Below are 57,671 nucleotides of genomic sequence, written 5' to 3'. Positions count from 1 at the left end.
TATGATCAGGCGGTTGAATTTGCAGCATCACTCCATGAAAAGTTACCTTTCGACGATGTTTTGTTGTATCGCCATGCTCTTGCACTAATCAACAGTAAAGTGAAACAAGCCTCCCGGGAAGCTTGTATTCAATTATTATTATACGCAAACAAAACAAACAAATTAGAAACGGCTTGTGCAATTAATATCTTGCAACTCAATACAAAATATCTAACAGCTAAAGAACTGCTAAATACAATTCGCATTTTCAAAAATAAAGTTGCAAAAGTTAAGCAGGAAGTATTTGTAATTCAAGCTTATGATCTGATATTTGGTGCAAACTATGCACTACAATACTTACTTAAATTACCCACACATCAAATTATTTCACTACTACCCTCTTGTTTTGACATATTCACTTCAGCAGGACAATTGCCACTGTATAGGCATTTGTTAACTTCAGCACTAGGAGTGGGAGAAACCGCTCACCATTTAAATATGTTATTAACTGCTCATTTTCGACAAGGCATGTTTATACAGGCCCGAAAGTTGGCAACGCACTACCCGGAATTGTTTGCTCAACTAGACCCTATGCGCCAAGCAAATTTCGACATAGATTATGCTGAATGCAATTATCGAGAAGTTTTACAAAAAGCTGAAGGCTTATTGGAACAGCAGTTAATACACAAACTGCCAGATGTGGTTTACCAAAGCTATACAGAATGTACCAATTTAGATGGTTTGAAGTTAGAACAAATTCAAAAGGTCATGTCATCAGAGCTTGTATCAGGTAATCGTACGTCATTGAATGTGAAAATATGTAAAGCTGCGCTTGCTCCAGATAACTTTCAGGAAAAATCGAAATTTGGTAAATGTATAGATACTGTAAGTATTTACTATCAATCATTAGATACCCAACAAAATATAAATACAGAAAGTCCTAATTCTATACCGTTAAAAGTAGTGCAATTTTGGAATACGAAAATCAAACCCAGACAAATCAACCTGAATATGCAAACCTGGAGTACAGCCCCCGGTTTTGCTTATGATTGTTTCAGCACAAGTTCAGCAAATGCCTTTTTTAAAGGATACATAGACAACTTTGCAGCGACAATGAATAAATGTGCTTTACCTGCAGAGCAATCAGATTATTTCAGGTTGTGTTACCTTTGGGAACATGGCGGTATTTATGCAGATGCAGATGATATTCTTGTGGGCGATTTATTCTCGCTATTAGATACAGATAAAAACCTAATCTTAATGAAAGAGCCTTATGGAGTAGGCAACAACTTTATCGCAGTAGCCCCCAAACACCCTGTAATAGGCGCAGCGTTAGAACGCGCTAAGTATGCATTGAATAACAGATTACAAGTAATGACCTGGTTTAAAACCGGGCCAGGATTATTAATTTCGAGCCTGGCCGAATATATTGAATGGTGCACTGAGCACCAACAAGTTCCCGATGTGCACATCTGGAAGCCGGAGGAGTTCAGAAAAGAGGTAACAACGCACTGTAATTATCCAGGGAAACAGCATTTGGGTTGGGTTAATTTTATGCAGTTGTAACTTTTGTTACGTCAATTTAGTTATAAAAACTAGCTATCGAAGTATCTTATCGGTTGCTATTAGTGAAGAATTCGTCAAGTTGAGCTTTTAATTCCAAAGAAATATCCCGAAATTTTCCCGGTTTGTTTTTTAACTCTTCTGTTTCAAAAAGTTTCACTGCATCGACAATATCATAAACATACCGCAACAGAACAACCGCTTCATCATACTTTTTACTATCATCCTGAAGCTTGCTTGTCCAAAACATAAATCTATCACTGGCGTACTTAAGAAGATCCATATTAGTTTGATAAGAATGCGATCTTTCTATCTGTTCTGTATAGCGATTTGTCTTCTCTACCCATGTTTTGGTATCAGCATGCGACAAGTGATAAACAAAAACGTCAGAATCAAAGGCTGCTTTTAAAATGTTCTTAGAATGGTACTCTAACCCGCCATGAACTTTGTCACCAAATATCAATTTATCTTTTTTAAACACCCTAGAATGCTTAGTTGGCCAGTAATATGCAGTCTCTGAAAACGTACCTAATATAAAATTTTTAAACGGCAGCTCAATAATATCAAAGCTATCTAGCAACACATTTTCTTGAATAAACTTTATAGCCCCCACAGAAAGGACTTCGTCACAATCAAGAAAAACGATGGTGTCAAATTGGCAGTACTCCAATGCTACATTTCTAGTAGGCTCAACTGTCGGTGACCAAGGCACTTCAACATATTTTGTTGCATACTCTTTACACACCAGCTCGCTACCATCAGATGAGCCTTTATCAATCACTATCAATTCATCGGCAAATGCCAGTGAAGTTAAACATGCCTCAATGGTATCTATCCCATTGTAATTAATAACAAATGCTGAAATTTTCATAACTACCAATTCGGAAGTTCAATAACTTACGCCTTAACATCAACTACCGAGCCCCATCAGTACACTTCGGCAACGCGATTCCACCCATTCTGGTGGATTACTTTCTAATAAAATTTTATCAGCCAACGATCTGATTAAGTTTCGATCAGCACCACTTTTTTGATAAATATTAAGCTTAGAATTCAAAAGCAAAGGGTTATTCTGTTGAACATCTAATGCTCTTTCTATGAATTCAAGAGATCTGCTAAATTCACCTAACTTCACTTGCAAATTTACCACCTTGATAACGAGACCCGTTTGCTCTACAACATGAGGAATTTCCATTAACACTTTGAGAGCATTTTTGTAATCGTAGATACCAGCCAGAAAATCTGCGTACGCGTTACTAAAAAACGCGTTACCATTTGCATATAAATAAGCCTTTCTATACAAATATGCAGCATCTAAATTCTCTTCATTATCTAATATCTTTGCCAACACAAAATTTACTTTGGCATTATTAGGCCAGTAAATATACGATTGTCTTACTGATCTACTGAAAATTTCATTTTGAACAATTCCGCAAGTTTTCAGTTGATTATAAGTGTAAAAAATAAAATCCGGGCAAAATAAGTTATTTTTAATGCTTGTGAATTGAGAAAAAACAGTCATCTTATCTCGACTTATTTCACGGTAAGCATTAATAGAACTATTGAGATCGGGCGTGGATTTATTCAATTGCTTTACCAGTGAATCTGATCTGACACCAATAAAGTAAAGATCTTGCGAATATTCATTAGTAAAAAAAAGGGAACCGCTAAGCTCTTTACCAAAGCCTTTAAAGTCGGCTTCTGTTAGATTTCGATAATAGTCCCAATTTAACGAGGAAGTACCCGGTGACATCGAGGGATCTGTTCGACTTGTACCATGCTCCGGCCTCCCGGTAGTAGCGCATGTAAAAATGAGTAAACCATCTTCGGCAAGATGATTTATCATATTTTCAAATGTTTCCACAAAATATGGATTGTGCTCAAAACATTCACAAGAAATTACAACGTCAAATCGCTTATCAGAACTGTAAAGATGACCGGAAATAACTTCGTCAACGCCCTCACCCTCAGATAAATCCAAACCAGTGTAGTCCTCCGTATCGAACAAATCTCTAATACTACCATTTACCGAATGGGAGCCTATTTCTAAAACAGATTTGTTTCGAAAATGGGAAGGAAAGCACGTTCGAATAGCTGAAACAAATTGATAAGCTTGCCAATGCATTTTTATGCCCTTTTGTCATATTGTATACTCCGTTAATCTTCACACTTACTTCGCAGTCTGTATGAATAACGCCTACAACAATGATTTATTTTAAATCTATTCATAGCACCGAACAAAAATTCTAGATTTAATCACCTACTTTGCACTCTAACAGCAGATATAAAACATCATCATTCCAACGCTACAGATTAGTCGAAAACAACCTCTGCATTGGAATTAATTTCAATGATAAATAGTTCTATTCATTACAAGCTAAAAAGTCGTCAATTGAAATCGCTGGAGGGCAATACCTTTTCAATTCAGGATTTTCTATACGGTCTTTTAAATAAACCAAAAATTCTTCAATATGCATATCAGCCTTGAGATTACCAAAGTCGAAGAAGGCGTATTCCCACCACTTCATATCAAACAATTGTTTAATAATATCCCGCGAATTCAATTCCGAAGTGGAACAATCGTATAACGTTCCACATCCTTAGTGAAAAGAGAATTCGAACGAATTACACCACCAGTGCCTATTTATACTCCTGGACATAATATAACGTTTTCTCCTATCCATACATCATGCTCTATCAGAATGAGCTGTACCCCACGCCCATGGAATTTAGGTTCCTATTGGAAACTTGAATCATTGTCCTTGATCGCTTCTGAAAAAATAGCCGCTTTGGCATGACAAATGATGGTCGAAGTAGTAATTCTATCCAACGGATGTTCTGGCCCTTGAACTTCCCCCCAGCAATACTACAATATCTCCCGATCGAGATGGGTTTTGTAGTTAATGGTGAATTGACATAACTGAAAGAACCTATTGTTTTCAAAGCATTCCCCCTAAGAAAACCGACATGGGGTTCGATTAATATATTCTCATCCACAAATAATTGGGAACCTAAAAAATCTCATCGACTGTCTCCAGATTCGGTTAAGAAACATCTACCGGTCCGGAGCATATCTAACACTTTGTAATTATATCAATTTTTATCATATTGTTTATGTAGATAACTTTTTAAAAGTGCACTAACGGTTAAGCTTATTTTGAAAAATACATCCACTCAAGTGTATTCATCAATGTATAGTTGGGCTTTTTATGAATGGTTTTTAGCAGGATGGTATTGTCGCCTAACAATACTTTTACATCATTTTTTCTAACAAAATCCTGGTTAATCTTAATTTCTGGTCTATGCCCTGAAATTGATTCTAAATAGCCAATAACATCCGCAAGTTTGTGACTAACACCACTACATAGATTAAATATTTTTCCTATCGCTTCCTCATTTTCGAGTAAGCCGACATAGTATTGTGAGATGTCACGCACATCAGAAAAATCCCTAGAAACGTCAATATTTCCGAGTTCCAATACTGATTTCTTTTCAACGAAATGACTTACTATTTTCGGGATCAAAAAATTTCGACTTTGTGATACACCAGTGTAATTAAAAGGACGTACAACTGTTATTGGTAGCTGCATAGCATATGGTTTGATCGCCATTTCCATAGCAGCTTTAGACGCAGCATATTCATTAACAGGTTCTGCAGGGTGACTTTCACTAATCATCCCTTCTGTTTTATTCCCATAAATATTCGCCGAACTGGCTAGGATGATTTTAGTTATACCTACTTTCGCTTTTTTTATCGCTTCAAGAAGGTTTAGCGTTCCAATGACATTCGTCCGATAAATATCAAGTTTATCAGAATGCTGTACCGATGATACAGCTGCCAAATGAATTACAAAATTGGGTTGAACTTGCTTAACTGCTGCTTCAAGTCTATCCGGACTAAGTAAATCGCCTTGTATAATTTGAGCATCATTATTTGGATTCTGCCGGCAATAACCGAATACATCATATCCAGCAGAAACCAAAAGCTCATTGACATAGTAGCCAGTGAAGCTATCTAAACCTGTTACCAGAACCTTTTTCATTATCGACCTTAAAATGAAAAACCGATTGTGTTGCGCTTAACATCCGCTTCTACCATCAACCGACATAATTCTTCCAACGTTGTCTTTGGCTTCCATCCCAGTACTTTTTCGGCCTTTTCATAGTTACCGATGAGCAAGTCAACTTCAGCCGGTCGATAGAACTTCTCATTGATTGAAACAATCGTTTTTCCCGTGCTTACGTCGATTGCCTTTTCGTTAATACCACTACCTGTAAATTCCAGGTCTATATTTACCGCCTTAGCACTCATAGCGAGAAAATCTCTCACCGTTTCAGTTCGATTAGTTGCTAAAACAAATGTGTCAGGTTCGTCTGCTTGCAGCATACGCCACATTCCTTCAACGTATTCTTTAGCAAACCCCCAATCTCGCTTTGCATCTAAGTTACCTAGTTCAAACTTATCGATTTGACCTAATGACACTTTAGCTATGCTATCTGTTATTTTACGGGTAACAAATTCGCGGCCTCGCAGTGGCGACTCGTGATTAAATAATATGCCACTTGCTGCAAATATATCGTAAGACTCCCGATAGTTAACGGTCATCCAATGCGCGTAAAGTTTCGCTACGCCATATGGACTTCTGGGATAAAACGGCGTGTCTTCAGACTGCGGGATATGCTGAACCAACCCAAACATTTCAGAAGTGGATGCTTGGTAATACTTACATTTTGGATTTACTATACGGATTGCTTCAAGCAAATTTACAGCACCAATTCCAGTAATTTCCGCAGTAGTAACCGGCTGCTCAAAAGACACTCCAACGAAACTTTGAGCCGCTAAATTATACACTTCTTCAGCCTGAGTCTTTTCAATTAAACGTATGCTCGAACTTAAATCAGTCAAATCATATTCCAGTAACTCTAAATTTGGATGATTTAACATGTTAACTTCATCTAAACGCCAAAAATTAACTGAACTGGTTCTCCTGAATGTGCCAAAAACCTTATACCCTTTCCCTAATAGTAGCTCAACCAAATAAGCCCCGTCTTGCCCTGTGACCCCAGTAACAATTACATTTTTCATCTTTCTTATTCTCTATCTGTCAAAGCACGATTTTTTCGAAGTAGTTAATGGTTTTCTTCAAACCTTCTTCTAACTCAATTTTTGGTTCCCAGTTTAAAAGCTCTTTTGCGAGACTAATATCAGGTCTTCTTTGTTTGGGATCGTCCTGAGGCAGAGGGAGCTGAACTAACTTACTTGAAGAATTTGTTAATTCAATAATTTTGGCCGCAAGTTCAAGCATTGTGAATTCCCCAGGATTGCCGATATTCACTGGCCCGGTAACACCTTTAGGGGTATTCATTAAGCGAATAAAACCCTCAATTAAATCGTCTACATAACAAAAACTTCTGGTTTGACTTCCATCTCCGTAAATCGTGATATCTTCACCTTTTAACGCCTGAACAATAAAGTTGCTAACAACCCTACCATCAGATGGGTTCATGTTCGGCCCATAAGTATTAAAGATTCTGACAACTTTAATATCGAGATTATGCTGGCGGTGATAGTCAAAAAACAACGTTTCTGCACAGCGCTTACCCTCGTCATAGCAACTTCGAATGCCAATAGGATTTACCTTACCCCAATAAGATTCTGGTTGAGGGTGAATTTCAGGGTCGCCATAAACTTCGCTTGTTGATGCCTGAAAAATTTTAGCACCAGTTCGCTTGGCCAAACCAAGCATATTGATCGCACCATGTACGCTTGTTTTTGTCGTTTGGACTGGGTCATATTGATAATGAACTGGACTAGCGGGACAAGCTAAATTATATATCTGATCAACTTCGACATATAACGGCATGGTCACATCATGTCTTAATAATTCAAAATACGGATTTTCTAATAACTCGACGATATTAGATTTACTACCGGTGAAGTAATTATCCAAACAGACAACTTCGTTACCTTCATCCAATAATCGTTTACAAAGATGCGACCCTAAGAACCCGGCTCCACCGGTAACTAATATACGATCTTTCAAAATAATTCCTGCAATATTGTTTATATAATTGAATTTAATAAAGCATCTAGCTTTTCAATAGGAACGATGACATTTCTTCGATTAAATCTAGCTACATCATGTTTCCAATCAGAATAATCCGGAACGGGGTATTCACTGTCTTCACACAGAATCGAATAATAATCCAAACCGAGCCCACAGGCCATCATCCAAAACGAAGGCGAAGCACACAATGGTGGCATAAGTTCAACGAGCTTTACATCACCAGGGGCAAACATAACATTTGTGAGACCAGCGCCATGTACACTTAAAACTAACTTCGCATTTTTAAAAGTGGCGAGTTGTTCTGCAACATTAAGTTCTTCTAATCTTACAATCTGAAACTGCTTCTCTTCTAACAGCTCTTTTAGCTCTTCGTAATTTATAACAGTACGTGAATTACCACCATTTCTGTCAATAAAAATCCTTTCGTGATTACTACCACTGTTTATGGTCGATTTAAGGCGAGTAATTTGCTGGTTAACCCTCTTTGGAAAATTTTGAGCTGGATGAACGAAATCGGTAGTGCTATTGGAGGATACGAATAGTTCGTCGAACTTCAACGTGACGTATTTAAACTTTTTTAAAAGGTTGATGTTAAATTGCTCAACACCTAATCCTTTACTAATATAATCGGTGTAAGGATTTTGGTGGAAAAACAAAAATGAGTTTATATCCTCACCGTCAAACTCAGCGATTCGTCCAATTTTATCTAATAAATAATGGCAGATATTAAATACCGTAAAGCGGTCTTCACAAAATGCCACCTTTTCGCGAATAAGCATTGCTTTACTATCTAAAAATGGCTGGTCTCCATACGATAACTCAGGAAGAAAGTTGCTATTACCATCAAAAAAATAGAAACAAAATTGATAACGCTTTGAAAAATCGAGGGTTAAATAACCGCCCTTAAGGTTTATTACTTTTGTCGCCTTTTTCACACCAAATTTAGATGCGTAAATATAGTGCTCTTCTGCAGCGTTTTCAGTTCTGCAGACCACTGCTTCTTCAGCAGGATGCTCTGTGACTATTATATCTGAACCAATTGTTCTCGTCGTAAAACTGGCAGATTTAATGCTTTCAAGTTCAGTAAAATAATCGCTAAGGTCGATATCAAGAGATTGTAGTGTAGCGATAGTATTGCTATCGATAGCACTGACTACACTAAAGCCATTATTGGCAAATAAGCTGTCAATTAATTTAGAGAGAGACTTTGTAGATTTACCGTCGTCTATTTTTACTAAATGAGCGCATTTTTTTAGAAACCGTAATTGTATTTCTGTATTCCGACATACAACCAATTTGTCACATAAGTTATCTAGAAACTCACTATCAAAGATGTCTAATTTCTCAGCCATTACATCAACGATAAGCTTAGACTGCGCCAAACACCCTTCCCTCAGGTAGAACACCAAGGATTTCATGAAAATGTATGGCGCCTGAACTTGATCACCCACATCTAAATGCAAAGCGAGCTTCAAATCAGCTTCTGATAACTCAACATTTTCAATCAGAGTGAAAATATCTGAAAGTGTCAAGGCAGAAAGTTTCACTTCGTTAAGAATGTTTTTGTGGTAAATTGCAGAATAATGGTCATAGGCTTCAAAATAGCGACTGATTAAGTCATCTAACTCATAGTGAAATTTACTTCCCAGAGATATTTTTTCAGCGCCTAATAGCAATTCAAACCCTTCTATCTTATTTGTAATAGATAAATCACTACTGTTTGTAACAACGGGAAGTTTTACTTGCCCCAAGGGCTCCCAAGCTAGAGAAAATGTATCATCAAAAGTTAGAGATAAATATTCAAGTATGCGATTAGCATATTTTACAAGCAGCGCTGCATTCGGGTGATTAAATGTATGAAACAGGACATTGTTTGTATTTAATTGTTCCTCTAAATAATCACAAATTTTCACATCAGCAGCATTTTCCCTAGCTTTAAGTTCGTTCAAAGAGCTTTTGATATGATTCGGATACGCCCTTACCCTAACATTTTTCTGTTCAAATCCGAGCTTAGTAAACTCCGCAGATAAACCAGCTTGATAACACTTAACAATAAACTCTGAGTGATAATCAGTCAAAGGCCCAGCAAGATTCCCTTTTGAAGTTCTCAGATACCTAAAATCGGGGAAATAACCGTTGTAAAACAGGTTATTTATCTTCACTACTTTGTTTGAATAGCTTCTTAAAATATTCTTAGTTGTAACGAATTGGCAGGGGTAATTATCTGCGATTACCTGAGTGATAATGTAATCTGAATTTTCTAAAAACTCAGTATACTTTCCAGCTTCTTTGTCGGTTGCCAAATGAACGATAATTACGCAAGAAATTTCTATGTTCTCATTTGTTTTTTCTAAAATATCAGCGATGGGTCTGGCTTGGCAATTTCCTATAACGGCTATTTTAATTCTACTCATAGATTTCACTTACAATTCGGTGTAACGCCAAATCTTCCTGATTTGCTTCAACTAACTTTGAGAATAGCTCACTCCCGATTTCAGTCTCGATTCCTTCAATCTTTTCCTCCAGTGATAGCGATTTTTTCTGACTCACATTTTTCTCTGATACTTCTAACGATAAACCGTCGAAGCCAAACTCTCCTAATTTTGATGATAATAATGCCAGCGATTCACTAAATTTTTCGACCATACCAACAAAAGGCAACTCGGTAACCGCCTTCTGAGCTTTTTCAAATTCAGATATATTTGCTGCGGGATATTTAGTTGCAAAACGTTGAGTATGAAAATTTCTGCATTGCCTATCCAACGGAATAGATAACCTAGTTTCAATGTAACCTTTTAGATTTGTATTTCGGGCAAGAACTGAACCAAAGGTGCCTGCACCTTGCTTTTTTTCAAAAGCATAGGCAGAGGCAATCCTATCAATTGGATGGCGAATGAAGATTATTGGAAAAACTTCAACGTTCTCAATAACGGGGACGGGTAGATAAGCGGTGTGAGAAGAAAAACACTTAGCGCTTTCACTTTTTGCAACCCATTCACGAACCATCGCTCTGTTTTTACCTTCCTGAGCAGGAAACTCGGCAGTTACCCACTCGCCATTCTGCTTCGAGAACTGCTGCTGCAAAGCGAAATCGAGGGAGGTTCCTGCATTTTTAAACAAATGATAATGAAATATTACTTTTCGCATAAATCTTCTTTAGTTAGTGAGTTGAGAAGAGGTTAACGGATTCACATATATCCCTAAACCGGCGTAATCCACTTTCAAAAGAAAAGCTATTTTCAACTAGCGTTAGTTGATTTTCAGATAATCGATTCCATAGTTTTTCGTCGTCATATAGTTTGATAATGCCATCAACCCAATCTTCTTCAGCATCAGCAATGTAAGTGGTTATCAAATGAGATAAACCTGTGCCTTCTGTTGCAATATCAGACATAACGCCAGGCAAACCATAGGCCATTGACTCCAGAACTTTCCCTTTAATGCCAGCACCAGACAACAACGGTGCAATAAACACCTTATGGTTATGGAAAACATCATCCAAATGTTCAGCAAATCCAACAACTTTAACGTTGTCACATTCCTTTTCGTAAATTTCGTCTGGAATATTACTCCCATAAATATAAAGCATGATTTCGGGTCGCACTTTACTGAGCGCAGGCATAATAGTACTAACCAGATAGTCAACTGCTTCTCTATTTGGAGTATGGTCAAAGCCACCTAGAAAGACGATACCTTCTCTTTCAGAAAAGGCTTTTCCGGCGCATTTTTTCTCAAGCACCCAAGGTGTTAAATGCAGTTTGTCTGCATTTAAAATATGGGATGTTATTACAGCATGTTCGGTTAAATTGTAAGTAAGTACAGCGTCTACCTCATTGCAAACGTTAAGCTCTCTTTCTCTGGTAGTTAACGCTGCTCTTAACTTCTCTTCATCTCTTCCGTCTTTTAAAGCACTCCTGAATTCACGCAAGAAATGAAGATCACAGTTATTAAATAATACCTTTTTGTTTGCTTTTTTAATCTTCGCAAGGTATCTCTCAGCTACATAATAACGAACAATATACACTGCATCGAACTCATTTAGTCGACGATCGAGAACATTGTCCATTGATGTATAAAACGGCGTGTAAAGCACTTCTATACCAAGCGATTGCAATGCTTGCGTATGCTTGCCAAAATATGCCAGGTTTTCAGGAACAAAAGTGACTTTAAATCCTAGGGCGATCATCAATTTCATTTCTTGAATGACGGCATAACTTCCGGCGTCACGCGACGCATTTGGAGTTGCATAATCAATTACCAAAACCCGCTGATCAATATTACGGTCTTTCTCAATTTTTAAATTTTCTAGAGAAGGGCTGCCATTATGCTTAAATGCTTTAAACCATTTGCTTCGAAACGTCTTCTCATTTACAACCTGATAGCGCTTCAAACCTTTAGTGACATCAGTACCATGACTTTGTCCTTCAAAGTGAATAACTACTGAGGCTGGCACATACAGAGTTTTGAATCCAGCATCTCTAACTTTAAAGGCTAAATCTGTGTCTTCGTAGTAGCAAGGTGCCAGTTCCTCGCTGAATTTTCCTATTTCCTCCCACACCGCTTTGGGGATACACATAGCAGCACCTGAAACATAATCAACCTCACGCACATAGTTATATTCAGGTTGCATTGGATTAGCATTACGACCAACATTCCAAGGTTGACCATTACCCCAGACGATTCCACCAGCTTCCTGCATGCTGCCATCAAGGTTAAGTAGTTTCGAACCTGTAAGACCCACTCCATTACATTCTTTGAAGTGTTTAACCAGTTCATCAATCCAGTAGGAGGTGGTTTCGGTATCGTTATTTAAGAAAATAATGAACTCGCCTTTTGCATATCCAGTTGCAGCATTACAACTGCGCAAAAATCGCAGATTCTCACTGTTACGCGAGACAACGAGATTCCCGATAATATCTTCAGCATTAGTGGTTTGGTCGGTTGAGCAGTCATCAGCCAATATTACTTCATAGGAAGTATGGTTAAATGATAAAGCTATCGATGCGATACAATGATAAGTCAGTTCAAACTTATTATACGCTGGAACAATAATACTCACTTCCGGCTTATCAAATTTTGGCAATTCGAATGAAGGAAACTTTTTACGCCCTTCGTAGCCCTCAACGACAACATTATGAATAGCAATTAGATTGCTAACATTGAAAGGTGAACGATTTTTTGCAATCTCTTCTAAGTGGTAATGCAAAGACTCGTATCGGTGATTTGCTTGGTTTGATAAAGATAAAATGCCCGGATTTCGGTAACTGTCTTTGATGTATTGCCAAGGTGTTGAAATAGCTTTTGCGAGGATTTCACCGCCACCAAGAGACAATGGATAGCCTTTCATTCCAATCTCTATGAGTTTTGCGGTACCATCCAGGAGGTTTGCCGGTAGCCAAATATGCTCTTGTAAAGCATCGTTATTAGTATCAATCTCTAACTCTGCAAACTTTACATTATTGCTACTAAATACCAGTGTCTTTTTACCGATAATGCCTTCTGACTTTATTGAGAACCACAATTGACCATTATGGAAAGACTGGACTTCGGCCCAAAAATGTTGTTCAAGTAAATTTACCTTAAAAGCATTGCTGGGGATAACTGCGTCAGATTCGAATACTCGCAACTGAAGAGGCATATCGTGAATTAGCAGATCCTGATTAACTTCAATTTTAAAGCCGTGTAACCCTTCATGAAAACCTGCCTTTTTTAAATCGGGTCGATTTAGGTTAGCAACCCCACTCCCTATACACGCACCATTGCAATAAATGGCAAATTTCAGCGGCTCTGCACTATTTGCGTCGGCTGCCCAACCGGCCAAGATGCCACCGTCTAACGAATCAAAACCACCTGCATATTTGGCTGCTTTTTTGTCAGCCTGAACAACATTTACATCTTTTTCCATTGTAACTATTCCAATCTACTCATTTGACCCGTGCATCTATTCCAACGTATTTGGCTGCAATGGGAGTTTGCCATTATATTCATTGTGCTGCAATGAATCACAACCTAGTTTGCTAGTGTACTTCACGCACCTACTTTAGTCATGGATATAACAAATTTATGTGAATCATTTGCTATAAATTCGCGTTTTAATAATCGAAATCAATAAAGGCTCAAGTTATCAAAACTTAAGCAGCAAAGGGTTAAATGTGGAATATCAAACTCATTTTGATATAGTAGCGCCACAAAACATTGAGTCCGTAATCCGCCGTCTATTGTTTGTAAGATAGCTAGATACAGTGTATGAAATAGCTAAATTGACAAGATTAAAGCGGAAAATGTATCAGCCTAATCGCTACTAAATATGAAAATTGAAGGAATACAAGAAAGTGCTCAAACTTCGCAAAAGCAAACCAGTCACAACCGAGTCGCCTGATAGCCATGTGAAAAGAGTTATCACGGAGGAATTCGACAAACATTACTATTGCGAAACATATGGAATTTCGGAAGAGAATGATGAAGCAATTGATCACTTTTTAACAGAAGGCTGGAAGCAAGGGTATGACCCATGTGATTGGTTTTCTGTAGACGGCTATTTAAAACTGAATCCTGATATAAAACAAAGCGGCGTAAACCCGTTTTTCCATTATGTTGTATATGGCAAGCATGAGCACAGACTTTTCAAAGAGCCTGATCTCGATATTGCTGGAATGACTGAAATGTCACCAATAGTAGTAGCAAAGTCGTTCGCAAACTCAGAAGTCTATACAGAAGCGCAATTAGCAAAGCAAGATGCAATAAACAATAGCGATTTAACAAGTTGGGCAAAGTTTCTTGACGGTTTAGACGAACAAGACACGCCACACCCATTTATAAAGTTTAATCCCGAAGCTTCAGTTTGTTTTAACAGCGGTATGGAAGGATGTATTACCGGTTGGATGTTATCTGCCGGTGTTGAAATCATTTGGGCAGAAGATAAATTTGGAGCGCTGTATTTCATTGATGCTTTTTATAAATATCCAAGACAAGATGTTTTCCAGGCTTTTCAAAACTCTGCCATTCCAGTGGTTAGCGCTAACCTCGGCTTTGCCATTCGGATACAGAACATTAAGGCAGGTGTGGAATTAACTTTCAAAGGATTATCTGAACGCGGTATTCACATACTCGCATCAGTTGTTCCCGACAATATTGGAAGTAATCCGGTAGATGCTGCCAAGTGGTTATTCGGTCTCCCTACGCCAATGCACCTGCTCAGTTCACGTTTTAATGAATTTGATGGACTAATAATAGCGAACTTAATGGAAGCGAGAGGAACAGAAGTTGCCAAATTACCTCATCGAGTTTACGAATTCGGTGTATCTCCCTCCTCTGACGTGAGCATAATTATTCCACTTTATGGTCGGATTGACTTCGTGGAAAGCCAATTATTAAGTTTTGCAGATGACCCGTATATAAAGGAAAAGGCGCAACTGATTTTTGTAGTTGATGATCCAAACTTACTGGCTCCAATAAGACCGTTAGCCGAGAACCTTTACAAGTTATACAAAATACCTTTTAAGCTAATTTGGGGCGGTGTTAACAGAGGTTTTTCAGGCGCCAATAATCTTGGAGCAGAATATGCAGACGCCCCTTACTTACTATTCTTAAACAGCGATGTTTTCCCACAACAGCCTGGATGGCTGGAGAGTCTGAAACAAGCGATAGAGAGTAATGAAGAAATTGGCGTAATTACACCTCGATTAGTTTTTGCAGACGGTTCGATTCAACATGCTGGAATGACTTTTCTGTATCGTACCGATTTAAACATATGGATTAACCACCACCCCAATATGGGCCTCGACCCTGAACTCGATCCTAATAAGGAACTTACTTTCTGTCCTTCGGTAACAGGGGCATGCATGCTTATGCGTAGAGTAGATTTTGATAATATTGGAGGCTGGAGTACAGACTATTTAATCGGCGATTTTGAAGATTCAGATCTGTGTTTAAAGATTAGAAACACGGGTAAAAAGGTAGCCTACCTACCAACAGTGGAATTAACACACTTGGAAAGACAGTCTTTCGGTATTACTGGTACAGAAGATTTCAGAACGAAAGTGGTTATATTGAACGCGACAAAACACCAATCAAAATGGCGCTCACTTATTGAGTCACCGGCAAGTGTGTAACGGATTAGACAATGAAAGAGAGAATATTAGTAGTATCACACGCCCACCCAGATTTTAGCCTGGGTGGCGCGGAAATCGCCGCATATAATCTATATAACGAATACAAAAAACACCCGGATATAGAAGAAGCCTGGTTTTTAGCTCGTGCAGACAGAGGTCGCGGTGCGACCGGTCAAATTAGAAAAAGACGCGATAATGAATATTTGTGGGAACAGTCTATTCATGACTGGCATATGATGAAAGCTGTAAATCAGGATTGTTTAACAACCTGGTTTACTGATTTAATTACTGCATTAAAGCCGTCTATTGTTCATATGCATCACTATGCACATATGGGGCTGGAATTTATAAGGGTTATTAAAGCTATTAACCCGGAAATACGTATATTCCTTACACTGCATGAGTACATGGCAATTTGTAAACATAACGGTCAAATGGTTAAAACTGGAGAAGGCCATAAGTTATGTAGCAGCGAATCCTACGATGAGTGCCGTCAATGTTTCCCTGATAATACTGCTGAAGATTTTTGGTTACGTAAAAATTACTTTAAACGTCATTTTGATTTGATTGACGGCTTTATTTCGCCGTCCGAATTTTTGCGCCAACGTTATATCCAATGGGGTATAAAAGAAGATGACATAATAGTAATTGAAAATGGCCAGAAAGACATTGCGCCTTTAGCTCCTCGCTTGTTGCAAGCTGGAGAAAAAAGAAACCGATTTGCTTATTTTGGCCAGGTGAATCCCTATAAAGGAATAGACATCCTCATGGAAGCATTGCGCTCAATGACCAAAGAAGAGCGATCAACAATGTCAGTTGAAATTCATGGTGCCAATTTAGAGGTTCAATCGGGAGAATTTCAGGAAAAAGTAAAACTATTGGCAAAGAAATTTATTAAAGAAGGAACCGTGCGTTGGGTTGGTCCATACCGACCAGAGGAACAATTGGCCCGAATGAAAGAAATTGATTGGGTTATTGTTCCCTCCATATGGTGGGAAAATTCTCCAATGGTGATACAGGAAGCATTTACCGCAGGGAGACCTTTAATTGTTTCTGATATAGGTGGCATGAAGGAAAAAGTGAGAGATGGTATTGATGGGTTGCAATTTAGTGCACGAAACCCAATCGCACTGGCAAGTAAAATGAAACTTGCGGCTAGTTCAGAGATTCTTTGGGAACAATGCGTTGAGAATATCAATAAGCCATTAACACACGAAAACTGTGCCATTCAACATTTGGCTTTTTTTGCCTGATATACAAAAGAACAAATTAGCTTTAATCGGGAAATACATGATACTCAATCATTTATTGAGCTAAAATGGCTCTGAAATACACTCAGAGCCCCTGCTCTATGAACTGCTTCGAAGCAATATTTTGAGTTTTTAATGTACCTAAAAATCAAAAGGTAACATCTGTTAGATGAGTAAATTAAAGTCACTAGCCGTGCTGTCTGCAGTTAGTTTTAGAACTGACTTAATAGAGAGACAATTAAAAAACTATCATTTAAGTCATGGTGATGATGCTATACATTTTCTCCATGTTGCTTCCGATGGTGATATTAATGCTGACTCTCTTGAAAAAATTCCAGGTATCAACGTTAATGCATCAAGTTCGGAGTATAAAACAAGTAACTTATGCAATTTTGGTGGACAAATAGCCAATTCCAAAAGGCTTTTTTCGTCTTCACATGCTCACGACATCGAGTATGTTTATATTCATACTGACGCAGATCTCATAATTCAAGGTAACTTGTTGGAATTCGTTAAAAAGAAAAAATGTGCTTACTTACAGCAGAAACCTGTACCTGCATGGCCACATTATAATCGAATGATGAATGACCCCTGCTTTTCTGACCTGAGAGCATATTTTAATATTAGTGCCGATGAAATTGTGATGGGAAGACAGGAGGGGGCTTTTTTTCCCGCAGATCTATGGAAAGAAATGTCCTTCCATTTTGAAAAATTTTACAAGCCAGATTTTTTTAAGCAAAAAGATTTACTATGGCCAGTTGAAGAAGGAATAGTGCCAACATTGGCTAATAGACTAATTAAAGAAAATTATTCGGAGTATAAGAGTACTACCCCAAATATTGTAGTCACTAAGCCACTTAAGCCAACCTCTGATGGCAAAGACCCTAGAGACGTTTCGGAAAATTGCGTTAAGATCGAAGACATAAATACTGAGATTACAAAACACAGCAGTGATTCCTGCATAGCAATGAAATGGTTCGCAAGAATTATTGATGACCCAGCGGCCAAATATGCAAACCATTTGCTAATTCGAAACTCAGTTGTATAAGCGTTAGGAAAAAATCATGTATATTTTAGATTGCACCTTAAGAGACGGCGGTTATTACAATGGTTGGAATTTTCCAACGGAAACTGTTGGCAAATATTTAACAGCCATGTCAGCCGCCAAAGTAGATATAGTTGAACTAGGCCTTAGGTCACTGAAAAATTCAGGATTTAAAGGGGCCTCTGCTTACACTACTGATGAATATATTACCTCATTGAATGTCCCCGAGTCCCTTGATGTCGCGGTTATGGTTAATGCGTCAGAACTTATTGGAGATTTCCCCATAGCGGAAGTTCTTTCAAAACTGTTTCCGAATGACTCAAGTTTATCTCCTGTCAAAATAGTAAGAATTGCATGTCATGTTCATGAATTTGAAGCTGCATTACCTTCTACAACATGGCTTAAAGAGAAAGGGTTTAAGGTCGGTTTTAATTTAATGCAGGTGGCTGATCGTGCTCAGCACGAAGTTGAAAATTTAGCCAAGGCTGCTTCAGCATTTGATATTGATGCACTATATTTCGCTGACTCTATGGGAAGTATGGATCCCGCACAATGTAAAAAAATAATATCCTGGCTCAGAAAATACTGGGACGGTGCTTTAGGTATCCACACTCATGACAACATGGGTAAAGCACTTCAGAATACTCTTACAGCAATAGAAGCAGGCGTTACATGGTTAGATTCAACTGTTACAGGGATGGGACGGGGCCCAGGTAATGCCAGGACAGAAGAGCTAGCTATTGAAATTTCTAGCCTAAGAGGTGAGTCAGTGAATCTGGTTCCGTTATTGTCTCTTATAAAAAATTACTTCCAACCATTGAAAAACGAATGTGGTTGGGGCTCAAACCCATATTATTATCTTTCTGGAAAATACGGAATTCATCCAACTTTTGTTCAAGAAATGTTATCAGACCCTCGTTTTGATGAAGAAGATATTCTTGCTACTTTGGAACACCTAAGAATTGAGGGCGGAGCTAAGTTTAGTTACGATACCCTAGACGCTACTCGTAATTTTTATGCTAACCCACCTAAAGGCAGCTGGGAGCCAAGTTCAGTTTTATCTGGAAAAGATGTTCTAATCTTAGGTGCTGGGCGAGGCCTAAGCGAGCATAGTTTTGCTGTACAGAAATATATTGATAAATACAAACCTATTGTAATTGCAATGAATACTCAGTCTGTCTTGCCAGAAGAGAAGATAGATCTGAGGATAGCTAGCCATCCTGTCAGGTTATTAGCCGACTGCGATAAGCACGCTAAATTGCCTCAACCACTTATTGTGCCTCTTGAAGCTCTCCCAGCAGACGTTTTAAAGTCGCTGGGTAATAAGCACTGTCTGAATTTTGGATTACAAGTGCGTGGAAATGAATTTGTTGTAAATCCTGTAAATGCTATTTTACCCAATTCCCTTGTTATCAGCTATGCCTTGGCTGTCGCTGCCTCAGGGAACTGTAATCAGATATACTTGGCAGGATTCGATGGTTTTGGTGCATCAGATAACCGCACCCAAGAGATGCAAAAGATTTTTAATTTGTTTACAGATAAAACAGGTATATCTCTGATATCGATCACAAACACTACTTACGATATCCCATCAATTTCGGTTTACGGCTTATAAAATGCAAATAAACAATACCGTTGCAGTAGTAATTCCAGCAAGATATGAATCGACACGTTATCCAGGCAAACCGTTAGTAAAGCTACTTGGAAAGCCAATGATTCTATGGGTAGCAGAATTATCAGCTAAAGCTGTTGGTAATGAACACGTTTATATAGCAACTGATGACGAGCGTATAAAAATAGCGGTGGAATCTGCAGGATTTAAAGTAGTGATGACAGGTCCGGCTCTAACAGGAACCGATCGCCTCGCGGAGGCAGCAGAACTTATTACAGCTGATATTATTGTGAATGTTCAAGGAGATGAACCTTTAGTTGATCCTGACGACATTAAAAAGATAGCAAATGCCAAACATCAATACCCAAATATGATTATCAATGGTTTTAGTTACTTAAATGAGAATGAAAAGCCTCAGAATGTAAATATCCCTAAAGTAATTACGACGGAAGAAAACAACCTTGTATATATGTCGCGTTTACCAATCCCTGGTTTCAAGGATTTAAAGAATGCACCAGCTTCCTATAAGAAGCAGGTTTGTATATATGCTTTTAATAAATCCGAACTAAAGTTATTTCGAGACTTTGGTAGGAAAAGTACTCTGGAACACAGTGAAGATATTGAAATACTTCGTTTTCTAGAGTTCGGCACTCCGATCAAGATGATTGAAACAAAACCAGGTAGCTATGCCGTTGATGCACCAGAAGATGTAGCGATTGTGGAAGCCGAACTTAGAAAGGTATTAAGTTCATGAGTACTATACCAATATCTCATTACGAAACTATCGCTTTCGATTGCGACGGTATAATCCTTGATTCAAATAAGGTAAAAACAAACGCATTTTATAATGCTACTGTTACCTTTAGCAAAGAAGCTGCCATAGCAATTAGAGACTATCATGTTGCGAATGGAGGGATATCTCGCTTTAAGAAATTTGAATGGGTTATAAATCAGTATTTAAGTCATTTAGATTTTAATGATACCTATAATAAGCTATTGGATAATTATGCTGCTGAAGTAGCACAGGGTTTGTCTACGTGCAAAGTTAATCCCTCACTACCTTTACTAAAAGCCCATACACCTCATGCAAAATGGATGGTAGTATCAGGTGGAGCCCAAAGTGAGCTTCGTGAGTTATTCAAAGAACGTAAATTGGATCATTTGTTTCCAAATGGCATTTTTGGTAGTCCAGACTCTAAAGACATCATTTTTGAAAGAGAATTATCTAATTCAAACATTTCCGGAAAGGCCTTATTTATTGGAGACAGTAAGTACGACTTCCAATCTTCGACGAATGCTGGACTTGATTTTGTGTTCGTCAGTGAATGGACTGAAGTAGAAGATTGGAAAATATTTTGTGAACAAAATAATATTTATAGTCTTGACAGGCTCTCAGACCTAATTGCATGATTTTCAGGCTAACATTTTTAAAAGTGATAGCTTATTTTGAACACTGAGATGGATTGGTGTGATTACCAATAGATTCTACCGCTACAAACCACCAAGCGATTTTGGCGTAATCACATTAATCAAACTGTGAATCAATCCGGGTTTGTCGGAGGCTAATTATCTTGAGAGGATTAGCCAATGAACAAAAGAGTAACGTATTCCCCAGAAGTCAGCGAGCGAGCAGTTCTCATGTTTTTGACGTCAGAACATAAGCCCCTTCGAGATGGGCTGCTTTGCTGTCAGTTTCATCTAAAATTGGTTGTACGCTAGAGACGTTAAGGGCGTGGGTTAATAAAATGGGAGTAGACTCAGGTAAAAAGCGTGATGTGACTTCTGATGCCAGCGCAAAGTGTAGTGGCATAGTGAACTTGGCCACAAAGCTTTAGATATCGGAACTGAAGATTACTTTTTTTTAGTTTGTGTTTAACAATAAGTGGACCCAGAGCAGATTGCTGGTTTAGGCAAAATCATCGGCCATGAACTTAGTCACGAATGGATTTTATGCCAGGCGCAATGATATGCGCTCACAACATAGGTAATGCAAGTTTGTTCAGGTGAAACACAAATTTACCACTGTCGAATACCGATGGCATAAGTGGTGTAAATCACTTTACGGTTTTCATAAAGATTGTTGGAGAAGAAGCTCAGCCGATCCCAGTTTTTCCGCCAAGACAAGCCAAGCCAAGCCAATCTTTGGGTGATGGTTATGTCCATCCTTTCCTATAGGGTTATTCATTACATTACCATATGCCCTTAACACTTCATACCCGTCATCCTCTCTAAGTTGAATGCACTAATCTGTAAAATATGATAATTTTTGATAATAGCGATAAGATCTTCTTGTGTTAAGAACATTGCAGGATCTGAAGTTTAATAGTTTAAGGGCTCAAACTTGTTCGAACGTGATCTGACTTATCCGAATGGCATCCGATTTCGCCAAATAGAAACCCAGCATTATTTTATAGATTACGTCCCTGGTGATCTTAATAAGTTAGTAATTACATTTGAGAATGCAGATAAACCTGATATTCCCAGACCTGATGGTTTGAGATATGCTTGGGGCAGCCTTTACCTGAACAAGAAAGGCTACTGTGTGTTAGGAATAAAACCTAAGGTAGTCGACTGGTACAGAGGAAAATGTCTCCATCAATTTTTTCGTTCAAGTGATTTCAAAGCCTTCGCAAGTAGTTTTAATAAAGTGTTCTTCTATGGCTCTTCCATGGGTGGCTTTGCAGCCATGGTATTTTCAGACGCTGTACCAAATTCAACCGTAATCGCTTTTAATCCCCAAACCACTCTGATACCCGAGCTCACTGAATGGGACAAAAGGTATCCACAAGGAACATCACAGGATTGGAATGGCGATTTCAATGATGCTAGGCGATATGCTAGAAATGCAAAACGTATATATGTTGCTTATGATCCATTTTGTGTAGAAGATAACAAACACATCTCCAGAATAGTTAATGATGTCAATAATTTAATACCTTTAAAAATGCCATTTGTAGGTCATGTCATCATGATGTGGCTGCAACGAGCTGACATATTAGAAGATTTTCTGGAGGGCGCTTTTTCGGAACAACTAACTCCTCACGACTGTAACGTTATTGCTCGAAAGCGGAAAAATATCGCCCGCTACTATCATGTATTCGGCTTACATACACAGAATCAAGCTGTTGTATTTAGCTGTGTTCTAAAATTACTCGAGCTGAACGAAATACCGGAAAGCTTTCCAGGGCTTTTGAATGAATTAATGCAGAAGATACAAAATAAGGCGATATTAGAATTCGATAAGATTTCTCTAAAGTCGAGAGATGATATGTGCAAACCTCACGTCGCAAGGGGATATTTCATTATCGCTAAAAGAGCTTCAGATCTTGGCTTAATTCAAGAATCGCTTGATTTTTCTTTAAAAATTATTCGCTATGCAGGCCATAGCACGTTCATTCTAATAAACATATCGGAATGTTTACTTAGACAAAAAAAGTATCAACAGGCATTGGTATATGTAGATGAAGCACTGATATGCGATTCAAACATTGCTAACGCTTACCGGTTAAAATCCAGAATACAGCTTGAACTTGGGGATTATGACGGCGCGGTTAACTCCGCTTCAAAATCACTTTGTTTAGAAGATACAAACAAGCTTGGATTAATTGATTTATTAAATGCATCAATTAAAGCCGAGAGGCTTGACTTAATAGGTTCTTCAGCCCGAAGACTTGTCGTAGAATTTGGCGATTCAACATACCAAAAGTATTTAACGTAGCATTACTTATAATAGGTTTTCGCATTCTGAACGTACTACAAATATTTTAAAGCGCATTCGCGGAAATGTGCGGCTTCGATATTGCGTTTACCGATTAATATTAGCTCTTATAGACTGTCCATGCATTCCTGATAATCTTGGGCTATCCGGGTCAATTTTATGTATATGGGCAAACAGTTATTTCTTTCATCATAATACTCGCTAGGTACTAAATGCTATTTACTACGTCTTTTATTTAACCAATTTAATGCTTTGATGAACCGATTTTTGGGTTTGCTTCGCGAGTCGTTTACCAAATTATTCCAATGTGTAATTGTCTGAAAGTGAATACTATCTCTTTCAGAGCAAATCTGAGGCAACAAAGCCATAGTTAAGCGATTAAGCAATGTTGGATTGCTGCCTGCGAGTTGTTGCACAATTCTATTTAAATGTTGAGGATAGAGCTCCTGGTGCATATAGTTTGCTCTTACTTTATTATTTAGATAGTGCAATAGTTTATCGCAGTTATTAATAACTGCTTGCTGATTTAACGATTCAATTTTGGCAATACTTTGAGCTTTGTATTGTTCAAATGCTTCAGAGGGTATCAGAGAATATGACATATACCCTGACGATATAGCTTGCAGAAAGAAATCAATTTCGCTCTCAAACTCTCCCAGAGAAAATTGATTCAACCACCGTTTAAACTCTAATGCTTCGAAGCTATACGATGAGTTAATCTTTGCAGAATTGGATGGTGGTCTACTAAGAACATCGATATCCAACTCACACATAAAGTCAGTAACAATATCCTGTCCGGAGAAAACTGAATCATCACCGTATGCTCGCAATGAAAACATGTCTGCAGAGTAATCTTTGATGAACGTTTCCAAATCATCAAGATAACTTGACGGTAAAGTTGCTCTTATAGGCAAAGGCTTTACCTGCCCATTCCGCTTTACTGATTGGTTATAAAGTGACTCGACCAAGTCGATATCAGCTCTCACATACGCAATAAATTTAAGGTCAAATTCATCGTTGTATGAAAAAAATTGAGGTATTTGATAAAAGAAGAATTCAGAACTTAATAATAAAGTCTCACATCCACTTAACTTGAACTCTTTAAGTACTTTTTCGAATAGTATCGTGCTAAAAGAAGTCCTTGTTGTATCGGGTTTTCTTTCCAAAAACAGATTTTTATGCCCAGAACTAACATTATTACTATCTACTTCATGAGCAGGGTAATAGACACTGTGGCTCAGTAACCAGTCTTTATTGTTATTGAACCAATGCTGCAGAACAGAAGTGCCTGTTTTAGGTGGCCCAACATGAATGAGTATTTTCTTTTTAGACATCTGATTTTGTAAATAAATTTTGATACTTTTTGCTTATATCAAATTGATAGCATTTGGAATGATAGTTCGATTTAACTACAACTGTGAATTCACCTTCCAGCTTAATATCATCGTGAATAGTTAACGTTTCTTCAAAACCGATTTCCGAAACTCTCATATTGAGCATTTTAGATACATCAGCCCTTACTACCCGGTTATTCACTTGGATTTTAATATCCAATCCTGAGGCAAAACTGAGGTAAAATATTTCGGGTGCTACACCTTTCTGATATACACCCCAACCTTTAATGGCAAGTTCTCTTGAATTAACATCAAATCCCAGAAAATCAATACTGCCGCTAAAATATGGCACTAAATTCTGAAACCCCTCCTGCGGGGTCTTTAATCCAAGTTCATTCCGAGACTTAATAAGCTCGCTCGAATATGGCCAGGCAATACCGAGTTCGTTAAACTTCAGTTTTAATGCTGCTGAATAGATATGCTGCAGGTTGAGCTGATTGCTAACGTAACTTGACTCATCCTGTGTAAAGAAACGCACGAGGTGAAGCCCTGCTCCCTTATAAGCTGCGATAGTTTGCGGTTCGAAATTATCCACTCTCCCTTTTAGCTTTTCCCGAGCATGCGCCTTACCTACGGTAAAAGGCTTATTATGAAAATGATAGTGTACCAATCTGGTTTTATATTCACTTTCCGAATCTTTTACTTTGCCCCAATGAAAACCAACGTCCAAACTTTTAATCGTATTTTTATAAAAGAAACACTTGCGATACGGCTGTTTATTAAAATATGAGTCACTAACAGAATTGTTATAGTACTGACTATCAACCAGCAACAACTCTCTGCGACCTTTATAATTGCACATTAATGAGTAAAGGCCTGTTTTATCGCATGACACATTGCCTTCATCATCCAAAAAGCCTAGAAATTCGTCGCAATCTAAAGGAATGAAAAAATCGATTTCTGGTTTTTCGAATTCTAATTCTTTTATTTTTTTACAGAACAATTCGCCCTTTGACTCAAAATGGCACCTTTCATTAAAACCATATTCGACATTTACACCCAAATGTTCAAATACATTCAATGTTTCCTTAATAACCGGTTCAACACTGCCATTATCGTATACATATAGATTTTCAAAACCTACCAAATACCCATGATATCTGATCCACTTTTCTAGGAGTTCAGATTCATTTTTCTGCATCATTAAAATTGCTATTTTCATATGCGTTTTCTAATACTACTCGCCAAAAAAGGGATATCTGCCGAAATGACTAATTTGCGCGCCCCACTTGAGCACGTCATTTTCACTTGGCTTATTGAATTTGGCGATATCATCAAATCCAGCAATTGCCCATTTATCCAAAGGATTCAAAATGTGAATATTTTGCAATCCATAGTCACCACAAATTTGGGCATCAGAACGAACGTTGTCACCAACATGGATGAAAGATTGCCCTTTTTCATCTATCAGCTTTTTGATGTATTCCCACATTGTGCCAGCATCTTTTCTCTTCCTTAAATCTGAGCTCACAAACAACTTGTAAGGAATCGCTATACCAATTTTCTTCAGCATAGTTTCGATTTGCTGTTTAGTGTAATAGATGTCAGTAACAAACCAGATTTCTTTGCCGGCTAAACTCAATTGCTTAACAATTTCTACCATCTCGTCTTTTGGCTCAGACATGTCTAAATCAAGTAGAAATTCTTTTGTCATCCATTCTAACGCAACTGTGTATTCGACATTCATTGTGTCAGCTAACTTTTTATAGGCTTCTGTAATGCACACATCACCTTTGAAACCTCGTTCCTTTCTACAAATCAGCTCGCTTTCATTTCTCAATGAGACAAACTCTTCAGGGCTATTAAAAATCCCCGATTCAGTGAGCGCTTTACCTAATAAGGTCTTGGCATAATCTGGCTCAGTAAATTTTCTTCGCAAAACTGTATCGAACACATCAAACGACACGACCTGAAAATTCTGTAAGTCATTAAGTAATGCCTGAGGAGGCTTATAATAACTGGTCGATATATAAGATTTGTCTTTGGTAAACCTACCTAATGGCGGATAATAAAAAAACTGCTCGTAGCCTTCTTTTTCAGCCAATAATCCTAATAACCGTTCCAAAGCGTGTAACTCACTGCCATCATTCGGTAAAGGCTCTTCTGGAAAGTCACTATATTCATATGTACTGTTTAGTAATGGGGTAAGTGCTTTGGGACGAGCCCAAAACATTCCGCCAACAGGGTAATTGATAAAATTATCATCAATGTTTACTCCCCACTCATTAACATAACCTTGAGCGAAAGGCTTATTGCATGTCCAGTGATTAACCCACGCTGGCATCATCCAGAATGAAGTTGGATAGTAGATGCCCAACTTTGAATGCTCATCAAATAATCGCAACACTGACGTTACTACGTGCTTATCTTTTAGTAAGAATTGATTTTGATAATCAAACCACTGTGTTTGCTCACGCCCACTGTAGAGAGACTTCTTTGAGTGAACATGACACATTAGGTCATATTCCAGTAAATCTTTTGCAAAATGCACCAAAAACGGACCGAAATTTCTGCCTCTGTTTTCGCAAACGGCCACATTTACAGCGTTTGCCTTACCGGTACTTAAAAACTTGTTCTTTGCAGAGATAGCTATTTGTTCAGTTGAAGCCGTAACAAAAACATCCACCTTAGTAGGGAACGATTTAATACATTCGCAGAATTTGTCTACAAAATCGGGGTAAAAGATATGTAGAACCAAAGCTATCTTCTGATTTTGCCATGTACCGGTTTCTACTGGTACCAGGCTGTCGGTTGGGATCCAACGATTGATAGCTTTTGAAGACGCACGCCCTTCATATTGTCCATGATACATATGATGAATCAGGGGAGATATGCCTTGATGGTAAACGTCGACATTACAACGATTATAGGTTTCGGTATCAAAATTAGGTGATGGGTTCACGTTTGCAAATGTAGACTTTGCAACATAATCCTTAAAGGCGTGCCAATCACTTATAAAACTGCCGTAATGTTCCTGATACCATTTGGCGTTAAATAACCCACTCTTTTTAGCTAACTTATATGCTTTAGCTAAGGATGGGCTCGTAACTTTCTCTGAACCAGCCTGTAAAGAACGTATTATTTTCTTAATGCTTGTTTTCATAATTACATTCCAAAAAACTGCAGTGAATTTACGTTTCCGAACCCTGATATGGCGTCGTCAAATTCAAACAAAGGCCAACTTACTGAAGGCAACAAATGACGTTTACTTACATACAACGCGTATAAAGACTCAATTTCATCCACAGAAAAATCAATATTATTGGATCTATAATGTTTGATTGCGTCCAATACACCCTGAAAAACTAAATTTAACTTATCGAAATGATGCTGTGTGTAGTTTCTCTTACCATAACAAGGAATGTAGCTACCATCATGGCTTACCAGCAAATCCAAGAATTGGCCATCTGGGGAAGTGAAAAGCGATTCAAGAAACATAGAACGGTCTAACAATGTATATCCGTTCCCCATTTTCACTTTATCTTTAAAAACGTAGTTTAATCTGGCTGTATAATTACCTGCTTTGCTATTGTCTGAATCCGTGGTTATAAAATACATGCCATGACTATGACTACTTAACAAGATAGATAATAGCTTTTGAATAGTTCCGGAATAGCCTACATCAAGTAAAAGCGCGTTATTCAGTGTTTGTGAAGTTAAGCCAATATCAGACAAATACGATAGGTATAGGCTTCGCGAGTCCTTGATAATACTTTCAATCGCAGAAGATTCTCTTCTAAAGATATCTTCAATCTTTGACGCATCTTCAGGTAACGAAACCGTCTGTTTTATTTCATTATCTTTTAGAAACGATACAGCTTGCTCGTGCGTGAAGCCAAATCGTGATACGAAGAACTTTAGTAACTCGCCTTCAAACGCATGACCTAAACTATAAGGCCACGATTGTTCGTCACTAAGTAGGATTCGAAACAAAAAGGTACGGGAAACCAATAAATAGTGACATTGCAAATCAGGCAGATAGGCTTGGAGTGCTGCCTTTAAAAGATAACCTTCTCTTGCTAAACAGTAGACTTGCTTAGGATTTTCATCCAGATATTCAGATACTTTCTTTATATAACTGTAAACAATTGGCCCACAAAAATTGAAACCAAAATGCTTTAGGGATGTTGATTCAACCATGAATAATAAACTTACCTAAGAAAAGACATACTCTATCAATACAGCTCGATAGCAATTGGAAATACTATCATTTTATTTTTTGAAAGTCTCAAATTGACATAATCAACTACCCCATATTTTGTCAGTTAATCACATCTAACAATGCTCAAAATGAAATCTATATTTAAAACAAAAAACCCGCCAATAGGCGGGTTTTTCAAATTAAATCGGCGTATGCGATTCGAGTAATTACTTACTCTTCAGTTGCCTCTACTGCTTCTTCAGCAGCTTCAGTAACTGGACGGTCTACTAGCTCTACGAAAGCCATAGGCGCGTTGTCGCCAGCGCGGAAACCGCATTTAAGAATGCGAGTGTATCCACCTGGGCGAGCTTCATAACGCGGGCCAAGCTCGTTGAACAGTTTACCAACAACCTCTTTATCACCAGTGCGGGCCATTGCCAGACGACGGTTTGCAACGCTGTCTTGCTTAGCCAGTGTGATTAGAGGCTCGATTACGCGACGTAATTCTTTCGCTTTAGGTAACGTCGTTTTGATCACTTCGTGTTTAACCAAAGAACCGGCCATGTTTTTGAACATAGCTTGACGATGGCTGCTGTTGCGATTCAACTGACGACCACTCTTACGATGGCGCATAGTTTTATCCTTCTACAAATCAGTTTGCGATAAACCTGATTAATCTTTTTCAGCGATGCTCTCAGGTGGCCAGTTTTCCAGGCGCATGCCCAGAGAAAGTCCACGAGATGCTAGAACATCTTTGATCTCAGTTAGCGATTTCTTACCTAAGTTAGGAGTCTTAAGCAACTCAACTTCGGTACGCTGAACCAGGTCACCAATATACTGGATAGCTTCTGCTTTTAAGCAGTTCGCAGAACGTACTGTCAGCTCCAGATCATCAACAGGGCGAAGTAGAATCGGATCGAATTCCGGCTTCTCTTCTTTCTGTACTGGCTCAGAGATATCACGCAGTTCAACAAACGCATCCAATTGCTCAGCAAGGATGGTTGCACTACGACGAATGGCTTCTTCAGGATCCAAAGTACCATTCGTTTCCATATCAATGATCAGCTTGTCCAGGTCTGTACGCTGCTCAACACGCGCAGATTCTACGGTGTAAGCAATACGCTCAACAGGGCTATAGGAAGCATCCACTAACAAACGACCAATTGGACGATCATCTTCTTCAGAGGAACGACGAGTAGACGCTGGAACATAACCGCGACCCATTTCTACTTTAATGCGCATACTGATTTCAGTTTCGCCGGTTAAAGTACAAATCAGGTGGTCAGGGTTAACGATTTCTACGTCACCATCATGCTGGATATCACCAGCTACAACAGGGCCAGCGCCAGATTTCACCAGAGTTAGCGTCGCTTCGTTTTTGCCTTCTAAGCGAACAGCTAAACCTTTCAGGTTCAACAAGATTTCAATTACGTCTTCCTGAACACCTTCTTTGGTGCTGTACTCGTGAAGTACGCCATCAATTTCCACTTCTGTTACTGCGCATCCAGGCATAGACGACAGCAAGATGCGACGTAAGGCGTTACCTAAAGTGTGGCCAAAACCACGCTCCAGGGGTTCCAAAGTTACTTTGGCACGAGTAGGAGAAACGTTTTCGATCTCTACTAATCTCGGTTTAAGGAATTCAGTCACAGAACCCACAATGCTTCCTCTTTAGTTAGCTTTACTTAGAGTAAAGTTCGACGATCAACTGTTCGTTAATTTCGGCAGACAAGTCTGTTCTTTCAGGAACACGCTTGAACGTACCTTCCATTTTGTTGCTGTCTACTTCAATCCAGGTTGGCTTCTCACGTTGATCAGCCAGTTCCAAAGCAGCCGCGATACGCGCTTGCTTTTTAGCCTTTTCACGAACAGAAACCACGTCTTCGGCAGTAACGTTAAATGATGGAATGTTTACCACTTTGCCATTAATCATAATAGCCTTGTGGCTAACCAGCTGACGCGCTTCCGCACGAGTGCTGGCAAATCCCATCCGGTATACTACGTTGTCCAGACGCTGCTCAAGAAGTTGCAACAGGTTTTCACCAGTGTTGCCTTTCAGACGCGCAGCTTCTTTGTAGTAGTTACGGAATTGCTTTTCTAAAATGCCGTACATACGACGGACTTTTTGCTTTTCACGCAGCTGAACACCGTAGTCAGACAAACGGCCACGACGGGCACCATGCTGACCAGGAGCTGTATCGATTTTACACTTAGAATCGATTGCGCGAACGCCGCTTTTCAGGAACAAATCTGTACCTTCGCGACGGCTAAGCTTGAGTTTTGGACCCAAATATCTTGCCATGTTCTTTCTCCAACTGTCCGTCGATTAAACGCGACGTTTTTTCGGTGGACGACAACCGTTGTGAGGAATAGGGGTCACATCGGTAATGTTTGTGATCTTGTAGCCAGTAGCATTCAGAGCACGGATCGCAGACTCACGGCCTGGACCTGGACCTTTAACGAATACTTCAAGGTTCTTCAGACCATATTCTTGTGCAGCAACACCTGCACGCTCAGCAGCTACCTGTGCAGCAAATGGGGTAGATTTACGTGAACCACGGAAACCTGAACCACCAGAAGTTGCCCATGACAGTGCATTGCCTTGACGGTCTGTGATAGTCACAATTGTGTTGTTGAAAGACGCATGGATATGAGCCATACCGTCTGCAACCTGACGTTTAGCGCGTTTGCGCGTATTACGAGCTGGTGCTTTTGCCATAACTTATCCCTCGCTTACTTCTTGATTGGCTTACGAGGACCTTTACGGGTACGCGCGTTAGTTTTAGTGCGCTGACCACGTAGAGGCAAGCTACGACGGTGGCGAATACCACGGAAGCAACCCAGGTCCATCAAACGTTTAATGCTCATAGAAACTTCACGACGTAAGTCACCTTCTACAAGGAACTTAGCCACTTGTTCACGAAGCTTCTCGATAGTTGCTTCGTCAAGCTCTTTGATTTTTGTATCTTCTGCAACACCAGCACCTGCACAAATGCTTTTCGCACGTGTAGGACCAACGCCATAGATAGCCTGGAGGGCGATCACAGCGTGCTTGTGCTCAGGAATGTTAATGCCAGCGATACGGGCCATTAACAGCACTCCTCTTAATAATATGTCGACGACCTAAAAAGCCCGTTAGGATACTTATCCGTCGAACAAATTGCAAATGATAGATGATTAATTTAGTTACACCGAAAGCAGAACCTGGTGTCAGGTTCTGCTTACAGTAGTAACAAATTATTCACCGCTTTCGATTAGCCCTGACGCTGCTTGTGCTTAGGGTCAGAACTGCAGATCACGCGCACAACGCCGTTGCGCTTGATGATTTTACAGTTACGGCAAATCGCTTTTACTGATGCACGAACTTTCATTACATCACTCCGTAGTAGGCTAATCTTAACGGCCGTAGCCTTTAAGATTCGCTTTCTTCAGAACAGACTCATACTGACTTGACATCAAATGGGTCTGCACCTGTGCCATAAAGTCCATGATTACAACTACGATAATCAACAGTGACGTTCCACCGAAGTAGAAAGGCACGTTCCACGCAATCAACATGAACTCGGGCACTAAACAAATAAAGGTTATGTATAGAGCGCCAGCAAGTGTCAGACGAGTCATTACCTTATCGATGTAACGCGATGTTTGCTCACCCGGGCGGATGCCTGGAATGAATGCACCGGACTTCTTCAGGTTGTCTGCTGTATCACGCGGGTTAAATACCAGCGCAGTATAGAAGAAACAGAAGAAAATGATAGCCACTGCATACAACATCACATACAAAGGCTGGCCAGGAGACAGTAACAATGCTACGTCTTGCAGCCACGCCATTGATTCATTCTGTCCAAACCAGCCCGCAATGGTGCCAGGGAACAGAATAATACTGGACGCAAAAATTGGTGGGATAACCCCTGCCATGTTCACTTTGAGTGGCAAATGTGTACTTTGCGCTGCAAACACCTTACGGCCTTGCTGACGTTTAGCGTAGTTTACCACGATTCGACGCTGAGCGCGTTCTACGAACACAACCAGGTATGTCAAACCAATAACAATGGCACCAATTAACAACAGCAGTAACATATTGATGTCACCCTGTCTTGCCTGTTCCGCAGTCTGACCTATCGCTGTTGGCAGACCGGCAACAATACCAGCAAAAATCAAGATAGAGATACCGTTGCCGATACCTCGTTCGGTAATTTGCTCACCTAACCACATCAGGAACATGGTTCCAGTGACTAAGCTCACTACCGCTGTAAAGTAAAATCCAAAGCCAGGATTAATCACCAAACCGGAAATCAGGTTAGGCAGACCAGTTGCAATACCAATTGACTGGAAAGTCGCGAGTACCAGCGTTAAGTAACGCGTGTACTGGCTGATCTTGCGTTTGCCTGCTTCACCTTCTTTCTTCAACTCAACCATTGGCGGATGCACAACAGAGAGCAGCTGCATAATAATTGATGCAGTAATGTAAGGCATAATCCCCAAAGCCAGAACAGATGCACGCTCAAGCGCGCCACCAGAGAACATGTTAAACATTTCTACGATGGTGCCTTTTTGTTGCTCGAACAACTGTGCCAGTACTGCAGCGTCGATACCAGGAATAGGCACATAAGAGCCTAACCGGAATACTACAATTGCTCCCAGTACGAACAACAATCTCGCTTTAAGCTCACTCAAGCCGCTTTTTGCGCCCGAATCCAATCCTGGTTTCGCCATTTAGCTTATTCCTCTACTTTACCGCCAGCAGCTTCAATTGCCTCTTTGGCACCTTTAGTAACCTTCAACCCGCTTACAGTTACAGCGCGCGATACTTCACCGCTCTTCATAACTTTAACGAACAGTACGTCTTTCTTGATAAGACCCGCTGCTTTCAAAGTGTCCAAAGAAACTGTATCACCTTCAACCTTAGCGATTTCAGTCAGTGTTACTTCATCAGTAACAAAGCTCTTACGAGACGTGAAACCGAACTTAGGCAGACGGCGCTGAATAGGCATCTGACCACCTTCAAAGCCTGGTCTGATAGTACCGCCTGAACGGCTGGTTTGGCCTTTATGACCACGGCCACCGGTTTTACCCAGGCCTGAACCAATACCACGACCTACACGCTTACCAGTTGGTTTTGAACCTTCTGCTGGAGAAATTGTATTTAAACGCATGTCTTACTCCTCCACAATCTCAACCATGTAATTTACACGGTTGATCATGCCACGTACTGCTGGTGTATCTTCCAGCTCACGGACATGGTTGATTTTACGCAGACCCAAGCCTTTCAGCGTTGCTTTGTGCTTTGGCAGACGGCCAATCGCACTTTTAGTTTGCTTAATTTTAATCGTTGCCATGTCGAATTACCCCAAAATTGCTTCTACAGATAATCCACGTTTCGCTGCAACGCCAGCCGGAGAGTTCATCTCTGTCAGAGCGTTGATAGTTGCGCGAACAACGTTGATTGGGTTAGTAGAACCGTAACATTTTGAAAGTACGTTCTGCACACCGGCTACTTCTAGTACTGCACGCATCGCACCACCGGCAATAATACCGGTACCTTCAGATGCTGGCTGCATGTAAACTTTAGAACCAGAGTGGCGACCCTTGATTGGGTGCTGCAACGTGTGACCGTTCAGATCAACACTAACCATGTTGCGACGGGCTTTTTCCATCGCTTTTTGGATAGCGGCTGGCACTTCACGTGCTTTACCGTAACCAAAACCAACACGGCCATTACCGTCACCCACTACAGTCAATGCAGTGAAGCTGAAAATACGACCACCTTTAACCACTTTAGAAACGCGGTTAACGGCGATCAATTTTTCAAGCATATCACCTGTTTGAACTTCTTGTTTAGCCATTATTAACTCCTAGAACTGAAGGCCAGCTTCGCGAGCTGCATCAGCTAATGCTTTAACGCGACCGTGGTATTTAAAACCGCTGCGATCGAAAGCAACTTGTTTGATGCCTTTTTCGATTGCGCGTTCTGCGATTACTTTACCTACTAAAGCCGCTGCTTCAGCGTTGCCAGTTGATTTCAGATCTTTAGCCAGATCTTTTTCAACCGTAGAAGCCGCCGCCAGTACTTCAGCACCGCTAGGAGCGATTAACTGAGCATAGATGTGGCGAGGTGTACGGTTAATCACCAGGCGATGCGCGGCCAGTTCACGAATTTTAGCGCGTGCGCGAGTTGCGCGACGCAAGCGTGCTGCTTTCTTATCCATCGTATCACCCACCTACTTTTTCTTAGCTTCTTTACGACGTACGTTTTCGTCAGCGTAACGAACACCTTTACCTTTGTAAGGCTCTGGTGGACGGTAACCGCGAATGTTCGCCGCAACCTGACCTACTACCTGCTTATCCGCGCCTTTCACGAGGATTTCAGTTTGTGTAGGAGTTTCAACTGTAATGCCAGCTGGCATTTCATATGCTACAGGGTGAGAGAAACCCAGAGTCAGGTTCAGTTTGTTACCTTGTGCTTGTGCACGGTAACCAACACCTAACAACTGCAGTTTTTTCTCAAAACCTTTAGACACACCGATTACCATTGCGTTAAGCAATGCGCGTGCAGTACCGGCTTGCGCCCAACCATCCAGGAAACCTTCACGTGGAAGTGCTTTAACCTGGTTGTTTTCCTGTACTACTTCAACGGCGTCATTAAATACGCGAGTCAGTGTACCTTTACTACCTTTAATAGTGACTTGTTGACCTGAAATAGATACTTCTACGCCAGATACAACGTCAACTGGGGCTTTTGCTACTCGTGACATTTCAACTCCTCCGATTACGCTACATAACCGATGATCTCACCGCCCATGCCTGCTTTACGCGCAGCACGGTCAGTCATCACACCTTTAGAAGTTGACACGATAGCGACACCCAGTCCGCCCATTACTTTTGGCAGCTCATCTTTTTTCTTATAGATGCGCAGGCCAGGACGGCTAACACGTTCGATAGTGTCGATTACTTGCTTACCTTGGAAGTACTTAAGAGTCACTTCTAAAGTAGGCTTAACGTCTCCAGAAACAGCGTAGTCAGTTACGTAACCTTCTGCTTTCAGTACTTCAGCGATTGCAACGCGAAGTTTTGAAGAAGGCATAGTTACAGCAACTTTCTGTGCCATTTGGCCGTTACGGATGCGGGTAAACATATCCGCGATAGGATCTTGCATGCTCATATCAGCTACTCCTTACCAGCTGGCTTTTTTCAGGCCAGGGACTTCACCGCGCATCGCTGCTTCACGCAACTTGATACGGCTAAGACCGAACTTACGTAGGAAACCATGTGGACGACCAGTTATACGGCAGCGGTTTTGCTGACGCGTTTTGGCGCTGTCACGTGGCAGTTGTTGCAGCTTCAATACAGCATCCCAACGCTCTTCTTCAGAAGCGTTAACATCGCCGATAATCGCTTTAAGCGCAGCACGTTTTTCAGCATACTTAGCAACAAGCTTCGCACGCTTTACTTCACGGGCCTTCATTGATTCTTTTGCCATAACCCTACACCTTATTTTCTGAATGGGAAGTTGAACGCGGTTAATAACGCGCGCGCTTCTTCGTCAGTGCCAGCACTGGTGGTGATAGTAATATCCATACCACGAACTTTATCTACCTTATCGAAATCGATTTCAGGGAAGATAATTTGTTCGCGCACACCCATGCTGTAATTACCACGACCGTCGAACGACTTAGCGTTCAGACCACGGAAGTCACGGATACGTGGAATTGCAATCGAAATTAAGCGCTCTAAGAACTCCCACATACGCTCGCCGCGCAGGGTTACTTTACAGCCAATCGGATAACCTTCACGGATTTTAAAGCCCGCTACTGATTTACGTGCAACTGTAACAATTGGCTTTTGACCAGCGATAGCAGCCATATCGGCTGTCGCGTGCTCAAGAACTTTCTTGTCAGCAACTGCTTCACCTAAACCCATGTTTAGAGTGATTTTTTCAATCCGAGGGACTTGCATGACGCTTTTGTATCCGAACTGCTTCGCAAGTTCAGCTACTACTGTTTCTTTATAGAAATCATGCAGTTTCGCCATCGTACTCTCCAATTAATTAAACAAGTTCGCCGTTAGATTTGAAGACACGTACTTTTTTGCCTTCTTCTAAACGGAAACCAACGCGATCAGCTTTACCCGTAGCCGGGTTAACTACCGCAACATTAGAAACGTGAATTGATGCTTCTTTCTCAACAATACCGCCAGCTACACCCAGTTGTGGGTTAGGCTTTTGGTGCTTCTTGACCAGGTTAACACCTTCTACGACTACACGGTTTTCAGACGTAATAACACGCACGACTTTGCCTTGCTTGCCTTTGTCTTTACCCGCTAATACGACTACTTCATCATCACGACGAATTTTATTAGCCATTATCGTGACTCCTTATAGTACCTCTGGGGCCAGTGAGATGATCTTCATGAAGTTGTCACTTCTCAGCTCACGTGTAACCGGTCCAAAGATACGCGTACCAATTGGTTGCTTGTTGTTGTTCAACAACACAGCTGCATTGCTATCGAAACGGATGGTAGAACCATCAGCGCGACGAATGCCTTTTCTAGTACGCACCACCACTGCGTTCAGTACATCACCTTTTTTTACTTTACCGCGAGGAATTGCTTCCTTAACAGTAACTTTGATGATGTCACCGATGCCTGCATAACGGCGATGCGAGCCACCAAGAACCTTAATACACTGAACCCTGCGAGCGCCGCTGTTGTCGGCAACATCCAGGTTAGTTTGCATTTGGATCATGTTAGTGCTCCGCTATTTAATATGACTCTCTCGAGTCGCCTACTGTGCTAAAAACAACCATTTCGGGCTATTTTTAAACCATACCCCGCTAAAAAGGGCGCGAAATAATAACAGAAAAGATTCACAGAAGGTAGTTGGAATTTGAATTATTTTTGACTAATTCGAGAAAAACTCAGTGCACACAGCCATTGCGCTGTGTTTGAATGTTTACACTACTTGCTAAGCCTTTGTCTGGCCAGAATTTCACTGTTGTAAGCAATGTTGGGGTTGGGTTGCAATATCTCAACAACGGGGCGTATTTTATCCCGTTTATTTTTTAATTAACAGTAAATTTTAATTAGCAATAAAAATCGCCGGTTTTACCCGGCGATGTTTGATGCTTGGTACTTATCGTAGTTCAGATTAGTCTACTACCACTCGTAGTTCAGATTAGTCTACTACCACGATTTCATAACCTGATGCATTGTCTGACGGCTCTACCGTAATGATGTAGTTAGTGTCCTCATCAAACGCATGCAGTGGCAAGCGGTACAACAAATACTGCTCTTCGTTGCTGTCTTCGTGTACGGCAATGATTTCATAGTAATCAGCAGGCACAACATCACTGTCGGTTTCAGTAAACTCTACGTTTTGCACGCTGTACTCGGCCGTATCGATGGTTTCATCGTGACGAACCAGATAAAAATCCACATCGTCGTAATCTTCTACCAGGTTCACGAAATTAATGGTTTTGTCGTATGCCTGTGATAGCGAGCTCTCAACAAAGCTTAGCGAAGCCAATGCCCCAGACTTTTCGTAGATAACAATGGCTTTACTCTCACTTTGGTTAAGTGTGATCAGCTTGTTGTTAAACGCTGTCAGACTCGTATCGCCAATTGAAGCTGAAATGCGGTAATCGCCATAGTTAATTTCAGTAAAGTCACTCACTTCACCCGCGGCCAGCGTTAACGTAATGGCTTCCCCTTCGTCGTCACCGGTAAAGGTAACGGTAATGGGTGAGTCGCTGTTTAAGCTATTGTAAATCCGATACTGCGACAGGGCGTCAACGTCGGTCACTTCAGATACCGTTGAAGAGTTCAACAACACATCCATAGCCATACCGTTTTGAATAGCACCCGAAATATCGCGCATAACCAATACATATTCAGTGTTGTAGGCAAAGTTGATTGTTGGGGTTTCAAACACAACGTCAGTTTCACCCGCATTAGTCAGATAAATAGTGTATTCGTCTTCGTTGAAATCATCGCTGTCAGAATCACCGTCCCAATAGGTGTATTCGGTTAATTCACCCGCAGTAATAGTTCCCAGGTAATTTGACGCTTCAAACGGGTCGCCAGCATCACTCATGTATAAGTCGAACGTTTGGGTGTCGTCCAGTAATACTGACGTGGCCATTAAACGAAAGTGCTCGTCCAGCGATTCACGCTTGAACTGGTAAGATTCAAACGTGGGTGCATCAAAGTCTCCGCGCATGATCACAACCGTTTTGTACGATTTCTTCATTTGCACGGTGAGTTCGTCAATTACCACTTCCTGATCATCAGAATCAAGGCGATAAAATTCCAGCTCCAGTTCACCTGAATCCAGCGCAATCAGCGAGCTGCTGTCACCAAACTGGGCCGCGCCCAGGTCGTCGCCATCCAGTTCGCGAACGTACACGGTTGCGCCATTTGGAGAGCCATTGTAAAAATGTAAATAAGCATAGGTGTAGTCGCTGTTGCTGTCGCTACCTGAGCCACCACAGGCGGTGAGAACACTCACCAGAAATAGCGCACTGGCAGCGCGAAACAGGGTCTTGACTAACGGGATGTGCATAAATGTAAATGTCCTTGCAAAAAACGGAATTAACGCATAGGCGCGTATGGTACACGTGTAAAGACGTTACCGGAGCCGGGTGGTTCGACTCTTTACACAACCTTTGCAATCGCTGACATTTACTGACCGTTACTTCACATTTCCTGCTGTGAAATACATAAAAATAGACAAAAAAGGCGGCACTGAGGCCGCCAACTATTGGGAAACGTTGCGTTGTTAGTTAATGTAATGGCTACATTAAAACACCAGGCGCGTACCTACTGTGAAGTTTCTGCCCGGCAATGGAGCCATGTCTTTAATAAATGACGTGTGTACCCGAGCTTCTTCATCAAGCAAGTTGTTTGCTCGTGCATACACAGACCACTCAAGATCCCCGGGCATCGTGTATTCAACAGACGCATCTACTAGAGTGTAGCTATCGGTTGTTGTTTCATAAGAAGCAACCTTGTCCTGTTCGTTATACCAGGTAACCGACACATCGGCATTCACGCTATCATCCTGATAACTCAGCGTTGAGCCCAGTCTTAGTGGCGGAATACGAGGTAAGTCCTCACTGTCTATTTTAGCCCTTATATAATCACCGAACAGACTCACACGAAGGGTATTGGATAAGTCAATAAAGCCTTCGGCTTCCAGGCCATACAACCTGGCATCGGCCTGACGGAAGTAGTACACAGGTAAACCTTCTTCTTCATGTCCGGCCTCTTCTTCCACACCTTCTTCTTCGTGCTCACTCAATGCGATCAATCCGGTTGCACTTTGATAGATATAGTCGCTTGCGTCGTTGTAGAAGAACGATAGCGAGTAACCGCCGATACCAGAGAATTTGCGGAAAGTAACATCTAAATTAGTACTCACTTCCTCTTTAACTGGCTTTAACGTATCGCTGACTTCACCGTCCTCGTCCATGTCGTATACCAGACCCACTTCAAAGGTTTGCGTAGCTAAATGCTGTCCGGCTGAGAATAATTCCTGCTGACTGGGCGCGCGCTCGTTGCGCGATAATGTTACGGCCACAGAATAACCCGGCGTATATTCCCAGTTAACGCCTGCAGACAATGAACTGCTTACAAATCGGTAGTCATCGAATGAAAACGTATGGGCGTGTTCTTCATCATGTGCGTCTTCATGTTCCTCATCGTGATCAAGTGCTACAGCTTCTAGTTCAAAATCCATATCCTGAGCACTGTACTCTGTTGTTTCTAAACGCCCGCCAAATTCAAACAGGGCAGAACCGACTTTCTTTTGCTCAATGAGGAAAATCGCCGCAGTTTGGGTTTCGGTTGGCGGCGTGAATGCTTCATCGCCATCTGCGATATAGTCGCTGTTGTGATACTGAACTCCAACAACGCCATGCCAGTCAGCTATGTCCTTATGGTGTGCGGTTAAACGCATATCGCTGCCTTTATTGCTGAAACGGGTACCAATGTCGTCGCCTTCCAGCTCAACGTGTTCATAATCAGTATAGGCTGCAGCAAACTTGATTGTGCTTAGTCCGGCAATCGGTGAATACCATTCTCCGGCAGCCTGATAGCGTGTCATATCGACATCCAGACGAGTGCCTTCTTCTTCATGTTCTTCTTCGAGGCCTTCCTCTTTGCCGTCTTCATGGTGACCATGATGGCCGGGCACGCCATACAGGTTATCGAGTTTTTCTACCGCAAAACCAAAATACCCTTCTTCGTCTACCAGTGATAAGCCAGCGGTAATACTGGTTGTGTCCATTTGGCTATTTTCAAGCACCCCAGCCTCTTCGTCACCGTCAGGCTCAGCAGAAGCAAATCCCGGAATATCAGCATTACCGGTTTTACGGCTGAAGCCATCTACGTGAAAGGCAAAATTATTCTGACCACCATTAAGGTTAAAACGCCCATATTTACCGTTATTTACGGTAGCGTAGTTTGCTTCTACCTCACCGGATAATTCTGCTGGTACTTCGTTTGGAATACGCTGATCTACCACGTTAACTACACCACCAATAGCCCCACTGCCATATTGTAGCGTTGCCGGTCCGCGCAGAATCTCAACCTGGGTAGCACTACTACTGTTGGCTGCCACATTGTGGTCGGGTCCGATACGGGACACATCTGATACATCCAGACTGTTTTGTACAATCTTAACCCGTGGGCCGTCATTCCCCCTGATCACCGGGCTGCTGGAGACCGGGCCAAAATAGGTACTGTGAACACCCGGGGTTTTCTTTAATGTTTCACCCAATGTTTCGGCCTGGAGCCTGCGAAGTTCATCCTGACCAATAACAGACACCGGTGTAACCGATTCCAGTACTGATGAACCCAACACACTGGCGGTTACCACAATATTTTCAACCGAGACGGGAACCAACGTGAAATCCACTGTCTGATCGCTGCTCACATTGCCAAGGTCGTTGTCGCCGTGTACATAGTCAGAGGAATACACATGCAAATGAATATGCTCAATTTTAACGTTATCGAACAGGTAGTGGCCAAGTTCGTTGGTATACGTTACCCGCTTTGAGCCTTCAATTCGCACTTCTGCGCCTTGCACGGGTTCTCCCTGTGCGTTGTTTACCGTGCCTTTAACCACCTTGGCCATAGCAGGCGACGATCCAAGTGCTGCCAATACGGCTAAACCGATAAGTGTTTTATTCTTCATTGACTGCTCTTTTACTGAATAATGTGAAAACCGCGCTTCACCACGAAACGTTATAATATAACATTACCCAATTTATCGGGGAGTCGTCAACTGTCATTCAACGGTATTTTTTTACTGATTGTCGTTAGTAAATGAATTTAACCTACCCAGGAATACTGACCTGCGCAGGCAACTGCTGTTTGAACGGGATTATATGTGGGGAGTACTACGCGCGATTAACCGGAAAGGCGATTACGTCTTCAATGTGTTGTGCACCGAGTTTCAGCATGAGTATACGGTCTACGCCTAACGCCACGCCGGAACAGGCGGGTAAGCCAGCATCCAGTGCAGCTAAAAAATGCTCATCGATGGGCTTTTCCGGCAGACGGAAGGTTTCTCTCAAACGGTTGTCGTGTTCGAAACGGCGTCGCTGCTCAGGTGCGCTTTGCAGTTCATGAAAGCCGTTAGCCAGCTCGGCACCCTTAAAGTACACTTCGAACCGGTCGGCGGTTCTGGGATCCTGTTTATTTAACTGTGCCAACGACGCCTGGGACGCGGGATAGCCATAAATAAAACAAGGTACCTGCTGGCCAATATTAGGTTCGATTTCGTAACTGAATAACAATTGCAACATACCGTCGTGATCAATAGGATAACCGTCACTCAAATCAATGTTGCACCGGTTAAACACAGTGGCAACTTCGGCGGTGGTTGCCGTAAGTGGATCCAGTGCCAGATGCTTTAGAAACGCTTGCTGATAACTCAACATTTCAGTTTCTGATACATCCAAAGCAAGCTGCAGCAACTCGCTGACTTCCTGCATAAGCTGATGGTGGTCAAATCCAATCCGATACCATTCCAGCATGGTAAATTCAGGGTTATGCCAACGCCCGTGGCCTTCGTGACGATAGGCCTTACCCAACTGATATACGCAGGTTTTATAGGTAGCCAACAACCGCTTTAATGCAAATTCAGGCGAGGTTTGCAGATACAGCGTTTCGGTTTTACCCGTACTGCTGTATTTGAATTCGCAACTAAACGCATCAAGATGAACGTCGGTTACCGTGCCATGAGATAACGTTGGCGTATCCACTTCAAGTACATTGCGGCTGGCAAAAAACTGACGGATCTGTTGATACAAGTTCGCCCTGGCCTGGAGGGCTTGTAACGATGCGGTGGGTTGCCAGAGAGGCTTAGACATGCAGAATGCTCAATAAGCATGTGCAGGCCACTGGCCTGCACCAAAACAGAACTATTTTTGTGCGCGAGACACGTATTCACCCGAACGCGTATCTACTTTGATCACTTCGCCGGTTTGAATAAACAAGGGTACACGTACTACTGCACCGGTAGACAGCGTAGCAGGTTTACCGCCCGTACCAGCGGTATCGCCTTTCAGACCGGGGTCGGTTTCGGTAATTTCCAGTTCTACAAAGTTAGGTGGCGTAACTGTGATTGGCGTGCCATTCCACAACGTAATAGTGCACATATCATTTTCTACCAGCCATTTTACGTTATCGCCTACGGCTTTTTGATCCGCAGCGATTTGTTCGAATGTATCATTGTTCATAAAGTGGTAGAATTCGCCGTCGGTGTACAGGTAGGCTAAATCCGTATCCAATACGTCTGCGCCTTCAACTGACTCACCTGAGCGGAAGGTTTTTTCCAACACTTTGCCTGAAATCAGTTTGCGAATTTTAACCCGGTTAAATGCCTGACCTTTACCTGGTTTAACGTATTCGTTTTCTAAGATGTTGCAAGGTTCGCCGTCGAGCATAATTTTAAGGCCCGATTTGAACTCGTTAGTGCTGAAAAAAGCCATAATTCCTCAATAACTCTTGTAGGTTTTAGATTTAGTGGCGCAAATAATACAAAAAAATAGCATATCTGTGGAGAAAAACTGGCAAAAAGAATTGGCCATGAGCTTTACCGATCCCATTTCCCTGTTGGATTACCTGCAAATCGACAACACTGATTTTGCTGCCGACGCCGAGGCCCGCCGCCTGTTTCCCATGCGTGTGCCGCGCCATTTTGCCCGTCTGATGGAAAAGGGAAACCGCCACGATCCGTTGTTACTTCAGGTTCTGCCCGACCGCCAGGAATTTTTAACACCGCCAGGGTTTGTCCTTGATCCACTGAGCGAACACGACACCGCAGGGCGGGGGTTACTGCACAAATACAATAGTCGGGTACTCATGATTGTGCGAGGCGGCTGCGCCGTGAATTGCCGCTATTGTTTCAGACGCCACTTCCCCTACAGCGATAATAGCCTGTCGAAGCAGGAGTTTGCCGCGCATTTAAATTATCTTGAAGCGAATACCAACATCAACGAAGTCATTTTCTCAGGCGGCGATCCACTCATGGCTAAAGATTCACACTTAAGTGATATGGCTCAGCAGATTGCCGGTATTGAGCACATCAAGCGCCTGCGTATTCACACCCGCTTACCCGTTGTGTTACCCGAGCGACTGGACAGTGCATTCTTCGATTGGTTCGCCACCAGCCCTTTGCAGCGCATTATGGTATTACATGTGAATCATGCAAATGAGCTATCGGCTGAACTTATAAAGCGCCTTGCCAGGCTTAAACAGGCGGGCGTTACCTTGCTGAATCAGGCGGTGTTACTGCGAGGCGTAAACGATACAGCAGACACGCAAACGGCGCTAAATGAAGCGTTATTCGATGCTGGCATAATGCCTTATTACCTGCATACACTCGACAAAGTGCAAGGCGCTGCGCATTTTGATGTATCACTAAAAGAAGCAAGGGCATTAATGGCTGAAGTGATAAAGCGTCAGCCAGGATTTATGGTTCCCAAACTCGTTACCGAAATTGGTGGCCAACCTGGCAAAACGCCGGTCGACTTACGTCTTCATCCACAGGAGCAACGCTCCGTTAATCACGCATAGGTATCGATGTTGGCGCCGATAGCCGGATTTGCGGATGCGGTTTTTGGTACGTCAGCAGCTGATTCCAGCAACTGAAGCGTAGCCTGACCATCTTGCTTCTGCTGGTCTTTGGCCAGTTTCAGCGATGCCAACTCAAGCGACGCACCGGACGTTCCAGAGGCACCTGCACCTTGAATATCCATACCAGTTTCCTTATTTGCTTGTAGCAATGTTAAAAAGTGGGCAGAATTGCCCACCTCATGGCTGTATCGGCCACTCTTTAATTAACTTTAATGAAATTTACAGGAGCGCTCACTTGGATTCTGTACACCAGCAATTACAAGAAACGCTGCAAACGTTATATCGCAAGGCAGTAGACGCTGACGCACGGCTCGATCAGTTGCAACAACAGCAAAAAGGCAAGTTTGTGGCAATCTTTGCCGAGGACAGTGGTTTTACAACACGGGCGAAACGCTTTTCGCCTTATGTGGAAGAAATTGCCCAGGACTGGCAGGCATTAAAATCGCAGTCAGACGACGAAGCCAAAGCGGCACTGGTGCCGTTGGTTAAGAAAATTGAACTGGCACTGGCCACGCTTCAACAGTTTACTGCGGTATCACATCAGTAATATGCTTGCTCATACCGACAGCGCGCTACTGCGCGCCGAGTCGGTAAAGAGGCAATTTATCAATTCTCTGCTGAATGTCCGCTACTTGTTCACGATAAGCAGGGCTGTCTACCTCACTGTATCGGCGTCGGAATTCAGCTTTGCTAAGCCCTTCAGGTAATCCGCCGATATACGGCAAAATATCGCGCTCGCGAAAATGTGCTTCGGCTAATACCTGCACCTGGGTTGCCGTTGTAGCCTCACTTGCTACGCGTCCAAATGCCATACCAGACATATCCGCAGCGAGATCCACGAAGCTATAGCCGCTGCCGCCCATGGCTCTGTCCATCAGCTCTTTAAACTCACCAATGGCGAGTGTCATATTTTGCTGTGACAAAATTTGAATGGCCGCAGAAATGGTGAAGTGCTTGGCTAAATCATTGCGTTGGGCAAGTACGGCCGGTGCACGCGGCTGCGCTATTTCACCAGACGTTGGGTGACTTGCCCCCACCAATTGCGAAATCCGGTGATCGCCAAGATAAATAGCCAACGACAACAGCGCTGCCTGATTATGCAAAACAGCGTCGTCTTCACCGCTAAGTGAAGCCGCCCGGCTCAATACCAGATTCAGGTATTTCGCAAGGGTTTGTGGCGTTGGGGAATTCCCCAAAGGTGAAGCGTCTAAGTACGCCAGATAGTCCGTAGTGAGGTCACCCAACGGATCCTCGCCGCTACTGATATTGCCACGGGCTACATCAATTTGTGCCAGCAGTTCATCGAGGGGGCGCATATCCAGAGTCAACTGCGAGTCGGTCATGGTAACCCGGGTGATTTGATTTGCCGCCGTGCTGGCCACATCGCTTTTGGTAAATTTGTCTACCAGCCACACCGCCATATTCAGTGCGGTTTCACCCGGAATAATCAAACTGCCCACACGCACGTAGTCGATGTCTACCCCATCAGCAGGAAACACCTGTGCAGTCACATTTATGTATAAACTGTTTGCGGGTGCAGGCAATGCCATACTGGCCTGGATCAGCGTTTTATGTGGCGCAATATCAACCGCTCCCTGAAAGCCTGGTAACGCCCGCTGAGCAAAGCCCATTAAACTTTCAAATTGCGATTGCGATATATGTACTTGTTGTTGCGCATGGCGGTCTTCCACACTGTTCTTTAACTGCCTCAACAACTCTTTAACGGTATCGGCATTATCTACCTGTTTGGATGATTCCCTGGTGACAATGGGGGCCTGATCAAGTGTTAAGAACGCCAGCCCGATTACGCCGACTAACAGCACTAGCAAGATGATAAACAGTAAACGTCGAAACATGTAAGCGTGACTCTCCCGCTCGCAATTATAATGGGGTTATTTCAGCACTCACCCAATCGGTCAGACTGGCAAACCTGGCACTGGCAGCACTAAAATCGTGAGACTCAGATTGAATGGTAGGAATAGCAACACAGCGCAACCCTGCTGTCACGGCGGCCTTTAAACCGTGCTCAGTGTCTTCTACCGCCATCGCTTCAGAGGCTGAAATGCCCATCTCTTGCAGCGCTTTTAGGTAGCAATCGGGGGCTGGTTTACTGTGCTCTACATCCTCAACAGCCACCACGCATTCAATTATCTCTTCGTAACCATAGCATTCAATGGTACGCATCACCGACAAACGGCTACCGCCGGTAACAATAGCAATCCGGAGTCCTTTTTCCTTGCAGCGCTTTAGCGTTTCGTCAGCCCCGGGCATTAACGGGAACGGGGCTTTCATCAGATGCTCTTTAGTAAGTAACTGCTTACTTTCTGCAAGATCTTTAGCAGTAATAGGTAAATTAAAATCCCTTACAGCGTCGATTGCGTTTTGGGGCACGGGAATACCCGCCATCACACTATTGTAGTACTGTTCGGTTAATGCCACATTGAACGGGTTCAGAACTTGTTGCCAAAGCGCAAAGTGGACGGCCTCGGAATTAATGAGTGTGCCGTCGTGGTCGAATAAAATTGCTTTCAATCGTTAGTCTTCCGTGAAAATGAGGGGCGTTACACCACCTCAGCCATATTACCTTTGCTTTCCAGCCATTGCTTGCGATCGCCAGCGCGCTTTTTATTTAATAACATATCCATCATTTCCAGCATGTCATCGGCATCATCAGCAGTAAGCTGCACTAATCTTCGTGTATTGGGATCCATGGTGGTTTCCCGTAACTGAATTGGGTTCATTTCACCCAGCCCTTTAAACCGCTGCACGTTAATTTTGCCACGGCGTTTTTCGGCTTCAATGCGGTCCAGAATGCCCTGCTTTTCTGATTCATCCAGTGCGTAAAAAACCTCCTTACCCACGTCAATGCGAAACAGCGGTGGCATGGCTACATACACATGACCGGCATTTACCAACGCTCTGAAGTGGCGTACAAACAACGCGCACAACAGGGTGGCAATATGCAGCCCATCGGAGTCTGCATCGGCCAGAATACAAATTTTACCGTACCGCAATCCCGACAAATCCTCTGAATCAGGATCAATGCCCAGCGCAACGGAAATGTCGTGAATTTCCTGTGAAGCCAGTATCTGACTGGAATCGACTTCCCAACTGTTCAGAATTTTACCGCGTAACGGCATAATGGCCTGGAACTCGCGATCACGAGCCTGTTTGGCTGAACCTCCCGCAGAATCCCCTTCCACCAAAAACAGCTCTGAGTAGTTAATGTCCTGCGACGAGCAATCAGTTAACTTACCAGGCAACGCAGGGCCCTGTGTGACCTTTTTACGTGCAACTTTTTTGTTCTGACGTAAACGACGCTGAGCGTTATTAATACACATGTCTGCCAGCGCTTCGGCAACGTCAGTGTGCTGATTCAACCACAAACTAAAGGCGTCCTTTACTACGCCTGATACAAACGCCGATGCCTGACGCGACGATAGCCGCTCTTTGGTTTGTCCGGCAAACTGTGGATCGTGCATCTTGGTTGAAAGAATATAGGCGCAACGCTCCCAGATATCATCAGGGGTTAATTTAACCCCCCTTGGCAACAGGTTGCGGAATTCACAGAATTCCCGCATGGATTCCAGCAATCCCTGGCGCAAGCCGTTTACATGAGTCCCCCCCTGAGCAGTGGGGATCAGGTTTACGTAACTTTCGGTAAGTAGTTCACCACCTTCCGGCAACCACATGACAGCCCAGTTAGCCGCTTCGCCATTACCGCTGAAGTTGCCAATAAACGGCACATCTTCCGGCACAGTGATATATTCTTTTACGGCACTTAACAGGTAATCCTGCAAGCCATCTTCGTAAAACCACTCGTGGCTTTCTTTGTTAACCTTGTCGTCGAACTTAATCCGCAGGCCTGGGCTGAGTACCGCTTTCGCCCGCAAATTATGGCGCAGGCGCGACACCGAAAACTTAGCTGAATCGAAATACTGCGGGTCAGGCCAAAAACGCACACTGGTACCGGTGTTACGACGGCCACAGGTATCGATTACGCGCAAATCTTCGGCTTTATCACCATTTTCAAACGCAATAAAATACACCTGACTGTCGCGGCGAATGGTCACTTCTACGCGGGTAGACAACGCGTTTACTACCGAGATCCCCACGCCGTGCAAACCGCCGGAGAACTCGTAGTTTTTATTTGAGAACTTACCACCGGCGTGCAGCTTGGTCATGATCAACTCTACGCCAGAGATACGCTCTTCCGGGTGAATATCCACCGGCATCCCACGACCATCGTCGATCACTTCCAGCGACTGATCTTCATGCAATATTACTTTAATGTTTGTTGCATGACCCGCTAACGCCTCATCCACACTGTTGTCGATAACTTCCTGACCCAAATGGTTAGGGCGAACGGTATCGGTATACATTCCCGGGCGGCGTTTTACCGGCTCAAGGCCATTTAACACCTCAATTGCATCAGAATTATATTGATTCGACATAGTTGTGATTGTTCTTCGTTGTCAGGTGTTTGGGTTACTCAGTACTCAAGCGCAGGAGACTGTTCCAGGCTAAAAAAACTGCGTTGTTTTGGCCGATGTTATCAGGCACTTGGAGGAAGCGCAATTTCAGCCTTAGGCTGAAAACAAAAACGCCGCAATCGCTGGCAAATGCTGCTCGTAATCCACAAAACTGTGATCGCCACCCTCTTCCACAACTACCTCTGCCCCTTGGTAATGCTGCACCGCCAAACGGTAGTCCAGGGTTTCATCACCAGTTTGTAACAGTACTTTAAAGTTGGCTGGGTTGGTAATGTGTGGCACATAGAGCCGCCTGATATGCTCAATGTCTGATTTACTCAATGTAAACTGCTTTTGAGTATATGGATTGATATGCGCGCCTAAATAGCCTTCCAGCAATTCAAAGGGCTTTACTGCTGGGTTAATCAGTGCAGCCTTGCCGTTGAAATGCGCCATTAGCCAGGTGGCTAAATAGCCGCCCATGGAACTGCCAATCACTTTTAAGCCGTTGTCGGTTAACACAGGATTCGCAGTAATAAGCGAAAGGAGTTGTTTGCTTAACTCGGCCGGATGGTTCGACAATTCAGGGCAAATGAACTCGATATCAGGATGATGCTCTGCCAAATAGGCACGCGTTTGCTGGGCTTTTACCGACAAAGGGGAACTTAAAAATCCGTGTAAATACAAAATGGCACTCATGCCACTCTCCCTATTTCTGTGCTCAGTGATGAGGTTAAATTGAATTGTCTGAATCCTGGTGCCACGTCGGCTAGTCCAAATTCTGGCGTTAATGCCCACTGCCAACAAGTCGATGGTGCACCGTAAACCGGCCGGCCAGCCAGACTAGCCAGATTATCGGCGTGGATATGCCCGTGTAACAGCGCGGCAACAGGATGCTCGGCAAGCCAGGCTTCAAGTAACTGCACACCCTGTAACGCGTGTTTATCCATCCAACTTTCTGTGGCTACCGGATGGTGATGCAGTGCCAGCAAATGTTGTTTTTCGGCATGATGTTGTATTTGCGTACTGATCTGTTGCAACTGGTTCGGGTTAATAATCCCCAGCGTCCCCGTCGAGCGGGTGTCCAGCCCATGAATACACCAATCGCCAAATTCCCAGCAGGTGTCAGCCGTTAAAAGCCAGCGAGCAAGGCGCGAGTTAAACAATGGATTATTGTCGTGGTTGCCGGCAATTACTTTAATCGGCACATCTGGCAGCCATTGATTCAGTGCATCAATAAAAAACTGGTAACTGGCATCGGAATCATCACCGCTGATGTCGCCGGTTACAATAATGCCATCCGGCTTTTGCGTTGCAACCAGGTTTAATACCGCAAGCAGGCTTTGCAGTGGATTAATACCGCCATACCCTTCGCGCTCCGGGTTCTCCAGCAAATGGCAATCAGAGAGTTGAATCAGCTTCATTGCGGTTGAGCAATCGGCTGGGCATCGTGATTAAGGCAAAAATGCAGCCACTCGGTAAGAAATAAATTCACCATGTGCTTTTCGTTGCGCAGCCGCATTTTGGCATTGGGATATTCATAAGAGGGAGCCAGTGCACCCGCGTTCTGACTGGACGTGACTTCTGCCATTCTGGCGTCGTGATACAAGCGCACGGTCATGGCCGGCTTCATGTAATCGGGTGTGCCAGTATCAACCTGTTCTATATCGAGGGTACTGGTATAACGGGCCGAGTCGACAATCCTGATCTGATAGCAGAGTCCTTTGCCTGCGCTGAAGCGATAGGTAAGGGCCTGAGTGTCGCAGTCTGGCAGCATCGACAACAAATGCACGTAATTACGCTCGCAGATTGCCTGTAGCGTAGGAAGATTTGGTACATATTTGCGCAAAGGGGTTGCCACGTTATTGCCAGCTCGCCAGTAAATTTTGCTTATTCATAAAGAACCATTGTAACGCAATAATGGCCGCTGCGTTGTCTATTTTGCCGTTTGCCAACCACTCACGGGCGTCGTTCTCTGCCACCCGATGCACTAAAATATCTTCTGATTCATAAGCTAAGCCATGCACGCCGGATGCCTGAGTGGCATCGGTTTTCGCCATATAAATATGCAAACGTTCGGTTGTTCCTCCAGGACTGGCAAGATAGCTCAAGGCTTTCGTCAGATGGGTTAAAGCTATACCCGCCTCTTCTTCCGCTTCCCGGTGACATACTGACTCCTGAGTTTCACCTTCGTCAATGATCCCGGCAATCACTTCAATTAACCAAGGCGAGTCAGAGGTGGCCAGCGCGCCCATTCTCACCTGTTCAATCAGTACGAATTCTTCGGTAACCGGATCATAGGGCAATACCGCTACAGCATGGCCGCGTTCAAACATTTCACGGCGAACAATATCACTCCAGCTACCATCGTATTTTTTGTGTCTGAACTCATACAGCATCATGGTAAAAAAGCCATTGTAGACAGGCTTTTTACTGAGTATTTCGACGTCAGCTGAGTTGAAACGCTGAATTTTCGCTTTCATTGCATTCTCTTTTACTGTGTAAACCGGTTAATATACGAATTTGAACATTTACGATCATCCGTGTATTTATAATTTGAGTAATACACGATTGGGCAGACATAACACATATTCTGTTACACTTGCTCAAGCTCTGTTACGTCTTATAAGTATCTTTTAGTCGTTGACTTACTTAAAGTACGAAACAGATTATGGAACAGTATTCAATGGCGTTGAGGTGTGGGTCTCCCGGTGTGGGTTACCCGATGTAACACAGGCACCTTACCACCGTATAAACAGTCCATCAACACACCTTGAATACGCAAAACAGTTGAGATTGAAGGCGCACAAATGAAAAGAACACTCATATCACTAATGCTCGGTTTTGGTATAACTACACCGGTATTAGCCGATAGTTTACTGGAAGTTTATCAACAGGCCCTTGCTAACGATCCGGTCGTTAATCGTGCCAAGGCTCAACGCGATGCAGCCTATAAAGGTATTCCGCTAAGCCGCGCCGCATTACTTCCTCAAATTTCCGGTTCACTGGGGTATTCCAAGTCATCACGGGAAACCACGCAAACTATCCAGGTAAGCAACGATGACGGCTCAACCGGCTTTAACATCGTTGATGTTGACATTGACAGCAATTCCACCAGCTATGGCATTGATCTTACGATGTCTCTGTACGACCACTCTAACTGGCTGGGCCTTGACCGCGCAGAATTAACCGCGGAACAAAGTGATGCCAGCTATGCTGCCGCAACTCAGGAACTGATTGTGCGCACAGTTACCGCGTACTTAAACGTACTGCGTGCCCAGGACAATCTGGATTTTGTTCGCGCAGAAAAACGTGCCATTGAGCGTCAGTTGGAGCAAACTAAACAGCGTTTTGAAGTGGGCTTAACGGCGATCACAGACGTGCATGAAGCACAAGCTAACTTTGACAGCACAGTGGCGCAGGAAATTGTAGCGGAGAACCGCATTGAACTGGCTCGTGAAGCGCTGCGTGTTATTACCGGCAAATACCATGATCGTTTGGATATATTAAACACCGAGCGTTTTTCGGCAACCGCACCAAGCCCGGAAAATGTTGATGGTTGGTTGAGTATTGCTGAAAATGCAAACCTGACATTATTAGCCCAACGTCTTGCGCTTGACGTTGCCAAAATGGACATCGATATTGCCACCGCAGGGCATTATCCAACCGTGGGTTTAAGTGCGTCGTATGGTGCCTCAAAAGGAACTACTGAATCACCATTCTTTAAAAACAGCACACCGTTTTTTGACAGCCAAAGTATTGGCTTGTCGGTAAGTGTACCGATTTATCAGGGCGGCTCAGTATCAGCTCAGGCTGACCGTGCCCGTGATTTGTATGTCTCTTCCAGTCAGGATCTGGAATTGGCTTACCGTCAGACTGTTCAGTCGGTTCGCAGTTCTTACAATGATGTTAAAGCGTCAATCTCGACTATTCGCGCACTGGAACAGGCCGTTATTTCAGCGGAAAGTGCACTAAAAGCAACCGAAGCTGGTTTTGACGTAGGTACGCGTACCATTGTTGACGTGCTGGACAGCACACGTAACTTATTTAACGCTCGCGCCAACCTGGCTGGAGCGCGTTACGATTTTATTCAGGCTATGGTTACGCTTAAACAAGCGGCTGGTAACTTAAAAGCCGAAGATATCGAATTACTCGAGCAAGGCATGAAAGCAGCCGGGTAAGGCTTTATTTAACTCACGTAAAAGCGCCCGGTTGGGCGCTTTTTAGTTTATACGTTGGGAATCCGGTAAATCTGACAGCAATTCCAGATCTTCAAGAATGTCCTGCATTGCCAGCTTTAATGCTTGTATGTCGTCCACGCTGGAAGAGTAATTGTCTAACTGGTCGTTCAATTGGGATAATTTTGCTTGCAAACTCTTGTTGCTCTCGTCCATGATACAGCCTGCTCTGAATGGAAGTGATTTCCACTTAAGTATAAGCCTAAATAGTAATAATTCTCAATATTTACACTTCAACTATGCAAGCGTCTCAATTACAAAACCGATTTGAACACATTCGCTCTAACAAAGCCTTTGAGCTTTTTGTTATTGGCGTGATCCTATTTTCCGCCTTACTGGTAGGCGCAAAAACCTATGATATGCCAGCTGCGGTAAACCATGCCACCAACATATTAGACTGGCTGATCAGTGCGTTTTTCCTGGTCGAACTCACCATCCGCTTCCTGGCAGAGCGACGTAAACTCGACTTTTTCAAAAGCTTTTGGAACTGGTTCGATACCATTATTGTATTAGTGAGCCTGTTACCACTGGAAAACAGTGATACCGCACTTATTGCCCGCCTGGTCAGGGTTTTCAGGGTACTGCGGATGATTTCGATTATTCCGGAATTGCGCATATTACTGGTGTCACTGATGAAGGCATTGCCCCAACTCGGCTACGTGATGCTGTTAATGTTCATTATTTTTTATATTTACGCCGCAGTGGGCAGCACGTTGTTCGAGCAAATCAATCCGGTACTGTGGGGCGATATTACTATCTCGTTACTTACGCTATTCAGGGTGATGACCTTTGAAGACTGGACTGACGTAATGTACGAAACCATGGAAGTGTATCCGCTCAGCTGGTTCTACTATTTAAGCTTTATCTTCTTTACTGCTTTTGCGTTCCTCAACATGGTAATTGGAATAGTAGTGAACGTAATGGAAGAAGAAAACGCCAAAGCGTGGCGTGAAGCGCATAAAGATGAACCCACATTGAAAGACATCGCAGAGCAGTTGGCCGCTCTAGAAAAAAAGCTGGACCAAAACATTAACAATAAAGTGGATTAGCACAACGCTCGTGCTCATTATAAAAAACGCCCGGTTTAACCGGGCGTGTTTGTTTATCAGATTAGATATTGTAGGTTTTCTTGAGCGCTGCAACCCGGGCCTGGGATTCGGGTGCATCAAACACGCGGCTCCCTAAACGCCGGTTTGCCAGTGTCTTCATATCCATCTTCAACAGTAACTCAATATAGTTGAGAAACACTTCATCACTGCGCACATTTTCGTCCACAATCTTATCGTAGATGGACTTAGCCTCTTCCATTTCCCCTTGAGCTATCAGTATTTGCGCCAGGGTGTCGGCGATTTCAGGCGCATTGGGGATCACTTTTAATGCCTGACGGGCATGCTCTTCGGCGTCGTCCAACATCCCTTCTTCCAGTTCCAGGAAAGCCAGGTTATTCAGTGCAATGGCGTTATCTGGCCAGTCCTTCGCGACTTTGCGATATTCGCCAATCGCTTGTTTGCGATCTTTTGGAATCATGCGCTCAGCGAATAATAATCTGGCCTGCAAATTCGCCGGATTGTTCTGTAAAAACGCGTTCAGAACGGCAAAGGCTTTATCGTTACTGCCAGAAAGCTCATAGGCGGCCATCAGCACCAGTAAGTTACGTGTGCTGGGGATTTCCTCATAGGCAGCCAGGGCATTCGGCACCGCATCCAGATAATCTTCCCGATAGATTTGCAAACGCGCTTCTACACCGCGTACAAACGGCAACATGCGTTCTTCGGGGGTCAGTTTGCCAAGTATCGCTTCGGCTTCGCGGATTTCACGCAACATCGAATGCAAATACGACTTCACTATTTCTATTTGACGATCCGGGCGCTTTTCGAGGAATTTTTTGGTTACTTCCAGTGCGTCGGCAAATTTGTTCTGCACATCCAGAATCATCACCAGGCCCAGCGTAGCGGTTTTGTTGTTAGGCGATATAGACAACCATTCGGTATACAGCGCTTTTGCTTCGTTTACCTGATTATTCGCCAGCAACAACCTGCCCTTGGTATCCCAGTATGGCATCGCAACCTCGGGGCGCTGAGGCACCTGATTAATCACTTTCAGGCCTTCTTCGTAACGATTTTCACTTAACAAGATGCGCGCCAGAACAATTTTTGGCGTGTCAGATTTCGGATTGCGCGAGGCAATCTCTTTTATGTAATCAATCCCTTCGTTTGCTTTACCGGCTTGCTGTTTGATCATGTAATACATGGCCAGCGCAGACTGATGCGTCGGGTCGATTTCCAATGCCTGTTTTAACCAGTTTACGGCTTCATCAGGCTTTTTCTCGTTCATCGCAATGGAGACACGCTGCAGTTTCGCCTTGATGTTACCGGAGTCGAGGGTTTCAGCCTTTTCAATGGCCTTTGTCGCTGCCGCAAAGTCATCTTTTAAAATGCTCACCTGCGCAATGGTCAGCCACGGCTCGGCGTTTTGCGGTTCCTTTTCCTGCCATTCACGGGCAACACCCAAGGCTTTGTCGAACTGTTTGGTTGCAATGTATGCATTCGCCAGCGTTTGCTGACCACTTGAAATCTCAGGCGCTTTCTTTACGGCTTCTTCAAGATTAAGGATCCCGTCGGCATCATTTAAAGACAGCTGAAGCACGCCAATCCGGGTTAAATCTTCTGCCGTGGTGGCCAAATCCGCCGACCGCTCAATCATTGCCTGAGCATCAACAACATTGCCGTCTTGAAGTAACTTATAACCCGCTTTTGAAAACAGGGTGGCATCGGTACTAAAATCACCGTCTACACGACTCAGTACGTCCATTGCTTCTTCGTTTTCTCCCTGAAACAACAGGCTGTCAGCCAACATGCGCAATGCAGGGTGAGTCGGCGGCAAGTTAGACGCAATCATCGACAAGTGCCGTGTAGCGGCCGCGTAATCTTTTAACTGATAAGCACTGTATCCGCCGACTAAACGGGCTAACGGATCAGTTCGCCCGCCCTGAATCGCTTTCTCAACATGCTGTAAGGCACTGGCAAACTCACCGGCCCGGACCTCGATAACCGCCTTGTACTGATTGAGCAGCGGGTTACCTGCACTCTTGGTAAGTAATTTATCTACCAGCGGTTCTGCGTCGTCGTAACGTTCATTGTCCATTAACAGCGCCGACAAAATGAACGAGGTTTCCGCGTCTTCAGGATAGGCCTGAACATAGGCCTGATAAGCTTCAATTGCCTGGTCTGGTTTCTTCAGATACAAATTCAAACGCGCCAGCAGTTGCAGCACGTTTTTATTAAGTGGCGATTGTTCACGCAGGGCTTCAACCTGAGTAAGGGTTTTCTCGTATTGCTCATCCAGCATACTTTCGTAAGCCAGCGATAAGCCTTTGTACACACTGTTGGTATCCAGCTCGCGGATTTCATCGATAAGCTGGCGTGCTTCTGTTTTTTTATCGAGTTTGATCAGCGCTTCCAGTTTATAGAAGGTCACTTCTGCACGCTTTACTGCTGTTAGGCCATCAACACTGTGGTCTATTTCAGCCAGCGCAACGTCTGCGTTGGTTTCCTGATAAGCCAGTGTGAGTAGAGGAATGACTGCGGAAACGTCATAGCCGAGTTCCAGTGCACGGTTCAATTCCTTTTCTGCGGCAGCAAAATTGCCTTCATCCACATAAAGCTGACCCAGTTCGAAGCGGGGATTGGGATCCTGAGGATTTTTTTGAATCGCATTTTTGAACTCCAGAATCGCTGATTCTGTGTCCCTGGCCTCTATAAACTGGCGCGCCGCGAGTAAGTGTTCTTCACTGGTTTTTTGCCCGCAGCCTGTTAAAGACGTGGCACTCAGCCCCATAAGAATAGCCGAAAGAAGTACCCGGCGGTGTAATGACCTTTTCTTCATTGTGCTTACCTTGCTCATGATTCCTAATACTGTCCCTATAAATTTACCAGTCGGT

At 42.7% G+C, this 57,671-nt stretch carries 55 protein-coding genes and 1 pseudogene (1 of these 56 only partly in view); 13 read left to right on the top strand and 43 right to left on the bottom strand.

All coding sequences use genetic code 11. From position 1 onward, the window contains the following. On the top strand, positions 1–1,545 hold the 3' portion of the coding sequence (locus tag FJ444_RS17925) for a glycosyltransferase (protein ID WP_140960638.1). Its footprint begins 462 nt before the window's first position; 1,545 of the gene's 2,007 nt are visible here — the last part of the coding sequence; its start codon lies beyond the left edge, outside the window; the stop codon is at positions 1,543–1,545. Positions 1,546–1,591: 46 nt separating this feature from the next. Here FJ444_RS17925 and FJ444_RS17920 read toward each other — a convergent pair whose 3' ends face one another. The 8 genes from FJ444_RS17920 to FJ444_RS17885 all read right to left on the bottom strand — a co-directional run bounded on the left by FJ444_RS17920 (position 1,592) and on the right by FJ444_RS17885 (position 13,515). Then, a complete protein-coding gene (locus FJ444_RS17920) occupies positions 1,592–2,413 on the bottom strand; it encodes a glycosyltransferase (RefSeq protein WP_140960636.1) in 822 nt (273 codons plus the stop codon). Positions 2,414–2,452: 39 nt separating this feature from the next. Then, positions 2,453–3,667: a methyltransferase domain-containing protein gene (locus FJ444_RS17915; protein WP_140960634.1), complete on the bottom strand. Its 1,215-nt coding sequence runs from the start codon at positions 3,665–3,667 to the stop codon at positions 2,453–2,455. A 1,027-nt stretch (positions 3,668–4,694) separates the two neighbouring features. Further along, positions 4,695–5,585 (bottom strand): GDP-mannose 4,6-dehydratase, encoded by an 891-nt coding sequence (locus FJ444_RS17910; RefSeq protein WP_140960633.1) that lies wholly within the window; start codon positions 5,583–5,585, stop codon positions 4,695–4,697. A gap of 8 nt (positions 5,586–5,593) precedes the next feature. Then, on the bottom strand, positions 5,594–6,628 hold the full coding sequence (gmd, locus tag FJ444_RS17905) for a GDP-mannose 4,6-dehydratase (protein WP_140960631.1): 1,035 nt from the start codon (positions 6,626–6,628) through the stop codon (positions 5,594–5,596). A 19-nt stretch (positions 6,629–6,647) separates the two neighbouring features. Then, positions 6,648–7,586 (bottom strand): UDP-glucuronic acid decarboxylase family protein, encoded by a 939-nt coding sequence (locus FJ444_RS17900; RefSeq protein ID WP_255439298.1) that lies wholly within the window; start codon positions 7,584–7,586, stop codon positions 6,648–6,650. 20 nt (positions 7,587–7,606) lie between these two features. Next, positions 7,607–10,024, bottom strand: a complete 2,418-nt coding sequence (locus tag FJ444_RS17895; protein WP_140960627.1) for a WcbI family polysaccharide biosynthesis putative acetyltransferase — start codon at positions 10,022–10,024, stop codon at positions 7,607–7,609. Next, positions 10,017–10,757: a sulfotransferase family 2 domain-containing protein gene (locus FJ444_RS17890; RefSeq protein WP_140960625.1), complete on the bottom strand. Its 741-nt coding sequence runs from the start codon at positions 10,755–10,757 to the stop codon at positions 10,017–10,019. Before FJ444_RS17890 ends, FJ444_RS17895 begins: the two co-directional genes overlap by 8 nt. A gap of 13 nt (positions 10,758–10,770) precedes the next feature. Continuing rightward, positions 10,771–13,515, bottom strand: a complete 2,745-nt coding sequence (locus tag FJ444_RS17885; protein WP_140960623.1) for a glycosyltransferase — start codon at positions 13,513–13,515, stop codon at positions 10,771–10,773. A gap of 427 nt (positions 13,516–13,942) precedes the next feature. On the opposite strand from FJ444_RS17885, the gene FJ444_RS17880 reads away from it, so the two are divergent. The 8 genes and pseudogenes from FJ444_RS17880 (at position 13,943) to FJ444_RS17850 (ending at position 23,346) form a co-directional block, all read left to right on the top strand. Continuing rightward, on the top strand, positions 13,943–15,721 hold the full coding sequence (locus FJ444_RS17880; protein ID WP_140960622.1) for a glycosyltransferase family 2 protein: 1,779 nt from the start codon (positions 13,943–13,945) through the stop codon (positions 15,719–15,721). 11 nt (positions 15,722–15,732) lie between these two features. Next, a complete protein-coding gene (locus tag FJ444_RS17875; RefSeq protein ID WP_140960620.1) occupies positions 15,733–16,974 on the top strand; it encodes a glycosyltransferase in 1,242 nt (413 codons plus the stop codon). Between the two features lie 166 nt (positions 16,975–17,140). Then, positions 17,141–18,019 (top strand): hypothetical protein, encoded by an 879-nt coding sequence (locus tag FJ444_RS17870; protein WP_140960618.1) that lies wholly within the window; start codon positions 17,141–17,143, stop codon positions 18,017–18,019. Positions 18,020–18,035: 16 nt separating this feature from the next. Continuing rightward, entirely contained in the window at positions 18,036–19,631 is a 1,596-nt protein-coding gene (locus tag FJ444_RS17865) for an aldolase catalytic domain-containing protein (protein ID WP_140960616.1), read from the top strand. A 1-nt stretch (position 19,632) separates the two neighbouring features. Further along, complete coding sequence (locus tag FJ444_RS17860; RefSeq protein WP_140960614.1) at positions 19,633–20,382, top strand: 3-deoxy-manno-octulosonate cytidylyltransferase; 750 nt, start codon at positions 19,633–19,635, stop codon at positions 20,380–20,382. Further along, positions 20,379–21,038: an HAD hydrolase-like protein gene (locus FJ444_RS17855; RefSeq protein WP_140960612.1), complete on the top strand. Its 660-nt coding sequence runs from the start codon at positions 20,379–20,381 to the stop codon at positions 21,036–21,038. The genes FJ444_RS17860 and FJ444_RS17855 overlap by 4 nt, the downstream gene beginning before the upstream one ends. A 177-nt stretch (positions 21,039–21,215) precedes the next feature. Next, positions 21,216–21,371, top strand: a pseudogene (locus FJ444_RS21685) (IS3 family transposase); the annotation flags it as partial. A gap of 598 nt (positions 21,372–21,969) precedes the next feature. Further along, entirely contained in the window at positions 21,970–23,346 is a 1,377-nt protein-coding gene (locus FJ444_RS17850) for a tetratricopeptide repeat protein (protein ID WP_140960610.1), read from the top strand. Between the two features lie 215 nt (positions 23,347–23,561). Here FJ444_RS17850 and FJ444_RS17845 read toward each other — a convergent pair whose 3' ends face one another. The 25 genes from FJ444_RS17845 to efp form a co-directional block, all read right to left on the bottom strand. Continuing rightward, a complete protein-coding gene (locus FJ444_RS17845; RefSeq protein ID WP_140960608.1) occupies positions 23,562–24,680 on the bottom strand; it encodes a hypothetical protein in 1,119 nt (372 codons plus the stop codon). Continuing rightward, entirely contained in the window at positions 24,673–25,902 is a 1,230-nt protein-coding gene (locus FJ444_RS17840; RefSeq protein WP_140960606.1) for a glycosyltransferase family 2 protein, read from the bottom strand. The genes FJ444_RS17845 and FJ444_RS17840 overlap by 8 nt, the downstream gene beginning before the upstream one ends. 15 nt (positions 25,903–25,917) lie before the next feature. Continuing rightward, positions 25,918–27,843, bottom strand: a complete 1,926-nt coding sequence (locus FJ444_RS17835; RefSeq protein WP_140960604.1) for a rhamnan synthesis F family protein — start codon at positions 27,841–27,843, stop codon at positions 25,918–25,920. A gap of 2 nt (positions 27,844–27,845) precedes the next feature. Then, positions 27,846–28,880 carry an HAD family hydrolase gene (locus tag FJ444_RS17830; protein WP_140960602.1) on the bottom strand — a complete coding sequence of 345 codons (1,035 nt, stop codon included), beginning with the start codon at positions 28,878–28,880 and terminating at the stop codon, positions 27,846–27,848. 232 nt (positions 28,881–29,112) lie between these two features. Then, positions 29,113–29,514 (bottom strand): 50S ribosomal protein L17, encoded by a 402-nt coding sequence (rplQ, locus tag FJ444_RS17825; protein WP_140960600.1) that lies wholly within the window; start codon positions 29,512–29,514, stop codon positions 29,113–29,115. 39 nt (positions 29,515–29,553) lie between these two features. Then, positions 29,554–30,543, bottom strand: coding sequence for a DNA-directed RNA polymerase subunit alpha (gene rpoA, locus FJ444_RS17820; RefSeq protein WP_140960598.1), 990 nt, complete (start codon positions 30,541–30,543; stop codon positions 29,554–29,556). A 19-nt stretch (positions 30,544–30,562) separates the two neighbouring features. Further along, on the bottom strand, positions 30,563–31,183 hold the full coding sequence (gene rpsD / locus FJ444_RS17815) for a 30S ribosomal protein S4 (RefSeq protein WP_140960596.1): 621 nt from the start codon (positions 31,181–31,183) through the stop codon (positions 30,563–30,565). Between the two features lie 24 nt (positions 31,184–31,207). Further along, complete coding sequence (gene rpsK, locus FJ444_RS17810) at positions 31,208–31,600, bottom strand: 30S ribosomal protein S11 (protein WP_140960595.1); 393 nt, start codon at positions 31,598–31,600, stop codon at positions 31,208–31,210. Positions 31,601–31,614: 14 nt separating this feature from the next. Continuing rightward, positions 31,615–31,971: a 30S ribosomal protein S13 gene (rpsM, locus tag FJ444_RS17805; RefSeq protein WP_140960593.1), complete on the bottom strand. Its 357-nt coding sequence runs from the start codon at positions 31,969–31,971 to the stop codon at positions 31,615–31,617. A gap of 164 nt (positions 31,972–32,135) precedes the next feature. Further along, on the bottom strand, positions 32,136–32,252 hold the full coding sequence (gene rpmJ, locus FJ444_RS17800) for a 50S ribosomal protein L36 (RefSeq protein ID WP_102798681.1): 117 nt from the start codon (positions 32,250–32,252) through the stop codon (positions 32,136–32,138). Positions 32,253–32,277: 25 nt separating this feature from the next. Further along, entirely contained in the window at positions 32,278–33,597 is a 1,320-nt protein-coding gene (secY, locus tag FJ444_RS17795) for a preprotein translocase subunit SecY (RefSeq protein ID WP_140960591.1), read from the bottom strand. 5 nt (positions 33,598–33,602) lie between these two features. Continuing rightward, positions 33,603–34,037 carry a 50S ribosomal protein L15 gene (rplO, locus tag FJ444_RS17790; RefSeq protein ID WP_140960590.1) on the bottom strand — a complete coding sequence of 145 codons (435 nt, stop codon included), beginning with the start codon at positions 34,035–34,037 and terminating at the stop codon, positions 33,603–33,605. Between the two features lie 3 nt (positions 34,038–34,040). Continuing rightward, complete coding sequence (gene rpmD / locus FJ444_RS17785) at positions 34,041–34,220, bottom strand: 50S ribosomal protein L30 (RefSeq protein ID WP_140960588.1); 180 nt, start codon at positions 34,218–34,220, stop codon at positions 34,041–34,043. Between the two features lie 6 nt (positions 34,221–34,226). Next, complete coding sequence (gene rpsE, locus FJ444_RS17780) at positions 34,227–34,727, bottom strand: 30S ribosomal protein S5 (protein ID WP_140960586.1); 501 nt, start codon at positions 34,725–34,727, stop codon at positions 34,227–34,229. A 9-nt stretch (positions 34,728–34,736) separates the two neighbouring features. Further along, positions 34,737–35,090, bottom strand: coding sequence for a 50S ribosomal protein L18 (gene rplR / locus FJ444_RS17775; protein WP_140960584.1), 354 nt, complete (start codon positions 35,088–35,090; stop codon positions 34,737–34,739). 12 nt (positions 35,091–35,102) lie between these two features. Then, a complete protein-coding gene (gene rplF / locus FJ444_RS17770) occupies positions 35,103–35,636 on the bottom strand; it encodes a 50S ribosomal protein L6 (protein ID WP_140960582.1) in 534 nt (177 codons plus the stop codon). Positions 35,637–35,650: 14 nt separating this feature from the next. After that, positions 35,651–36,043 (bottom strand): 30S ribosomal protein S8, encoded by a 393-nt coding sequence (rpsH, locus tag FJ444_RS17765; RefSeq protein ID WP_140960580.1) that lies wholly within the window; start codon positions 36,041–36,043, stop codon positions 35,651–35,653. Positions 36,044–36,055: 12 nt separating this feature from the next. After that, on the bottom strand, positions 36,056–36,361 hold the full coding sequence (gene rpsN, locus FJ444_RS17760) for a 30S ribosomal protein S14 (protein WP_140960578.1): 306 nt from the start codon (positions 36,359–36,361) through the stop codon (positions 36,056–36,058). An 11-nt stretch (positions 36,362–36,372) separates the two neighbouring features. After that, a complete protein-coding gene (gene rplE, locus FJ444_RS17755) occupies positions 36,373–36,912 on the bottom strand; it encodes a 50S ribosomal protein L5 (RefSeq protein ID WP_140960577.1) in 540 nt (179 codons plus the stop codon). Between the two features lie 16 nt (positions 36,913–36,928). Beyond that, complete coding sequence (gene rplX / locus FJ444_RS17750; protein WP_140960575.1) at positions 36,929–37,243, bottom strand: 50S ribosomal protein L24; 315 nt, start codon at positions 37,241–37,243, stop codon at positions 36,929–36,931. 12 nt (positions 37,244–37,255) lie between these two features. Beyond that, positions 37,256–37,624 carry a 50S ribosomal protein L14 gene (gene rplN, locus FJ444_RS17745; RefSeq protein ID WP_073325319.1) on the bottom strand — a complete coding sequence of 123 codons (369 nt, stop codon included), beginning with the start codon at positions 37,622–37,624 and terminating at the stop codon, positions 37,256–37,258. 429 nt (positions 37,625–38,053) lie between these two features. Beyond that, positions 38,054–39,439 carry a DUF4397 domain-containing protein gene (locus FJ444_RS17740; RefSeq protein ID WP_140960573.1) on the bottom strand — a complete coding sequence of 462 codons (1,386 nt, stop codon included), beginning with the start codon at positions 39,437–39,439 and terminating at the stop codon, positions 38,054–38,056. A 237-nt stretch (positions 39,440–39,676) separates the two neighbouring features. After that, on the bottom strand, positions 39,677–42,073 hold the full coding sequence (locus FJ444_RS17735) for a TonB-dependent receptor (RefSeq protein ID WP_140960571.1): 2,397 nt from the start codon (positions 42,071–42,073) through the stop codon (positions 39,677–39,679). A 205-nt stretch (positions 42,074–42,278) separates the two neighbouring features. Next, entirely contained in the window at positions 42,279–43,253 is a 975-nt protein-coding gene (epmA, locus tag FJ444_RS17730) for an elongation factor P--(R)-beta-lysine ligase (protein WP_140960569.1), read from the bottom strand. A gap of 51 nt (positions 43,254–43,304) precedes the next feature. Continuing rightward, positions 43,305–43,874 carry an elongation factor P gene (gene efp / locus FJ444_RS17725; protein ID WP_140960567.1) on the bottom strand — a complete coding sequence of 190 codons (570 nt, stop codon included), beginning with the start codon at positions 43,872–43,874 and terminating at the stop codon, positions 43,305–43,307. A gap of 34 nt (positions 43,875–43,908) precedes the next feature. On the opposite strand from efp, the gene epmB reads away from it, so the two are divergent. Next, positions 43,909–44,961, top strand: a complete 1,053-nt coding sequence (gene epmB / locus FJ444_RS17720) for an EF-P beta-lysylation protein EpmB (protein ID WP_140960565.1) — start codon at positions 43,909–43,911, stop codon at positions 44,959–44,961. Here the strand turns inward: epmB and FJ444_RS17715 are convergent. Continuing rightward, the gene (locus FJ444_RS17715; protein WP_140960564.1) at positions 44,952–45,143 is read right to left on the bottom strand and encodes a putative motility protein; all 192 of its coding nucleotides are present in this window, start codon (positions 45,141–45,143) and stop codon (positions 44,952–44,954) included. The two genes, epmB and FJ444_RS17715, sit on opposite strands and share 10 nt — an antisense overlap. A 113-nt stretch (positions 45,144–45,256) precedes the next feature. Here FJ444_RS17715 and FJ444_RS17710 point away from each other — a divergent pair, with 113 nt between their 5' ends. Continuing rightward, positions 45,257–45,568 (top strand): hypothetical protein, encoded by a 312-nt coding sequence (locus tag FJ444_RS17710; protein ID WP_370298072.1) that lies wholly within the window; start codon positions 45,257–45,259, stop codon positions 45,566–45,568. A 25-nt stretch (positions 45,569–45,593) separates the two neighbouring features. On the opposite strand, the gene FJ444_RS17705 is transcribed toward FJ444_RS17710, so the two are convergent. The 7 genes from FJ444_RS17705 to nudF all read right to left on the bottom strand — a co-directional run bounded on the left by FJ444_RS17705 (position 45,594) and on the right by nudF (position 51,976). Further along, positions 45,594–46,877, bottom strand: a complete 1,284-nt coding sequence (locus tag FJ444_RS17705; RefSeq protein ID WP_140960562.1) for a hypothetical protein — start codon at positions 46,875–46,877, stop codon at positions 45,594–45,596. A gap of 25 nt (positions 46,878–46,902) precedes the next feature. Then, positions 46,903–47,553 (bottom strand): HAD family phosphatase, encoded by a 651-nt coding sequence (locus FJ444_RS17700; RefSeq protein ID WP_140960560.1) that lies wholly within the window; start codon positions 47,551–47,553, stop codon positions 46,903–46,905. Positions 47,554–47,582: 29 nt separating this feature from the next. Further along, the gene (gene parE, locus FJ444_RS17695; protein WP_140960558.1) at positions 47,583–49,475 is read right to left on the bottom strand and encodes a DNA topoisomerase IV subunit B; all 1,893 of its coding nucleotides are present in this window, start codon (positions 49,473–49,475) and stop codon (positions 47,583–47,585) included. 132 nt (positions 49,476–49,607) lie between these two features. Then, positions 49,608–50,192 (bottom strand): YqiA/YcfP family alpha/beta fold hydrolase, encoded by a 585-nt coding sequence (locus tag FJ444_RS17690; protein ID WP_140960556.1) that lies wholly within the window; start codon positions 50,190–50,192, stop codon positions 49,608–49,610. After that, on the bottom strand, positions 50,189–50,917 hold the full coding sequence (locus tag FJ444_RS17685; RefSeq protein ID WP_140960554.1) for a metallophosphoesterase: 729 nt from the start codon (positions 50,915–50,917) through the stop codon (positions 50,189–50,191). Before FJ444_RS17685 ends, FJ444_RS17690 begins: the two co-directional genes overlap by 4 nt. Continuing rightward, on the bottom strand, positions 50,914–51,354 hold the full coding sequence (locus tag FJ444_RS17680; RefSeq protein WP_255439293.1) for a DUF1249 domain-containing protein: 441 nt from the start codon (positions 51,352–51,354) through the stop codon (positions 50,914–50,916). The genes FJ444_RS17685 and FJ444_RS17680 overlap by 4 nt, the downstream gene beginning before the upstream one ends. A gap of 1 nt (position 51,355) precedes the next feature. Beyond that, entirely contained in the window at positions 51,356–51,976 is a 621-nt protein-coding gene (nudF, locus tag FJ444_RS17675; protein ID WP_140960552.1) for an ADP-ribose diphosphatase, read from the bottom strand. A 327-nt stretch (positions 51,977–52,303) separates the two neighbouring features. Between nudF and tolC the strand changes: the two genes are divergently transcribed. After that, positions 52,304–53,674, top strand: a complete 1,371-nt coding sequence (gene tolC, locus FJ444_RS17670; protein ID WP_140960550.1) for an outer membrane channel protein TolC — start codon at positions 52,304–52,306, stop codon at positions 53,672–53,674. A 42-nt stretch (positions 53,675–53,716) separates the two neighbouring features. Here the strand turns inward: tolC and FJ444_RS21430 are convergent, their stop codons facing one another. Beyond that, on the bottom strand, positions 53,717–53,887 hold the full coding sequence (locus FJ444_RS21430; RefSeq protein WP_181405217.1) for a hypothetical protein: 171 nt from the start codon (positions 53,885–53,887) through the stop codon (positions 53,717–53,719). A gap of 83 nt (positions 53,888–53,970) precedes the next feature. Here FJ444_RS21430 and FJ444_RS17665 point away from each other — a divergent pair, with 83 nt between their 5' ends. Continuing rightward, positions 53,971–54,780, top strand: coding sequence for an ion transporter (locus FJ444_RS17665; protein ID WP_140960548.1), 810 nt, complete (start codon positions 53,971–53,973; stop codon positions 54,778–54,780). 61 nt (positions 54,781–54,841) lie between these two features. Here the strand turns inward: FJ444_RS17665 and prsT are convergent, their stop codons facing one another. Beyond that, the gene (gene prsT / locus FJ444_RS17660; RefSeq protein WP_181405216.1) at positions 54,842–57,616 is read right to left on the bottom strand and encodes an XrtA/PEP-CTERM system TPR-repeat protein PrsT; all 2,775 of its coding nucleotides are present in this window, start codon (positions 57,614–57,616) and stop codon (positions 54,842–54,844) included. Positions 57,617–57,671 lie beyond the last annotated feature (55 nt).

This window comes from Aestuariibacter sp. GS-14, from assembly GCF_006494365.1.
Classification (GTDB): domain Bacteria; phylum Pseudomonadota; class Gammaproteobacteria; order Enterobacterales; family Alteromonadaceae; genus Alteromonas; species Alteromonas mangrovi.
The sequence above is the reverse complement of the archived record's forward strand: the minus strand, read 5'-3'. Positions and strand labels throughout refer to the sequence as shown.

Bases quoted from the DNA above. Each gene is read 5' to 3' on its own strand.
- FJ444_RS17920 (WP_140960636.1), bottom strand. From the start codon at position 2,413: ATGAAAATTTCAGCATTTGTTATTAATTACAATGGGATAGATACCATT.
- FJ444_RS17915 (WP_140960634.1), bottom strand. From the start codon at position 3,667: ATGCATTGGCAAGCTTATCAATTTGTTTCAGCTATTCGAACGTGCTTT.
- FJ444_RS17910 (WP_140960633.1), bottom strand. From the start codon at position 5,585: ATGAAAAAGGTTCTGGTAACAGGTTTAGATAGCTTCACTGGCTACTAT.
- gmd (WP_140960631.1), bottom strand. From the start codon at position 6,628: ATGAAAAATGTAATTGTTACTGGGGTCACAGGGCAAGACGGGGCTTAT.
- FJ444_RS17895 (WP_140960627.1), bottom strand. From the start codon at position 10,024: ATGAGTAGAATTAAAATAGCCGTTATAGGAAATTGCCAAGCCAGACCC.
- FJ444_RS17890 (WP_140960625.1), bottom strand. From the start codon at position 10,757: ATGCGAAAAGTAATATTTCATTATCATTTGTTTAAAAATGCAGGAACC.
- FJ444_RS17885 (WP_140960623.1), bottom strand. From the start codon at position 13,515: ATGGAAAAAGATGTAAATGTTGTTCAGGCTGACAAAAAAGCAGCCAAA.
- FJ444_RS17875 (WP_140960620.1), top strand. From the start codon at position 15,733: ATGAAAGAGAGAATATTAGTAGTATCACACGCCCACCCAGATTTTAGC.
- FJ444_RS17870 (WP_140960618.1), top strand. From the start codon at position 17,141: ATGAGTAAATTAAAGTCACTAGCCGTGCTGTCTGCAGTTAGTTTTAGA.
- FJ444_RS17865 (WP_140960616.1), top strand. From the start codon at position 18,036: ATGTATATTTTAGATTGCACCTTAAGAGACGGCGGTTATTACAATGGT.
- FJ444_RS17860 (WP_140960614.1), top strand. From the start codon at position 19,633: ATGCAAATAAACAATACCGTTGCAGTAGTAATTCCAGCAAGATATGAA.
- FJ444_RS17855 (WP_140960612.1), top strand. From the start codon at position 20,379: ATGAGTACTATACCAATATCTCATTACGAAACTATCGCTTTCGATTGC.
- FJ444_RS17845 (WP_140960608.1), bottom strand. From the start codon at position 24,680: ATGTCTAAAAAGAAAATACTCATTCATGTTGGGCCACCTAAAACAGGC.
- FJ444_RS17840 (WP_140960606.1), bottom strand. From the start codon at position 25,902: ATGAAAATAGCAATTTTAATGATGCAGAAAAATGAATCTGAACTCCTA.
- FJ444_RS17835 (WP_140960604.1), bottom strand. From the start codon at position 27,843: ATGAAAACAAGCATTAAGAAAATAATACGTTCTTTACAGGCTGGTTCA.
- FJ444_RS17830 (WP_140960602.1), bottom strand. From the start codon at position 28,880: ATGGTTGAATCAACATCCCTAAAGCATTTTGGTTTCAATTTTTGTGGG.
- rplQ (WP_140960600.1), bottom strand. From the start codon at position 29,514: ATGCGCCATCGTAAGAGTGGTCGTCAGTTGAATCGCAACAGCAGCCAT.
- rpsD (WP_140960596.1), bottom strand. From the start codon at position 31,183: ATGGCAAGATATTTGGGTCCAAAACTCAAGCTTAGCCGTCGCGAAGGT.
- rpsK (WP_140960595.1), bottom strand. From the start codon at position 31,600: ATGGCAAAAGCACCAGCTCGTAATACGCGCAAACGCGCTAAACGTCAG.
- rpsM (WP_140960593.1), bottom strand. From the start codon at position 31,971: ATGGCCCGTATCGCTGGCATTAACATTCCTGAGCACAAGCACGCTGTG.
- rpmJ (WP_102798681.1), bottom strand. From the start codon at position 32,252: ATGAAAGTTCGTGCATCAGTAAAAGCGATTTGCCGTAACTGTAAAATC.
- secY (WP_140960591.1), bottom strand. From the start codon at position 33,597: ATGGCGAAACCAGGATTGGATTCGGGCGCAAAAAGCGGCTTGAGTGAG.
- rplO (WP_140960590.1), bottom strand. From the start codon at position 34,037: ATGCGTTTAAATACAATTTCTCCAGCAGAAGGTTCAAAACCAACTGGT.
- rpmD (WP_140960588.1), bottom strand. From the start codon at position 34,220: ATGGCAACGATTAAAATTAAGCAAACTAAAAGTGCGATTGGCCGTCTG.
- rpsE (WP_140960586.1), bottom strand. From the start codon at position 34,727: ATGGCTAAACAAGAAGTTCAAACAGGTGATATGCTTGAAAAATTGATC.
- rplR (WP_140960584.1), bottom strand. From the start codon at position 35,090: ATGGATAAGAAAGCAGCACGCTTGCGTCGCGCAACTCGCGCACGCGCT.
- rplF (WP_140960582.1), bottom strand. From the start codon at position 35,636: ATGTCACGAGTAGCAAAAGCCCCAGTTGACGTTGTATCTGGCGTAGAA.
- rpsH (WP_140960580.1), bottom strand. From the start codon at position 36,043: ATGAGCATGCAAGATCCTATCGCGGATATGTTTACCCGCATCCGTAAC.
- rpsN (WP_140960578.1), bottom strand. From the start codon at position 36,361: ATGGCAAAAGAATCAATGAAGGCCCGTGAAGTAAAGCGTGCGAAGCTT.
- rplE (WP_140960577.1), bottom strand. From the start codon at position 36,912: ATGGCGAAACTGCATGATTTCTATAAAGAAACAGTAGTAGCTGAACTT.
- rplX (WP_140960575.1), bottom strand. From the start codon at position 37,243: ATGGCTAATAAAATTCGTCGTGATGATGAAGTAGTCGTATTAGCGGGT.
- rplN (WP_073325319.1), bottom strand. From the start codon at position 37,624: ATGATCCAAATGCAAACTAACCTGGATGTTGCCGACAACAGCGGCGCT.
- FJ444_RS17740 (WP_140960573.1), bottom strand. From the start codon at position 39,439: ATGCACATCCCGTTAGTCAAGACCCTGTTTCGCGCTGCCAGTGCGCTA.
- FJ444_RS17735 (WP_140960571.1), bottom strand. From the start codon at position 42,073: ATGAAGAATAAAACACTTATCGGTTTAGCCGTATTGGCAGCACTTGGA.
- epmA (WP_140960569.1), bottom strand. From the start codon at position 43,253: ATGTCTAAGCCTCTCTGGCAACCCACCGCATCGTTACAAGCCCTCCAG.
- efp (WP_140960567.1), bottom strand. From the start codon at position 43,874: ATGGCTTTTTTCAGCACTAACGAGTTCAAATCGGGCCTTAAAATTATG.
- FJ444_RS17715 (WP_140960564.1), bottom strand. From the start codon at position 45,143: ATGGATATTCAAGGTGCAGGTGCCTCTGGAACGTCCGGTGCGTCGCTT.
- FJ444_RS17705 (WP_140960562.1), bottom strand. From the start codon at position 46,877: ATGTTTCGACGTTTACTGTTTATCATCTTGCTAGTGCTGTTAGTCGGC.
- parE (WP_140960558.1), bottom strand. From the start codon at position 49,475: ATGTCGAATCAATATAATTCTGATGCAATTGAGGTGTTAAATGGCCTT.
- FJ444_RS17690 (WP_140960556.1), bottom strand. From the start codon at position 50,192: ATGAGTGCCATTTTGTATTTACACGGATTTTTAAGTTCCCCTTTGTCG.
- FJ444_RS17685 (WP_140960554.1), bottom strand. From the start codon at position 50,917: ATGAAGCTGATTCAACTCTCTGATTGCCATTTGCTGGAGAACCCGGAG.
- nudF (WP_140960552.1), bottom strand. From the start codon at position 51,976: ATGAAAGCGAAAATTCAGCGTTTCAACTCAGCTGACGTCGAAATACTC.
- tolC (WP_140960550.1), top strand. From the start codon at position 52,304: ATGAAAAGAACACTCATATCACTAATGCTCGGTTTTGGTATAACTACA.
- FJ444_RS21430 (WP_181405217.1), bottom strand. From the start codon at position 53,887: ATGGACGAGAGCAACAAGAGTTTGCAAGCAAAATTATCCCAATTGAAC.
- FJ444_RS17665 (WP_140960548.1), top strand. From the start codon at position 53,971: ATGCAAGCGTCTCAATTACAAAACCGATTTGAACACATTCGCTCTAAC.
- prsT (WP_181405216.1), bottom strand. From the start codon at position 57,616: ATGAAGAAAAGGTCATTACACCGCCGGGTACTTCTTTCGGCTATTCTT.